A 48,507-nucleotide genomic window follows, 5' to 3' on the forward strand; every position below is an offset into this window, starting at 1 on the left:
CCGCCACGAGACATGGTTGCCGCCGCCGGTGGCCGGCACCGCGACCAGCCCGCGGTCGAGCCGTTCGACTTGCCGCCCCGCCACCACGGGCGCTGCCTGCGCCGGAATCGCCGATGCGATGATGAGTGCCGCCAGCACGAATCTCTCCCCGATCTGTTTTGCGGCAAAGCTGCTCCCGGTGGCAGGCGGAGTCAACAAGTTCCCATTTAATGGCACGGAGATTTACATTTCGGGATTGTGTCCCCACGCAAAACGGGCCGCGATCACTGATCGCAGCCCGCTCATTTGCGTGATGATCGAAAAGATGCGGGCCGCCGCGAACGACGGCCCGCAGGAGGCAAGCCTCAGAACTGGAAGTTCACGCCGAAGTTGAACGTCCGTCCGATGCGGGTCTGGAACAGCGTGTCCTTGCGCTGGCTGTCGATATAGAGGTTGTTGCGCTCGTCCGTGAGGTTCTGCGCCTCGAGGATCACCTTGATGTTGTCGGTGATTGCGTAGGATGCCGAGGCGTCGACGAACAGGTTCGGCGAATTGCCCTGCAGATCGCTGCCGGTCGAGGCGGGAATGCCGCGGATGTAGCGGTCACGATAGCTGCCCGTCGCGCGGATGCTGAACTTGCTGTCCTCGTAGAAGAGCGTGCCGCTGGCGGTGTTCTTCGAAAGGCCGATCAGGTCCGCCGTGGTGGTCACCGTCGGCACGCCGTTCACGCTCGCCAGCACATATTGGATCGTCGAGGTCACGTGCGTGTAGTTCGCCAGCACGCCGAAATTGCCGAGGAAGCCCGGCAGGAAGTCGAGCTGGATCTGGGCATTGACCTCGACTCCGTTGAGCGGGCCGCCCGGCGTATTGACCGGCTGGCCGATCGTGAAGATCTCGGTCGGTGCGGTGTTGGTGCCGGTGAGCAGCTCCACCGGGAGCCCCAGCTGATTGAACGGGATCTGGCTGGTGACGCGCTGGACGAAGCTTTTGATGTCCTTCTTGAAATAGGCGACCGACAGCAGTGAACCGGGCTTGAAATACCACTCGAGCGCGGCATCGAAGGTGTCGGCGCGGATAGGATCGAGGAACGGATTGTTGATGTTGCCCGTGCGCGTGGTGGCGGTGATGCCGCTGGTCGGTGCGAGCTGGCCGAGTTCGGGACGCGCCAGCACCTTGGCGGCCGACAGGCGCAGGATCAAATTGTCCACCGGCTCGATCGCGACGTTGCCCGAGGGCAGCCAATCGTCATAGCCGCGCAGCACCTGGCCATATTGGCCGCGCAGATTGGTCGGCGTGGAGCCTGCCGGCGCCGATACCGAGATATAGCCCGCCGCCAGCATGTCGGTGCGGACATAGCGCACGCCGATGTCGCCACGGATCTTCACCGGGAGCTGGTCCTCGGTGTTGAACGTGGTCATCACATAGGCGCTTTTGACCTCTTCGCGGATCCGCGAAGCACCGGCACCGCAGGAGGTGCGGCAGAAGCGCACCGAATCGAAGTCGTACACGCCGTCCCATTTGTCGGGATCGATCGCCGCCCAGCTCGCGGGCGCGCCGCGGCCGAATAGTTCGTCGAGCCCGCTGATCTGGCGCGTGATGCTGGCAAGCGTCGTGCCTGCGGGCAGCGGCCGGACGACCGTGTCGGCGGTATACGGGTTGGAGTTGTACGCATTATAGTCGCTGCGGCGGAACTGTCCGCCGATCTTGAGCTTGACGCCCTGGGCGACGTCCCAGTCGGTGTTGACTTCGGCGGTGAGATTGTCCGTCTGGTTCTTCGACGGCTTGCCCTGGAAGCTGAACCCGCCGAGCACCGTCCCGTCGGCGAGCGCGGGCGCATAAGTGAAGTTCGCCGGATTGGACACGTCGAAGCCGAAGCCGATGATCGGAGTCGCCCCGCCGTCGCGGAAATCGACCGAGAAATTGTCGGTGTCGATTGCGTCCATGAAGGTCTGGAAGCGCTTCGGGCCCCACCAGACCGACTGGTTGATCCCGAACAACGCCGTCATCTCGAAGCTGTCGTTAAAGCGGTGACGGAAGTTCAAATTGCCCTGCTTGAAGTCCGAAATCCAGTGATCGACGAGCCCTTCCGAGCGGACGTCGACGCCATCGAACAGGCCGTAGACCAGCGATCCCTTGTCATCGAACTGGATGTCGCGCACCGACACCATCGGCTGGCCGTTGTTGGTGACGCTGCGGCCAAACGACAGGCCGAGGATATAATTGTCGCGCCGCTCGACCTCGTAGCGCGAATAGAGCGCGTCGACGCTGATGTCGGTATCGTCATCGGGCGAGAACTGCAGCGTCAGCGTGCCGCCGATGCGCTTGGTGTCCTGCTCCGAGTTCACGTAGCGCGGCAGGCGCGGCAGAAATGCCTTGGTGCCGCCGACGACGGTGATGGCGCCGGTGGTCGGGTTGGTGGTGACGGTCACCCCGCGATTGAACGCCTCGGCAAAGGCGGCGGGGTTGCTGGTGCGCGGATTGCCCGTGCTGCAATTGCTCGCCGTCGCACCTTTCGTGCCGATCGACGGGCTGTTGTAGACAGTGCCGTTGTACGTGAAGCCGCCCACCGGCGTGCAGTAGGGGAAGGAGATCGTCGAGCCCGCCGGCGCGCCGGCCAGGGGCTGGGCGAGCCCGTTGGTGTTGGATGCCAGGATGTCTACCGCCGAATAGCCGACCTCCCGGATGTGGCGCTTCTGATAGGCGACCGAGGCGAGTACGCCGAAAGTGCCGTCGGCGAACTGCTTGGAGATGAGCAGCGAGGCGCGCGGATCGACCTTCTTGCTGATCTCGTTGTAGACGCCGCGCGCAGTCGCCGAGAGCGTGAAGTCCTTCTTGAAGTCGAGCGGCTTGGGCGCCTTGAGGTCGACAGTCGCACCGAGCGAGCCCTCTTCGACGTCCGCGGACGTGGTCTTGCGCACCGACAGCGCCGAGAAGATTTCGGTCGGGAAGACGTTGAAGTCGAAACTTCGGCCCGAATTGCCGGCGCCGTAAATATCGGACGAGCCGGTTTGCGCGGTGCCTTCCATGCCGTTGATGCGAACGCGCGTGAAGCCGGCGCCGAGGCCGCGGACCGAGATGTTGCGGCCTTCGCCGCCGTCGCCGCGCGAGAGCGCGACGCCGGGGACGCGCTGCATCGATTCGGCGAGATTGCTGTCGGGGAACTTGCCGATGTCCTCGGCGACGATCGAATCGACCGCGGCGGTCTCCTCGCGCTTTTGGTTGAGCGCGGTGTTGAGCGAGGCGCGGAAGCCCTGGACGACGATCTCGCCTTCGTCGGTCGTGTCGGGAGCCTGCTGCGCGGCCGGGGCGGGGGCGTCCTGCGCCATTGCCACCGGTGTCCATGCCAGCGCCATGGCCAGCGCGGCGCCGGAAACCCCTGCGCCGCGAACGCGCGAATATGCTGAAAGCTTCATGCTCTTCCCCTCCTCTGGTCCAGCCTGATCGTCGCGCTTTGCGCTGACGAGTCTCATTTGTTGTTCTTGTTTCCCAATATATATGACGTAACCAAAACGTCTCGCCAATCCCCCTTTTGGGATTCGTCCCCGCGCTGTGGGCTTTTGGCCACACTCCAGACACAGGTCGTCGCAACGCGCGGCGAAGCGCCGCCGGGCGCGAGTATGGCAGCTATATTTCCCCGGTGTCTACCGGTGTCAATTCAATGGCAGGCGTAGCTGCCGAGCGGCCGGGGTCGCGTCAGGTCGGGGCGCTCGGGGAGCACTTTCTCCGCCACCGGCACTTTCAGACCCTTCAGCTCCTGTGCGACCAGATTGGCCATTGCGCGGGCGCCGAGCTCGCTGAAATGAGTGTCGTCGGCGATGCCGTTCGGGAACGCGGCGACCTTATCGGCTGGCGTGTAGTGGAGATAATATTTCTTCGATCCCGCCTCGCCGGCCTGACTGACGAAGTCGAGCGAGCGCGCCTCGAGGTCGATCAGCGGCGTGTTGGTGGTGACCACCAGCTCGCGTTCGACCTGCGAATATGCGGCGAAGTCGGCCTTGGCGCGGGCGCCGTCGAACGAGCGGCGGGCAGGAGGCGTGACCAGCACCGGGATGAGGCCGTGCCCACGCGATTCCCAGATCATCCGCAGCAGATTGTCGCGATAGAGCGTCGCGGCCGGTGCGTAGCGTTCGGGGCGCGATACGGACGCGTCGTTATGGCCGAACTGGATCAGCACGACATCACCGGGTTTCGCCTCGGCAAGCAAGGCATCCCATTTGCCTTCCGAGATAAAGGTGCGGGTGCTGCGTCCGCCTACCGCGCGATTCACAACCTCGACATCGGGCCGGAGCCCGCATTTGAGCATCATGCCCCAGCCGGTCTGCGGATATTTGTCCGCCCCGTAATTGGCCGCGGTCGAATCGCTCGCGATCAGGATACGTTGCTGGGCCTGGGCGGGCAGGGCGGTGGCGAGCAGTGCGGCGCCCGCGGCGAGCAGCGCCCTCATTGCAGGTTCACGAATGCGCCGCCGTCGACGAGCAGTGCGGCACCGGTGACATAGGCGGCCATGTCCGAGGCGAGGAACACGATCGGGCCGGCGAGATCCTCGGCCTGGCCGAGCCTGCCGAGCGGGATGCGACCTTCCATATATTTGCGCTTCTCGACGTCGGCGAGATCCTCCTTGTTGATCTCGGTCAGGATCGTGCCGGGGAGGACCGAGTTGCAGCGGATATTGTGCTTGCCGAGCGCGATCGCAGTCGACTGCATCAGCGAGTGGAGGCCCGCCTTGGTGGGGGTGTAATGCGTCTGATACTCGCCCCCGACCAAGGCCGAGATGGAAGAGACCGCGATCAGCGCGCCGCCATGTCCTTGCTTCACCATCTGGTTGGCGGCCGCCTGGCACATGAAATAGCCCCCGAGCAGATTGACCTGCACCGTGCGCTGGACGGTTTCGACCGGCATGTCGAGAAAGCTGTGGAAGGGACAGATGCCGGCGTTGGAAACCATCACGTCGACCTTGCCGAATGCCTCGACTGCCTTGCGGACAAACTCGGTCGCGGTCTCGGGCGCGGCGACGTCGCCCTTCACCGCAAGCCCGCGCTGGCCTGCGGCTTCGATTTCGGCGACGCAGGCCGCGGCATCGTCGTCACGGCTGTGATAGTTGACCACGACATCTGCACCGGCCTTGGCTGCACCCACCGCCGCCGCGCGGCCGATGCCCGTCGATGCGCCCGTGACGAGCACGGTCTTGCCTTCCAACAACTTCACTAGCCTCTCCTGATACTGACTATCTGCGGCCGCGCCTCGGCGGGCGCACGTCGGGGCTCCAGCCCAGATCGGTGCTGATCCGCTGCGCGGTGTCGCGGACTTCGGAGCTCAGCGCCGCCATCCGCTCGTCGTCCATATATTGCGCGGCACTCGATACGCTGATCGCCGCGACGATCTTTCCGGACACGTCGCGCACCGGGGCGGCGACGCAGCGTATCTGGTCCTCATTCTCTTCGAGATCATAGGCATGGCCCGCCTCGGCATAGCCGCGCATCCGCTCGAACCACGTCTCGCGATCGGCGCGGAGGGCGCCGTGCGCCTGATCTGCGTCGAACAGCCGGGTCCATTCGGCTTCGCTGCCGTCCACGAGCAACGCCTTGCCGAGCCCGGTCGAGGTGAGCGGCTGGCGGTCGCCGATCCGGCTCGAGATTTCGACGCGGCGCCTGCCCGGAATCTTGTCGAGATACAGTGCGAGGTCGCCGTCCATCCGCCCGAGATGCACCGTGTCCTCGGACGCGGCGGCGAGCTCTTCCATGCGCGGGCGCGCGATCTGGACGATGTCGGCCTGGCTCTGCGCAAGGAAGCCCAACTGGATCAATTTGGGTCCGAGCTGATAGCCGTCGCGCGGCAGATAGGTGAGGAAGCCGCGATCGATCAGCGCATTGGCGAGCCGGTGCGTGGTCGAGCGGGTGAGTCCCATCCGCGCCGAAAGCTCCGCGAGCTTGATCGGGCCGTCGATCACCTTGTCGAGCATGTCGAGCCCACGGATCAGCGTCTGGCTGCCCTGTACCTTGGAGCCCGCTTTCTTCTCGGTCGTTTCCGATTCAGCGTTTGACGTGTCGCGTCTCATCTCGTAACATCCTATCCCATAAAGTGAGAAAGTAAAGCATCAGGAGGGGTGCGAAGCGGCGGAGCATTTCGGCACCCGCCAGATCCATTCAGTCAGGCATCGCGGGGCTGCGTATCATATGATGGTATGTCATGCTCGCAATTTTTCACATTCTCAGGCGGCGTGCCCAGATGTGGTACGTTTAGCCGCAAAAGGGATCAGTTGACGTGGCTGCAGCCGGCCTTTCGAAGATCAAGCACGTCCGTGCCTTCACCGTTCGCGGCGGCGGCGCCGATTATCACGATCAGGGCGAAGGCCACTGGATCGACAATCACATCGCCACGCCGATGGCGCGCTATCCCGAATATCGCCAGTCGCGGCAGAGCTTCGGGATCAACGTGCTCGGCACGCTGATCGTCGAGATCGAGGCCGAGGACGGCACGATCGGTTTCGCAGTGACCACCGGCGGCGAGCCCGCTGCGTTCATCGTCGAGAAGCATCTCGCGCGCTTCCTCGAAGGCCGCAGCCCGACCGAATATGAGAAGATCTGGGACCAGATGTACTTCTCGACGCAATATTACGGCCGCAAGGGCCTCGTCGTGAATGCCATCTCGGGAGTCGACCTCGCTTTGTGGGACCTGCTCGGCAAGTTGCGCGGCGAGCCGGTGTACCAGATGCTCGGCGGCGCGGTGCGCGACGAACTGCAATTCTACGCCACCGGCGCGCGGCCCGACGTGGCCAAGGAACTGGGTTTCATCGGCGGCAAGCTGCCGCTCCACCACGGCCCGGCCGAGGGCCTCGAGGGGCTCCACAAGAACATCGCCGAGCTCGCCGAAATGCGTGCCCGCGTCGGCGACGATTTCTGGCTGATGCTCGATTGCTGGATGAGTCTCGACTTGGATTATGCCACGCGGCTCGCGCGCAGGGCCTATGACGAGTGCGGGCTCAAGTGGATCGAGGAGGCGCTGAGCCCCGACGATTATTGGGCCTATGCAGCGCTGAGGAAGAACGCGCCCAAGGGCCTTCTCGTCACCACCGGCGAGCATGAGGCGACCCGCTGGGGCTTCCGCATGCTGATGGACATGGAATGCTGCGACATCATCCAGCCCGATGTGGGCTGGTGCGGCGGCGTGACCGAACTGATCAAGATCGCCGCTTATGCCGACAGCAAAGGCGTGCTGATGATCCCGCACGGCTCGTCGGTGTACAGCTATCACTTCGTGATCACCCGGCATAACAGCCCGTTCGCCGAGTTCCTGATGATGCATCCGGGGCCGACCGAAGTGGTTCCGATGTTCCACCCGCAATTGATCGGCGAGCCGGTGCCTGTGAACGGGCGCCTGCACGTGAGCGCGCTCGACAAGCCCGGTTTCGGGGTCGAGCTCAATCGCGAATTGCCGATGCACCGCCCCTACACGCATTGAGACTGAGAGAGCGAACATGAAACTCTGCCGTTTTGGACCCGCCGGTAGCGAACGCCCCGGCCTGATCGACGCCGATGGCCGCATCCGCGATCTTTCCGCGCACATCAGCGATATCGGGCCCGACCAGCTGCAGCCCGAAGGCCTCGCCGCGCTCGCCGCGATCGATCCGGCCTCGCTGCCGCTCGCGCCCGAGGGCGTGCGCTATGGCCCGCCGGTGGCGGTCACGCGACAGTTCATCGCGATCGGCCTGAACTATGCCGATCACGCGGCGGAATCGAACCTGCCCATCCCCGAAGAGCCGGTGATCTTCACCAAGGCGGTCAGCTGCATCCAGGGCCCGCACGACATTGTCGTGATCCCGCGCGGATCGGTGAAGAGCGACTGGGAAGTCGAGCTCGGCGTGATCATCGGCAAGGGCGGGTCGTATATCGACGAAGCTTCGGCGCTCGATCACGTCGCCGGCTATTGCGTCGTCCACGACCTTTCCGAGCGCGATTACCAGATCAACCGCGGCGGCACCTGGGACAAGGGCAAAGGTTGCCCGACCTACGGCCCCGTCGGCCCGTGGCTGGTCACTTCGGACGAAGTCGGCGATCCGCAGAACCTCCGCCTCTGGCTCGACGTCAATGGCGAGCGCAAGCAGGACGGCACCACTGCGACGATGATCTTCCCGGTCTCGAAGCTGGTTTCCTATGTCAGCGAGTTCATCAAGCTCCTTCCCGGCGACATCATCACCACCGGCACGCCCCCCGGCGTCGGTATGGGCCAGAAGCCCGAGCCGGTGTATCTCAAGGCGGGCGACAAAGTCGCGCTCGGCATCGAGAAGCTCGGCGAGCAGGCGCAGCAGGTGGTCGCATGGTCGGAGAACGTCGCTTGACGCTCTATGCCGATCGCTTCGCGGGCCGCACCGCGATCATCACCGGCGGCGCATCCGGGCTCGGCCGTGCCGTCGCCAAGCGCTTCGTCGCGGAGGGCGGCAAGGTCGCCTTGTGGGATGTCAACGCTGACTGGCTCGCCGCGGCTAAGACCGAAGTCGGCGCGGCGCATATTGTTTCGGTCGATGTCTCGGATGCCGCCGCGGTAGCCGCTGCCGCCGGCGAGACTGCCGCGGCGCTCGGCCGGGTCGACGTCCTCGTCTGCTCGGCGGGGATCACCGGCGCCACCGCGCCCGTCCACGAATATCCGCTCGACAGCTGGGAGCGGGTGGTCTCGATCAACCTGAACGGGCTGTTCTATTGCTGCCGCTCGGTCGTCCCGCACATGCTGGCGAACGGCTATGGCCGCATCGTCAACGTCGCCTCGGTCGCGGGCAAGGAGGGCAACCCCAACGCTTCGGCCTATTCGGCATCGAAGGCGGGGGTGATCGGCCTCACCAAGTCGCTCGGCAAGGAACTGGCGGGCAAGGGCATCATCGCCAACGCGCTGACTCCTGCGACGTTCGAGAGCCCGATCCTCGATCAGCTCCCCGCGAGCCAGGTCGATTACATGCGCTCGAAGATCCCGATGGGCCGCCTGGGCGAGGCCGAGGAAAGCGCCGCGATGATCCTGTTCATGGCGAGCGAGGAATGCAGCTTCACGACGGCGTCGACCTTCGACACGTCGGGCGGGCGGACGACGTACTGACCTTGTGCTCCTGCGAAAGCAGGAGCCCAGAGTCGCAAGCGAACCATGTGCGGTCTTGGGCTCCTGCTTTCGCAGGAGCACGGGGAAGGAGAGGAAATGGCGCGCGATCTGCCGTTCATCGATGCCCATGTGCATCTCTGGGACCTCGACCGCATCGCCTATCCCTGGCTGACGCCGCCCTTCGCCGATGACGGCCCGAACGGCAGCGTCGAGCCGATCGCCACGACCTATCTGCTCGACGACTATCTCGGCGATGCCGCGGGCTGGGACGTTCGGGGAATTGTCCATGTCGATGCCGGGGCGGAAGCGAGCGCGGCGCTCGCCGAGACCGAATGGCTGCAGGGCCTCCACGATGCGCGCGGTATGCCCAATGCGATCGTCGCCTTCGCCGCGCTCGATGATCCGGGAGTCGAGGCTTTGCTCGACGCGCACGCCGCGCACCACGCTGTCCGCGGTATCCGCCATATCGTCAACTGGCACCCCGATCCGCGCCGGACCTATTCCTCCCGCGACGTCACGCAGGACGCGGCCTGGGCGCGGGGCTTCGCCTTGCTCGGCAAATATCAGCTGAGCTTCGACCTTCAGGCCTATCCCGGCCAGTTCGCGGGGCTCGCCAAGTTGATCGCCCGCCACCCCGAAACGCAAATCATTATCAATCATACCGGCATGGCGGTGCCCGGCGAATGGGACCAGTGGCGCGCCGGCATGACGGCGCTCGCCGCTTTGCCCAACGTCGCGACCAAATTGTCGGGAATGGGCTTCACGCACCGCCCATGGACCCTCGAACAGGCGCGGCCGTACATTCTCGAGGCGATCGATCTGTTCGGCGCCGATCGCGCAATGTTCGCCAGCGACTTCCCGACCGACAAGCTCTTCGGCAGCTTCGCGCAGCATCTGGATGCGTATGACGCGATTACCGGCGACTTCGCCGAGGACGAACGCCGTGCGCTCTGGGGGCGCAACGCCGATCGCATCTACCGGCTCGGGCTGGGCATCTGAGGGGACGGAAGTGAGCGACACCCGGGACCACAAGTGGCGCAACACGATCCTCGCGGGGCTCGCCAATTACATCGACGCGGGATCGATCGTCGCCGGTTCGGTGGCGCTGGCGCTGTGGAAGGAGATCTATGGCCTTTCCGACAGTTTCATCGGCCTGATCGGGGCATTCAGCGCCAACGCCATATCGGCGGGCGTCGGCGCGCTGATCGGCGGCATCCTGTGCGACAAGTTCGGCCGCAAGAAGATCTACCAGTACGACATGCTGTTCTACGCGTTCGGCATGCTCTTTCTCATCTTTGCCTCGGCGGCGTGGATGATCGTGTTGGGCTTCGTGCTGGTCGGCCTCGCCGTGGGCGCGGACATCCCTGCCTCGTGGTCGCTGATCGCCGAGCAGGCGCCGGACGACAGGCGCGGCGCGCATTCGGGCGTGGCGCAGATGCTCTGGTATCTCGGGCCCGTCGCGGTGCTGGTCGCGGCGTATTTCCTCCAGCCCTGGGGGATCACCGGCATACGCTGGCTGTTCGCCCACCTCGCGGTGCTGGCGATCGCGCTCACTTTCCTGCGATCGCGGATGCGCGAATCGCAGCGCTGGGAAGAAACGCAAGCCGCCACTGCCGGGCAGGCGCTAAGCCGGAACTGGCGCGAATTGTTCAAGCCCGCTTATCTCGGCTCGATGCTGTTCCTCGCCTCGATGTACGGCTTCTGGAACCTGTGGGCGGGATATAACGGCTTCTTCACGCCGTATCTGATCGCGCAGAACAACCTGCCGGCTTGGACCGCGACGATGCTCCCGGCGAGCTATTTTCTGATCGGCATGATCTCGATCCTCACCATCTTCATGACCCTGTCGGACAAGGTGAACCAGCGTCTGTTGTTCGGCATCTCGGCGGCGATGCACGTGGTCGGCATGGCGCTGCTCGCAATCTTCGGGTTCAAGTTCGAGATCGTCATTCTGCATGTCGTGATCATGGGGATCGCCGGGGGCTTCGGCGCGCAGAGCTTCTTCCAACTCTGGTCGGCCGAACTCTTCCCCACCGCGATCCGCTCGACCGCGCAGGGCGCCACCTTCGCGATCGTCCGCATCGGCCTCGGCATCTGGAGTCTCGCGGTGCCGACGCTCGCGGCACATGATTTCACCACGCTCGCGTGGATCCTCACCGGTTTCCTCGTCGCCTCGGGGGTGATCGGGCTGATCTGGGCGCCGCGCAACGAAGGCAGGTCGCTCGAAGAGATCGCGGCGGAGCGGGAGAGCGCGGCGTAATGATCCGGTACCTGCTATGGGCTGTCGCGCTTGCCGTCGCGTCGCCGGCTATTGCACAGCCCGTCCCGGCCGAAGCCCCGTTGCTGCTCCCGCAAATGCAGCTCCACGATCCCTTCATCGTCGCCGACAAGGCATCGAAAACCTATTATCTGTTCACGCGCAACGAAGCGGCAATGACCGGCGACCGCCGGCTCGGGACGATGGTCTATTCCAGCAAGGACCTGAAGCACTGGACTCGGCCGCAGGTCGCCTTCGCGTTGCCCGAGGGGACCTGGGCCAAGGGCGGTGCCTGGGCGCCCGAGGTGCATGCGTGGAAGGGCAAATGGTACCTCTTCACCACCTTCCACGACGAAGACGCGACACTGCCGCCGACGGGTAATCGCAAACCCTATCGCCGCGGCACGATCCTCGCTGTCGCCGACCGGGTCGACGGGCCGTATCGCGTCGTCCGGAACGGCGAGCCGATCGCCCCCAGGGAGTTGATGACGCTCGACGGCACGCTCCATGTCGATGCCGCGGGCAAACCGTGGCTCGTTTATGCGCATGAATGGCTGCAGACCACGATCGGCACCATCGAGGCGATCCCGCTCGACGACGGCCTTGCCGCCGCCGGCCCGCCGGAGGTCCTGTTCCGCGCCAACGAGGCGCCCTGGGCCAAGGGCCAGCCACAGTCCGATGGCGACACCGTGTGGGTTACCGACGGCCCCGAATTCTATCGCACGCGCGCCGGTACTTTGATGATGCTCTGGTCGAGTTATGGCGAGCGCGGCTATGTTCAGGGAATCGCCCGCTCCAGATCGGGCAGGCTCGAAGGCCCATGGGAGCAGCTCGATCCGCTGGTCCGCCGCGATAGTGGCCACGGCATGCTCTTCCGTGCGTTCGACGGGCGTCTGATGATGGTGCTCCACCGGCCGTTCACCTTCGCGCTGGGCAAGCTTTACGAGATGAAGGATGCCGGCGATCGGGTGGAGGTCGTTCGTGAGGCGACCGAGCTCGATCTCGAAGCCTATCCCACCCATCCGTGCATCCAGCCCCATACGCCGACCGAACGTAAGGTGGAGTGCTGAGGGAACGCGAGGAACGGACAGACCCATCTCCGTTCGTGCTCACGGCGAACGGATTCTTGGATGCCTAGTCCGGCAGCACCAGCCGCAACACCTGCGCCTCCGGCACTTCCTCGCGGGGCAAATCGCGGTTCGGCGGCAGGGATGCCCATGCGATGGCAAAGCCCGACGCGTCTTCGACGGTATTGAGCTGCATTCCCGTCGGCACCGCGATCCGTGCCGCCAGCCGATCTGCTAGCATCACGCCTGGCCGCTCGCCAATTCGCGCCAGTGTCTCGCCATCGAGCAAGAGATCGGTCGGCTTCCCGTCGCGCACTACCGGTATCCGCAGCGCCTTCCCCTCCGTCACCGGGGTCCCGACCCGCAGGCGGAAATCGAGCGACCCCATTCCGCCGAACTCCCAGCGAAACCCCTTCCAGTCGCTCGCCTGCACGACGCGCCACGCCTTCGCCTCGCGCCGCGCCACGAACATCTGCGTGTTCCCCGCCGCATCGAACTTGTGGAATGCGATCACCACGCGCCCTGCGGCATCGAACCCGGGAACCGTGTTGTTGTTGATCATCCCTTCGCGCACCGGCACCGGATCCACGACTTCGGCGTCACCCAGCCGGATCGGTAAGGGCAGCGCCGTCCCGTCGGATCGTTCCCAGCGCACCAGATCGCGGCTTCGCGCATAGGACAGGTCGTGATTGGTCGCCGCATCGGGCGTATCGCGCCACACCCAGCTCAAATGAAACCAGCCATCGGGGCCCGGCACCGGTCCGACGAAATAGGCGCTGCTTTTGCCTTCGCCATCGGCGAGCGGCGCGTCGAGCAGCCGCTTCCAGCCGCCGCCGTCCAGCACGTTGTAGATCTCTCGACCCCGGCCGCTGCCGCCGTCGCGATAGCTGAAGATCAATCGCCCGCCCGCGTCCTTCAGGAACATCGGGTAGGTCATGCTCCGCTCGGCCGCGGCATCGGCCATCACCGGCACGCGCGCGAGCGTCCGCACGTCGCCGGCGGTCGTGCGGAAATATACCAGCGGATCATTATGCATGTTCGCCGCGACATGAAGCTGTCCGGCCGCGTCCACCGCCATCGCGATGCGGTTATGGCTGTCCCAGCCGACCCAGCTCGGCAGCTTCGTGTATGTCCACCACGAAGACCCGCGCGGGCGGCTGGCGACGCTCAGCTGCCGCGCGGCATCGTAATAGCCGACATAGATGCGGTCCGCGGTCACCACGAGCGCAAAGGGCACGTCATGCCCAGCCCATACCCGGTCGATCGCCTCGAGCTTCTTGCGCCCGGGCTCGCTTCTGGGCGCCTTCGGGATCGCCGACGCCAGTCCCGCGACGACCCGGCCATTGCGGTGGCTCCAGAACATCGTCCCCCCCTTGCCGTCGCGCCGGCACCGGCGCGTCAGGCACTCCGGGATCACGAAGGCGAGGGTGGTCCGCGGCGGATTGCGGACGATGAAGTTGAACGCGCGCGGGCTGGCTTCGGCTGAGTCCTGGGCTGAAGCAGCGCCTGGCAGCGCACCTCCGGCTACGGCCAACAGAAGCAATACGGTGCGCAGCGACATCGATATTTTCTTCCCTTCCGTCCGGAGGTCATAGCAAAGCCGCACCGGAAAAGAAGAAAGCCGGAGGACTTACGTCCCCCGGCCTTCTTCATGTCATGAGCAGCCTCGTCAGAAGCGGAAGCGCACGCCCAGCGAGTAGCTGCGTTCGAGATACAGGATTTGCCGCGTGAAGCTGTCGCCAGTGTTGTAGTCGCGATAGCGTTGCAGCGGATTGCCGAGCATGTTCACGATGTCGAATGCCAGCGTGATGTTCGGCACCGGCGTGACCGAGGTCGAGAAGTCGAGCTGGCCGCGGCCCTTCTCGACAACCGGGTGCGCGATCGGATCGAGCGGCTGGAAGGTATAGGCCGGATCGAAGGTCACGAACTCCGACCGGTAATTATAGGCCAGACGCGCCGAGAATTGCGGCTTCTCATACAGCGCAACGAGATTGTACGCCCACTTCGACACACCGCGAAAAGGCTGCTGCTCGTTGTTGAACGTCGCCGCCTGATCGGGGAGCAAATCGCCCTTGGCATCGATATAGGTGCCGTTCGCCTGGAGGCCGAAGCCCTTCATCCACTCGGGCAAACCATCGATGTCGAGGAAACTGGTAAAGGTCACTTCGGCGCCCTGCAGCCGCGTATTCCCCAGATTGAACGGGCGATCGATGCGCAATCCGTCCACGCTGCGGTCCGGTGCGCCCTGCACGAACCCCTGCGCATCGTGGCGGAAGATCGCCGCCGTGAATGAGCCCGTGCGCGAGAAATAATATTCGAGGCTGACGTCGTAATTGTCCGAGGTGAGCGGCCGCAAGTTGGGATTGCCCGCCGAGCCGCCGCGGCGCAGCCGGTCTTCGCATTCCGGCGTAGTCGCATTGGCGGGATTCCGGCAGGGATCGCCAACCGGGAAGGTGCTAGGATCTACCGGCCGGCCCAGCGATGTGTTCGGGCGAAGATCGAAGAAATTGGGCCGGGTCCGTGTCTGGGTATAAGCGAGGCGCATCTGCAGCTTGTCGGTGAGGCCGATGCGCGCGCTGACGTTGGGCAGGTAATCGGTATATTCGCTCTCCGCACTTACCGCCGGGTAGGTGATGCCGCTGGGATCATCGACGCGCGAGAAGCCGTCGATTTTCAGCTTGGTCTTGACGGCGCGCAGGCCGACGACGCCGTCGACGACCATGCCGCCCAAATCGAAGCCGTATTTGAGCTGCGCATAGGCGGCATAGGACTTTTCGTCGGCCCGGAAATTGTCTGTGGGGAAGAAGGCGGGCACGCCTGCGGGCGCGCCGAAGAAGGTTCGCAGTGCTGGCAGGTTGTTGCGGATGCTGTCGCGAGTGAGTGCGGCATAAAAGACGTTGGGCTGGACCCGATTATAAGTGAAGCCCGGCAGGCTGGTCTTGACCTCCGCGCCCGGCAGCGACGTCAGCGGAACGCCGATCCCCTGGCCATTGGCGTACCAGTTGCCGTAGTCGCGGCCAGCCTTGCGGTCGGCGTAGCGCACGCCGGCGTCCAGCCGCTTGAGGAAGCCCATGTCGAGATCGTACGACAGGTCGGTGCGCGCCTGCCAGTCCTTGCCGCTTACCACGGTCAGTTCCTGCCAGAGGCCGCGGGTGGTGAAATTGGCAGGATTGGTGATGTCGTAGTTGACGAAGGTCTGTGTCGGCCCGCCGTCATGCGCGGCCTCGAACTGGACGTTGCGGATCGATGAGCCGATGGTCGAATAGTCGACGTTGACGTTGTCCGCGGTGAACTGACTGTCGGTATAGGCCACATCGGCCGAGATCCGAAGCCGATCCTTCGTCCAGATCAGGCCGCCGCCCGCCTGATAGGTGTCGGTCTTTCCGTTGAACGAACCGGTCCAGCCATCGGGGTTCACCGCGCCGGTGACGGTCGCGCTCGCCATTTGGTTGGTGCCCGGGATCGTCGTCACGTTGGAGAAGGTCAGGCCGCCGAAGATCGGGATGAACATCCAGCGGTTGTAATCTTTCGAACGGAATCCCTGGAAAAGGCCGTCGGCGTAGATTTCGAGCTCGGGGCTGGGCTTCCACTGGAACGCGGCGTTAGCCGAGGGGCGCCAGCGCTTGCCGTAGCCCTGGAAATTGCCCTGCGCGTCGGGGAAGCGGAGGCCGGCATTGCCGGGCGCGTTGACCGCGTCGGTGGTGCCGATCACCAGCGACTGCTCGCGGGTCGAATCGAGGAACTCGATGCCGACATAAGAGGCGTTCACCAGCAGGCCCATTTCGCCGATGCCGGTGTTCCAGCGATCGCTGATCAGCAAATTGCCGTTCGGCGCTTCCTTCTGCGCCTGCTCCGAATGCACATAGTTGAGCGAGCCAGAAAGCTCGAAGCCGTTGAAGTCGAATGGCTTGCGTCCGCGCACATTGACCGCGCCGGCGATGCCGCCTTCGATCTGGTTGGCGAGGCCCGATTTGTACACTTCCAGCGCCGCGACGGTGCCGGCGGGGAAGTCCTGGATCTGGACGTAGCGACCCTCGGCGGTGAAGATCTCGCGGCCGTTATAGGTGGTGGTCAGGTCCGGCAGACCACGCACCGTGACGCCCGCCGACTCCCCGCCGCCCCGGGTAACCGCCACGCCGGCAACGCGCTGCAGCGCGGAGGAGGCGAAGGTATCGGGTAGCTTGCCGATATCCTCGGCGACGATCGCATCGACGATGCCTTCGGATTCGCGCTTGATCCGCTGCGAGGTCTCGAGGCTGCGGCGCAGGCCGGTGACCACGATCGTGTCTTCTTCCTGCGTAGCCGCATCGGCGGCGGCAAGGGGCGCGTCCTGCGCGGCATTGGCCGAATCGGTCTGTGCGAGAGCGGGTGTGCTCCCCGCGGCGATCAACAACGATGTTGAAGCAAGGATCACTGATTTCAGGCGCATCGCATACCTCCCTGGCGAATGGCGAGGGCCCTTGGCGAGCCTCTCTCTGTCGATCGGCTATGCAATCGGTTACAGCGAGGGACAAGTGATTTATCATATCAATAAGACGGTGCGCGCAAATAATGGCCGAGCGTGGCGTTCAGGCCACACTATGGGACGCATGCCCTCCTTATTCCCGGATCGTCGGATATGCGCCGATCGGCGCCGATTTGGTGGGAGTCGGTTAGAACACGAACGGCGCGGTGGTCCGCCGGTCCGCCATCATGAAGGCATCGGCGACGATCTGGAGCGGGCGCACATCGACATCGCTTTCGCCCGCCGCGACCAGCTCGGCAAAGCGCGCGTAGAGCCTCGGATATTCGCGATCGGGCGCTTTCTGCTCTTCTTCGCCGGGCAGCTGCAGGATGCTGCCGCCCATGCCGAGCCGCAGCGTGCCGGCATCGGTGTCGATCTCGATGTCCCAGGTTTGCGGTCCGGTCTGGAGGAAGTCGAACACCACATCGACACGCGCATTGCCGCTGCGCATCTCGAGCCGCGCGGCGAGCGGGGAGGCGCGCCCTTCGGGCACTTCCATCCACCCCTTGTCGAGCAGCATCGGCTCGGGAAGGATTTTCGTCGCGATCGATAGTGCGTTGATGCCCGGATCGAACACGCCGAAGCCGCCCGCCGCCAGGATCCACTCCTGTCCCGGGTGCCAGCGGCGAATGTCCTCCTTCCAGGTGATGCGCACCGCAAGGATGCGCTTGCCCAGCAGCCAGGCCTTGGCCGGCTCTACGCCTGCCGCCTCGCGCGAATGCCAGGTCGTGTAGAGCACGACCCCCTTGGCTTTGGCGTGATCGGCGAGCGAGGCGATCTCGGTCAGCGTGGTGGCGGGCGGTTTTTCGAGCATCACATGCAGCCCCGCGTCGATCGCGGCCAGCGCCTGTTCGTAACGTCCGTCCGGCGGGGTGCAGAGCGAAACCGCGTCGAGATCATGTCCGCTCGCGATCATCGTGCTGATGTCGCGATAACCGGGAACGCCTTCGAGCGTCGCATGCCGGCTGGCGGTCGCCGTCAGCTCGAATCGGCCGTCGGCCGCGAGGGCGGGAAGATGCTGGTCGCGGGCGATCTTGCCGATCCCCACCAGTCCCAGTCGAATTGCCCGCGTCCCGATCTCCGCCATCCTCGTTATTTCCTTTTATAAGATATATATGCTTCCTATTGCCACATAGTGCCGGTATCAAGCCCGCACGCCGCCGCCGGGGCGAACAAATAGCGGCGCTTGTGTAAAGACAAACTACCCACCGGAGAGGTGAATGAACGACGCGGAAAACGGTTCGAACGGCGGGCGTCCGCCCCTGAGGTCGCGTGCCTGGTTCGACAACCCCGCCAATCCGGACATGACGGCGCTCTATGTCGAGCGCTACCTCAATTTCGGTATCAGCCTTGAGGAGATCCAGTCGGGCAAGCCGATCATCGGCATCGCCCAGACCGGCAGCGATCTCGCGCCGTGCAACCGCCACCATCTCGAGCTCGCCAAGCGCGTGCGTGAGGGGATTCGCGACGCCGGCGGCATCGCGCTCGAATTCGGCACTCATCCGATCCAGGAGACTGGCAAGCGCCCTACCGCGGGGCTCGATCGCAACCTCCAGTATTTGAGCCTCGTCGAATCGATCTACGGCTATCCGATGGATGGCGTCGTCCTGACGATCGGCTGCGACAAGACCACGCCCGCCTGCCTGATGGCGGCCGCCACTGTGAACATCCCGTCGATCGCGCTGTCGGTCGGGCCGATGCTCAATGGCTGGTTCAAGGGCGAGCGCACCGGATCGGGCACGATCGTCTGGAAGGCACGCGAAATGCTCGCGGCCGGCGAGATCGACTATCAGGGCTTCATCAAGCTCGTCGCCTCCTCGGCACCCTCGACCGGCTGGTGCAACACGATGGGCACTGCGACGACGATGAATTCCTTGTGCGAGGCGCTCGGCATGTCGCTGCCCGGCTCGGCCGCGATCCCCGCACCCTATCGTGACCGGCAGGAAAATGCCTATCGCACCGGGCTGCAGATCGTCGAGATGGTCCATGCCGATCGAAAACCATCGGATGTGCTGACCCGCACCGCCTTCATGAACGCGATCCGGGTCAATTCGGCGATCGGCGGGTCGACCAACGCGCCTATCCATCTCAACGCGATCGCCCGCCACATCGGCGTCGAACTGAGCCTCGCCGACTGGGAAGAGCATGGCGCGGACGTGCCCCTCGTCGTCAATCTCCAGCCGGCCGGCAAATATCTCGGCGAGGATTTCTACCGCGCCGGCGGCGTGCCCGCGGTGATGGGCCAGCTGCTGCGCGCGGGACTGATCGACGGCAGCGCACTCACCGTCAACGGCAAGTCTGTCGCCGACAATGTGAGCACGTCCGAGAGCGAGGACCTCGACGTCATCTTCCCGCTCGATGCGCCGATGAAGCGCGCCGCGGGGCTCACCGTGCTGTCGGGCAATCTGTTCGACAATGCAGTGATGAAATTGAGCGTGATCTCCGACGAATTTCGCAGCCGCTATCTGAGCAATCCCGACGATCCCGAGGCGTTCGAAGGTGTTGCCGTCGTGTTCGATGGCCCCGAGGACTATCACCATCGCATCGACGATCCCGCGGTCGGCATCGACACCAACTCGATCCTGATCATGCGCGGCGCCGGCCCGGTCGGCTATCCGGGTGGCGCGGAGGTCGTGAACATGCGTCCGCCCACCGCTTTGATCCAGGCGGGTGTCCACGCGCTGCCGTGCCTCGGCGACGGCCGTCAGTCGGGCACCAGCGGGTCGCCCTCGATCCTCAATGCGGCACCCGAAGCGGCGGTCGGCGGCGGTCTCGCTTTGGTCCAGACCGGCGATCGCATCCGCATCGACCTCAAGAATCGCACCGCCGACATGCTCGTCGATCCCGCCGAGATCGCGCGCCGCCACGCTGCGCTGGAGGTGGATTACGTTCCCGAGAGCCAGACTCCGTGGCAGGAGATCCACCGAGATCTGGTCGGACAATTCGATACTGGCGCGGTGCTCGAAAACGCGGTCAAATACCAGCGCATCGCCCAAACCAAGGGCGTTCCGCGCGACAGCCACTGATCCGGACCGACAAGAACAAAATGGAGGGAGAGAAAATGAAGACGATCGCTGCTCTGGGACTGATGGCCACCATGGCAATCGCCGCACCCGCCGCCGACGCCGCCACTGCGAAGCGCGGCACCTTCGGCAAGCTGCCCGACGGCCGCACGGTCGATTCGGTGCTGCTCACCAACAATCGCGGCGTCTCGGCGAACATCATCGCTTACGGCGCGTCGATCCAGTCGCTGGTGATGCCCGATCGCGCCGGCAAGAAGGCCGATATCGCGCTGGGCCATGACAATATCGGCGATTATCTGGCACATCCGAACTTCATCGGCGCCACCGTCGGCCGCTTCGCCAACCGGATCAACGCCGGGCGCTTCACGCTGAACGGCCGCCAGTATCAAACCCCGCTCAACGACGGCACCAATTCGCTCCACGGCGGCTCGGCCGGCTTCGACAAGGTGCTGTGGGATGTCGTCTCGGTGAAGAACGGCCCGACTGCGTCGGTCACGCTGCGCTACGTCAGCCCCGACGGCGATCAGGGCTATCCCGGCACGATGACGGTCGACGCCACCTATTCGCTCGACGAGGCCAACAACCTGACGATCGAATACACCGCGACGACCGACAAGGAGACGATCGTCAACATTTCCAACCACGCTTACTGGAATCTCTCGGGCGAAGGCTCCTCGAACGGCGCGATGGGGCACATCGTCACGATCCCGGCGGATTCGATCACGCCGGTCAACGAGACGCTGATCCCCACCGGCGCGTTCCGCCCGGTCGCCGGCACCGTGTTCGACTTCCGCAAGCCCCGGGTGATCAACGATCGGGTCCGCGACGCCAGCGACAAGCAGATGGTCTATGGCCGCGGCTATGATCACAATTGGGTGATCGGCCGCAAGGTGACGACGACCCAGCATCTGATGTCGCGCGTCTCCGATCCGGTCTCGGGACGCAGCTTCGAGCTCTGGTCGAACCAGCCGGGGCTGCAATTCTATTCGGGCAATTTCCTCAACGGCACCTTCTCGGGCAAGGCGAAGAAGATCTATCGCGGTGGCGATGCGATCGTGATGGAGCCGCAGATCTTCCCCGATGCGATCAACCAGACGGGCTTCCCCGAGGCGCGCCTCCAGCCCGGCCAAACCTATCGCAACGTCATGACCTATAAGTTCAGCAGCGGCGCGGCCGCCGCGCGTCGCTGATCTCCGGGAGAGGCCAGATGATCCGACGTACCTTCTTTCTCTCGGTGACTGCGCTTGCCCTCGTCGCAAGCGCGGCGCCGGCCAGCGCGCGCGACCAGTGGACCAAGGCGCAGGCCAATGGCTTCCACGCCAAACAGCCCTGGCTCGTCGGCGCCAACTACACGCCCGCGTCGGCGATCAACCAGCTCGAGATGTGGCAGGCCGAGACCTGGGACCCCGCCACGATCGACAAGGAGCTCGCCTGGGCCGAATCGATCGGCATGAACACGATGCGCGTGTTCCTCCACAATCTGCTCTGGGAGAACGATCCCGAGGGCCTCAAGCGGCGCATGGACGAATTCCTCGTCATCGCCGCGAAGCACAAGATCCGCCCGCTCTTCGTGCTGTTCGACAGCTGCTGGGATCCCGATCCGGTCGCCGGCCCGCAGCGCCCGCCGATCCCCGGCGTGCACAATTCGGGCTGGGTCCAGTCCCCCGGCGCCGCGCGCCTCAAGGATGCGAGCCAGTACGACAAGTTCGAGAGCTACGTGAAGGGCGTCGTCGGCCATTTCGCCGGCGATCAGCGCATCCTCGGCTGGGACCTGTGGAACGAGCCCAACAATGGCGGCGGCGGCAATTACAAGCCGACGCCGGACAAGAAGGAATATGTCGCCAGGCTGCTCCCGCGCATCTTCACCTGGGCGCGTTCGGTCGACCCGACCCAGCCGCTCACCTCGGGCGTGTGGATCGGCGACCATTGGGACGATCAGACCAAGCTCGACGCCGTCGAGAAGACCCAGATCGCCCAGTCGGACATCCTCAGCTTCCACGATTACAACTGGCCCGAGAAGTTCGACGAGCGCGCGAAGCAGATGCTCAGCTATGGCCGCCCGGTCTGGTGCACCGAATATATGGCGCGCGGCAACGGCTCGACCTTCGACGGCTCGCTGCCGATCGCGAAGAAATACAATATCGCGATGTTCAACTGGGGCTTCGTCGACGGCAAGACCCAGACGCGGCTGCCATGGGACAGCTGGAAGAAGCCCTATACCTGGGACGAACCGACGATTTGGTTCCACGAGGTCTTCCGCGCCGACGGCAAGCCCTATCGCCAGGCGGAGGTCGACCTGATCAGGCGCCTCGCTACGTCGCCCCGCGGCGTGGTGCCGCCCGCGGGCAAGTGAGGACGGCCACACTGATCGCGGCGCTGCTGGCGGGGCTCTCGCCGGCAGCGTCCGCGCAGGAAGTGAAGTCGGTTCTCGCCGGCGCCGATCCGGATATCGAGTTCGCGGAAGGGAAGTACTGGATCTACCCGACCGGCGGCGAGGCGCTCGCCGCCTGGTCCTCGCCCGACATGCGCGACTGGACCCGCGGCGAACCGCTCCTCCGGCTCAAGGACATCAGCTGGGTCGAAGACGACCATGCCCCGCGCCACTTCCTCTGGGCGCCCGACATGGTCCACGCCAATGGCGGCTGGTATTTCTATTATTCGGTCGGCCCCCAGAACCCGACTCCCAGCCGCATCGGCGTTGCGATATGCAAAGGACCCGCCGGCCCCTGCACCGACAGCGGCAAGCCGCTCGTCACCGGGGGCAAGGGCTTCGAGGCGATCGACCCCGCGGTCTTCGTCGATCCCAAAACGAAGACGCCCTACCTCTATGCCGGCGGCAGCGCCGGCGCGACGCTTCGCATATGGGTGCTCAAGCCCGACATGGTCAGCATCGACCGTGAAGTGAAAGTCGATACTCCGCCCAATTTCACCGAGGGTGCCTTCATGCACACGCGCAAGGGCATCTATTATCTGTCGTATTCGGCGGGGAAGTGGGACACGTCGTCCTATCAGCTCCATTATGCCGTATCGCTCTCGCCGATCGGCCCGTGGCGTTATGGCGGCCCGCTGCTCGTCGGCGACAAGCGCTATCGCGGACCCGGCCACCACAGCTTCTTCGAAGATCCGAAGGATGGCAAATGGTACATCGCCTATCATCGCTGGGAAGGGCAGTTCGGCGACGGCCCTTATCAGGGCAGCCGCCGCGTCGCGATCCAGCCGATCGAATATCGCGAAGATGGTGCGATCGAAACGATCCGGATGAAGTAGCTCCCAATCCTCCCCCTGGCGCGGGAGGATTGGCATGAAATGGGGCGCCGCAGCAGATGCCGCCACGCCCCGTTTTCTTCCGGGCGAAAGCCTTAGGGCCGATCGACATTCAGAATTTTGGCACGATTCCCAATACCCGCCGTCACCCCGGCCGAAGTGCCGGGGTCCACTCAGCCTCACCGGCAGCGCTCAAGCCTCTTGCGCAGCGTTTGCCTCCCGGTGGACCCCGGCACTTCGGCCGGGGTGACGGTTGCGGGTAGGGCCAACCACATTCCCCAGCGGTGAATGTCGATTGGTCCTAGAACGAAGCCCAATCGTCCGAGTCGCCGTTGCCGTTGGCCATCGCCGCAACCGGGAGCGCCTTGACCGGCGAGACATAGCCGTTCGACTTCGCCGCTCTGGCGGGCGTCGCCGGGACCTGCGTCCGCGCCGTCACCGGTCGCGCGCCGTTGCCGACGTTGAACCGCGACGCCTGCTCGCTGAGCGCGGCGACCTCGCCCGACAGGTTACGCGCGGCTGCGGACGTCTCCTCGACCATCGCGGCGTTCTGCTGGGTCGACTGGTCCATCGTCCCGATCGCGACGCTGATCTGGGTGATGGCGGTCGACTGGGCCTGGTTGTCCGTCGCCATCTCGCCGAGCAATTTGTGGACCTCGCCCACGTCGCCCGAGATGTCGGCGAGCGCGGTATCGACCTTCTGGACCATCTCCACCGCCGCGACGATGTCGGTCTGGGTGGCGGTCAGCTGGTCGCGGGCGCGGCCGGCCTCCTCCTCGGCGCGCATCGCGAGCGCACTGACGAGGTCGGCGACGACCGCGAAGCCGCGGCCTGCTTCACCCGCGCGGCCGGCCTCGACCGCGGCGTTCATCGCGAGAACCCGCGTCTGGAACGCGATCTTGTCGAGACCCTCGATCACGCTGTCGATGCCCTTGGCCGAATCCGCCACGCGGGTCATCGCCTGCACTGCCTCGTCGGCGATCGAACGCCCGCCCGAGACCGTGGCGATGGCGCCGTCGGCGCGTTCGACCGTACGGCCGGCGGACGCGGCGGTCGCCTTGAGACGGCCGTCCATCTGGGTGACCGCCGCCGAAGTCTCTTCGAGGCTCGCGGCATTGGCTTCGGTGCGGCGCGCGAGATCCTCGGACGCCTGGGCGATCTCGCCCGAGCCGGTACGGATCGTCGCGGCGCTTTCCATCACGGTGCCGATCAGGTTGCGCAGCTCGGTGACCGCGGCGTTGAAGTTGACCTTCACTGATTCATACGCCGGCGAGAACGCCTCGTGGATCTCGCTGGTCAGATCGCCCTGCGCCAGCTTGCCGAGGTTCGATTCCAGCGTATCGACCACGCGCCGCTGCTCGGCATCGGCGATCTTCTTGGCCGCATCGGCCTTTTCCTTCTCGATCGCCTGCTCGCGGAACACCAGCACCGCCTTGGCCATCGCGCCGATCTCGTCGCCGCGGTCGGTGCCCGGCACATCAACGGCGTTGTTGCCGTCCGCGAGCGTTTTCATCACTACGGTCATCTGCGCGACCGGCGCCGCGATCCCGCGCGCGAGCAGCCAGCCGAGCAATACCGAAAGCGCCACTGCGCATGCGCCGCCGATCCAGATCGCCCAGGTGGACGAAGCGACCGCCGCTTCCTGGGTGGCGCTCCGCTTCGCGACGCGCTCTTCCTGAACATCGCTGATTTTCTTGATCAGCGGACGAATCTCGCCGAGCATCTTGACGCCCGAGAGTTCGCCCGCCTGGTCGTGCGTCGCTGGGTTGCGCGCAAGTTCGATGATATGATCGAGCTTGCCGCGCAGTGCCTGCACATTGACGACGAGCTGGTCGATACGAGCGTGTTGCTCGCTCGAGGTCGAGTACACCTTGAACTCCTCGACCGTCTTGAGGAACTTTTCGCCGCCCTCCTGATAGGTCTTGAAGAATTCATCCTTGCCGAGAATCGCAAAGCCGCGCGCGGCGTTCTGCTGCTCGAGCACGTCGGTCAGCAACTTCTGGCTCTTCTCGAGCGCGCGCAGCGACTGCTCTTTCTCGTCGGCTGCGACGGCGACCGCAGAGAGATTGGAGAAGACGATCGTGCCGACACCGGCGAAGATCACGATCAACAGGGCAAAGGCGCCTGCGAGCTTTCGTGAAATGGGGATGTTCTGCAAAGACATCATAGGCTCCGTAATATTTCTCCGGCGGAGCCCTCGACAGAGTGCCCGCGAACACGCCCCTCGCTTTCGCGGGTTCGACGCGCCGGTCCTCAATCATCATAGGAGAAGAGGACCGGGGGCTGCGCCCGCAACCCCATATTATTCCGGGGGAAAAAGCCACGCCGGCCATGGTTTACGAATTATTTCGGTATTATTTCCGTCGTTTGGCGCGCGTTCTGATCAACTTTCAGATGTTCAATTAAATCAATCACATTGCGCAGGGTGCGCTATGCCCCGCGGCGCAGGAGCAGCCAAAGCGCCGAGGCTGCAAAATAGAAGGCGCCGAAAGCGGCATAAGGGGCGACGTCGGCAATGCCCGGCACGGCGCTTCCGAGTGATCGGCTGATGAAGAAGCCGCCGGCCAGGGCGGACTGCGCCCCGCTCAGGATCATCGCCCACTGCGCGCCAAAGGATTTCCACCGTCGCACGCCGGTGGCGAGCTGGAGAAGCCCGGCGAGAATGGCCCATGCTCCGAAAACGCCGAGCACGGCGTTCATGCTTCCGATCACCGCCGCGACGGCAATCGCGGTGATGCCGCTCACCGCGACATTGAACGCCTGTGGCCGGTTCTGCGCCACGCCGCCGTTCCGCGACACATCGATCAGATTGGCGATCGCATCCCATGCCGGATAGGCGATCAGAAGCGCCGCTGCGGCCAAAGGCGAAGCCTTGCCGAGGGTGAAGGCTGCGCCCACCCACGCGGCCGCCACGCCGGCGCGGACGAAATAATAGTTCCGCAATCCGGCGGGGCTGGACATCTTGCTCGCTGGGGCCTGCGGATTCTGTTCGACGACATAAGAGCTCATAGCGAATCTACCTACCTACCTATCACTTGGTAGGCTGGCATTAGGCTGTTGCGGAATGCAGCGCAAGCAGATATCTACCTATTGGAAGGTAGAAAGATGATTGGATCGACTGCGGAGCGGATCGTCGGCGAAGGACGGCGCCTGATCATGACGCGGGGCTATAATGGCTTCAGCTATGCCGATATCGCTGCGGCCGTCGGCATCCGGAAGGCGAGCATCCATCACCATTTCGCGAGCAAGAGCCATCTCGCGGTTGCGGTTGTCGAGCAATCGCGCGCGATCATTCGGGCGCAGGTCGAACTATTGGCGGACGTGGAGCCCGATGCCGTCGAACAGCTTCGCGCTTACGCCGGATATTGGGAGCGGTGCATCGCCGACGACAGTGCGCCGTTCTGCATCGCCGCGATGCTGGCTGCAGAACTGCCGAGCTTGCCGGACGATCTTGCCCACGCTGTCCAGGCGCACTTCGCCGAATTGTCCGGATGGCTCGCGCAGCTTCTTGCTTTGGGCGTGCGCCAGGGCGGCGTCGTGCTGACAGGTTCGCCGGAGGACGAGGCCGATGCCTTTATGTCGGCGATCTACGGCGCGATGCTGTCCGCACGGGCCTTTGCGGATCCCGCCCGCTTCGTCTCGATCACCGAGACGTTGCTCGCTCGGGTCGTTCGCCTCCGTTGAACCTCCGTCCTGGCGCCCGTGCGCCCAGGCCCTCAGCTCTCGGCCGGTGTCGCTTCGACCTGCTCGATCAGATCGAGCACGTCGCCGATCAGCGCGCGCATCGCCGTGCGTGCTGCCTCGGCGTCGTGCGCCGCGATGGCGTCTCGCACCGCGGCGTGATCGGCGACGTTGGCGGTGCGGCCCTTGAGCCGGTTGGTGAAGCGGATCGAAGTGCGCAGCGCGGTGCCCACAACGTCGCGGAACTGTGCGTAGAACGGGTTGCCCGACGCACGCAGGATCGCGACGTGAAAGGCGATATCGGCTTCCAGCGTATCCTCGAGGCCCTGCTCGGCGGCCTCCATGCGCTCCAGCCCCTGCGAGATCCGGGCGAGGTCCTCGGCCGTGCCGACGCGCGCGGCGAGCGCCGCCGCCTCGGGCTCGATCGCAACGCGGAGCTGGTTGAATTGGCGGAGCAGGTCGACCGAGAATTGCCGCTCGAGCAGCCAGCGCAGCACGTCGGTGTCGAACAGGTTCCAGTTGGTCGCGGGCTGCACTACCGTGCCCTGGCGCGGGCGGGCGCTCAGCAGCCCCTTGGCGGTCAGCATCTTGACTGCCTCGCGTGTCACCGACCGGCTGACGCCGTGCTGCTTGGCGAGTTCGGCCTCGGTGGGGAAGGCCTCCTTCTCATAGCGGCCGGTGACGATCGCGCGCCCCAGACTGTCGAGCATCCCATAGGTAAGGTTGCGCCCGAGCTGGGGGCCTGAGTCCTCTGCACCGAGCCTTGGATAATTCGGCATTTCCGGTCGCCCCTTGATCGATCCTGACAGCGATGTCAGGATCCTCTCCTTGCCATTGTTTCACCTACGTTAGCGAAGCGGCGGCGCTGGACAAGTCCAATAAATACGATAAATGAACCGGGGCCGCGCTTCTCGCGGCACAGAACGGGACTTAGAGCGCGGCACGAGCCGCCGGACCGTGGGGCAGGGAGGAAGCAATGACGAGTCTCTCGCAGATCGATCTCATCGTCGTGATCGTTTACGCCATAGGCATTTTCGGCCTGGCGCAATGGGTTAGCCGTGAGAGAGCGGGGCATGCCAAGGACACGTCGGATTATTTCCTGGCGTCCAAGTCACTGCCCTGGTGGGCGATCGGCGCTTCGCTGATCGCTGCAAATATTTCTGCAGAACAGATCGTCGGTATGGCCGGTTCGGGCTATGCGCTCGGCCTCGCGATCGCTTCCTATGAATGGATGGCGGCGCTGACCTTGCTGATCGTCGGCAAATTCTTCCTGCCGATCTTCCTGAAGAACGAGATCTACACGATGCCGCAGTTCCTCGAGCAGCGGTTCGGTCGCGTGCTCCCGGTGCTGATGGCGGTGTTCTGGCTCGCGCTCTACATTTTCGTGAACCTTACCTCGATCATCTGGCTCGGCTCGATCGCAGTCAACAAGGTCGCGGGGATCGATCAGACCGCGGCGCTGATCGCATTGGGCGGCTTCGCCTTGCTCTATCAGCTCTATGGCGGCCTCAAGGCCGTGGCGCTCACCGACATCGTCCAGGTGACTCTGCTCGTGCTCGGCGGTCTCGTCGTCTCCTTCCTGACGCTCAACCAGATCGGCGGCGATCAGGGCGTCCTCGCCGGTTTCTCGGTCCTCACCCAGCGTGCGCCGAGCCACTTCGACATGATCCTCAGCCAGGACAATCCCTTCTACAAGGATCTGCCCGGCATCGCGGTTCTGGTCGGCGGCATGTGGATCGCCAACCTCTCTTACTGGGGCTTCAACCAGTATATCATCCAGCGCGCGCTGGCCGCGAAGAACCTCGGCGAGGCGCAGAAGGGTGTGGTGTTCGCCGCCTATCTCAAGCTGCTGATGCCGGTGATCATCGTGCTGCCGGGTATCGCCGCAGTGGTGCTCGCGCCCGATCTCGCCAAGCCCGACGAAGCGTACCCCACGATGATGAAGCTGCTGCCCCCGGGCCTCCTCGGCCTCGTCTTCGCGGCATTGATCGCGGCGATCATCGCGTCGACCGCGTCGAAGATCAATTCGATCGCCACCATCTTCACCCTCGATCTCTACGCCAAGGCGCGCGGCATCAAGACGCGCGGCGAAGACAATGTCGCGGGCGTCGAGGGACAGGAGAAGCACCTCGTCCTCGTCGGCCGCGTCGTCGCCGCGATCGCCGTGGTGATCGCGATCATCGCCGCCCGGCCGCTGATCGGTCAGTCGGACCAGGCCTTCCAGTTCATCCAGGAATTCTCGGGCTTCTTCACCCCGGGCATCACGGTGATCTTCCTGCTCGGCCTGTTCTGGAAGCCGGCGACCGAGGCCGGGGCGATCGTCGCCGCGATGACGTCGGTGGTGCTGTCCTACCTCCTCAAGATCGGCATTCCCTCGCCGTTCCTGCCGGAGGCGCTCAACGCTTATCTCTTCCCGTTCATGAACCGCATGATGTTCGTGTTCGTGGTGAGCCTGTTCCTCGCGATGGTCGTCTCGCTGCTCGTCCGCGGCCGGGGCGACGCAAACCGGGTGACGATGGAAGGCGTGACCTTCCGCACCTCGGGGGCGTTCAACATGGCCGGGATCGGCGTGATCCTCATCCTCATCGCATTGTACGCGACCTGGTGGTGAGTTTCGGCAGCCGCTTCCTCGCCGTCGACTGGGGCACGACCAACCGGCGCGTGTTCCTGATCGACGGCGGCGTTGTCGCGAAGACCGAGCGGGACGACCGGGGCGTGACCTCGGTGCAGGACTTCGCAGCAGAGGCGGCGGCGATCCGCCAGCGCTTCGGCGACTATCCGATGCTGCTCGCGGGGATGGTCGGCTCGAATATCGGCTGGCGGCCCGCGCCCTATGTCGCTGCGCCCGCCGGCATCGCCGAACTCGCGGCGGGGCTGCTCCGGATCGACGACCGCACGGTGATCGTCCCTGGCATCTCGACGCAGGTGAATGGCCGCCCGGACGTGATGCGCGGCGAGGAAGTCCAGTTGCTCGGCGCGGTCGCCGCGGGGCTGGTTCCGGCGGATTCGCTGCTCGCCCAGCCGGGCACCCATTGCAAATGGGTCGAGATGCAGGGCGGCAAGGTCGTGGATTTCGTTACCGCGATGACCGGCGAGTTGTTCGCATTGCTCCGCAAGCACGGCCTGCTCGCCGCGCAACTAGGCGGTGAGGTGACTCTCGGCGCGGCGTTCCTCGAAGGCGTCGAGCACGGCAAGCGTCAGGATCTTGCCGCATCGCTGTTCGGCATCCGCGCCGCCAAGATGCTGGGACAACGCGACGATGCCGATGCGGCTTCCTACGCCAGCGGATTGCTTATCGGCACCGACGTCGCCGCCCGACTCGCCGGCTCGGGGCACGAGGCCGTCCATATCCTCGCCGATCCCGTGCTCGGCGGGCTCTATGCGGCGGCCATTCAAGCGCATGGCCGCAATGCCTATCTGATCGACAGCCACGCCGCATTCGTTGCCGGCGTAAACGAGATTGTGAGCCAATGAACTTCGACGCCGCCTTCGCCCGCTGCCCCCTCATCGCCATTCTCCGCGGCGTGAAGCCCGACGAGGTCGAGGCGATCGGTGACGCGCTGGTCGATGCCGGCTTCACGCTGATCGAAGTCCCGATGAACTCCCCCGATCCGCTCGACAGCATCGCCCGCCTCGCGCGCAGGTTCGAGGGCAGGGCAGTCATCGGCGCCGGCACCGTCCTCACCGAGGGGCAGGTCGAGCAGGTCCGCACCGTCGGCGGCACGATGATCATCTCGCCCAACGCCAACACCCGGGTGATCGCCGCCAGCGCAGAGGCGGGGATGACCTCGCTCCCCGGCGTTGTCACGCCGACCGAGGCCTTTGCCGCGATCGAAGCCGGCGCCACTGCGCTCAAGCTGTTCCCCGCCGAGGGATCGAGCCCAGCGATCCTCAAGGCGATGCGCGCCGTGCTCCCCAGGGACATGCGCCTGCTCCCCGTCGGCGGGATCGCGCCCGACAATATGGGCCCTTGGCGCGCTGCCGGCGCGGCGGGCTTCGGGCTGGGCTCGGCGCTCTACAAGCCGGGCCTCACCGCCGCCGAAGTCGGCGCGCACGCCAGGGCGTTCGTATCCGCACTGGCAAGCTGAGCGGATAATCGCCTACACCCGCTCCCGGAGAGGGGGCGCGGTGAACCAGCCGGCTAAGAAAGTGATCGTCGTCGGCGGCGGCACCGCCGGCTGGATGGCCGCAGCGGCGCTCGGCAAGATGTTGCCGCACGCGTGCAGCGTCGAGTTGATCGAATCCGCCGAGATCGGCATCGTCGGGGTGGGCGAGGCGACGCTGCCGCATCTGCGCGCCTACCTCCAGACGCTCGGTCTCGACGAAGCCGAGTTCATGACTGCCACCCACGCCACCTACAAGCTGGGCATCGAATTCCGCGATTTCGGCAAGCCCGGCGATTCCTATCTCCACCCGTTCGGCGATTTCGGCCGTCCACTGAACGGCGTGCCCTTCCTCCAATATTGGCTGCGGATGCGCGCGCTGGGGCAGGGCGGCGAGATTTTCGAATATTCGATGGCCAATGTCATGGCGGCGGCGAAGCGCTTCGCATTGCCCGCGAGCGATCCGGCCTCGCTGCTTTCGACGATCGGCTATGCCTACCAATTCGATGCCACGCGCTTCGGCCCTTATCTGCGCGAATTCGCGGAAGGGAGGGGCGTCAAGCGCACCGAGGGCCGGATCGTCTCGGTCGAGCGCGACTCTGAAACCGGCGATGTCGCGGCGGTGCTGCTCGAAAGCGGCACGCGAGTAGAGGGCGACCTGTTCGTCGACTGCTCGGGTTTCCGCAGCCTGCTTCTCGGCGACACGCTGGGCGAGGATTGGGAGGACTGGTCGCACTGGCTGCCCTGCGACCGGGCGATGGCATTGCCCTGCGCCTCGCCGCCGGGGGAGATCGAGCCGCTCACCCGCGCCACCGCGATGGCGGCGGGGTGGCGCTGGCGCATCCCGCTCCAGCACCGCGTCGGCAATGGCTATGTCTATTCGAGCGCGCACCTCTCCGACGATGACGCGGCTGCCGCGATCCTCGGCGCGGTCGAGGGCGAACCGCTCGCCGATCCGCGCGTGCTGCGTTTCCGCGCCGGTCGCCGCAAGCGGAGCTGGTCGCACAATGTGATCGCGGTCGGGCTCGCCTCGGGCTTTCTCGAGCCGCTCGAATCGACCAGCATCTATCTCGTCCAGGCGGCGATCACGCAGTTGCTCGAGCTGTTCCCGATCCGCGATATCGAGCCCGCCGATCGTGACGAGTTCAACGCCCAAATCGACTATGAATATGATCGCATCCGCGACTTCCTGATCCTCCATTATCACGCCAGCACCCGCGACGATTCGGAGTTCTGGAACTACGTCCGGCATATGCCGATACCCGACAGCCTCGCCGACAAGATCGCGCTGTTTCGCCGCGCCGGGCGTATCCAGCGCTACGCCCATGGCCTGTTCTTCGAGCCGAGCTGGATCGCAGTGCTGATCGGGCAAGGCGTGATGCCCGAGGGCTGGGACCAGCGCATCGCGGCGGCGCCGCCAGTGGAGCTCGGCCAGGCGCTCGAACGGTTGCGCGGCCGGATCGCCGTGGAGGTGCGCGCGCTGCCCGGGCATCGCCAGACGCTCGAACGGCAGAAATTGCTGTGAGCGATCGCGCGATTCGCAGCGTCGCGATCCTCGGCGGCGGCATCACCGGCCTGTCCGCCGCGGTGGCGTTCGCGCGCGCGCTGCCGCAGGTCGTGATCACCGTGATCGAAACCGCGCCCGATCCCGCGGCGCTTGCCGATCGGCTGCCGGGCAGCATGACTTCGGTCCACCGTTTCCATGCGAGCGTCGGCCTCGACGAGGCGGCGCTGCTCCGCGTGGGTGCGGCGATCCCCCGGCTGGGGCTCCGCTTCGAGAATTGGCCCGCAGGCAGCGAGACCTGGTTTCACGTCCATGGCGATCATGGTGCGCAGACGGGGACGATCGCCTTCCACCAGCTCTGGGCGCGCGCGCGGCGCGCGGGGCAGGCAGAGGCCTATCATCGTTACGCCGCCGCCGCTGTGCTCGCCGAAGCGGGAAGGTTCGTCCATCCGCAGGGCGATCCCGGATCGCCGCTCGCGGCCTTCGATTATGCGCTGCGGCTCGATCCCGATCGCTACCGCGAGGTCCTCGCGTCGCTCGCCGACCAACTGCGCGTGGTGCGAACGCAAGGCAGTTTCGCCGGCGTGGACCGGCATGGCGATGGCAGCGCGGCGGCGCTGCTGCTCGGCGACGGCCGCCGGATCGAGGCTGATCTATATCTCGACGCTTCGGGCCCCGCAGCCGTGCTGGCCCAAGCGATCGGCGGCGAATTCGAGGACTGGAGCAGTGCACTTCCGTGCGACCGCCTGCTGTTGGGCGAAGGACCGCCGAGCGCCGTGAGCCCGAACGACACGATCGTCGGCGGCGCGCATGGCTGGCAGTTCGCTTGCCCGCTGCCCGGACGGACTCTTCTGGGGCATGTCTGGTCCTCGTCCGATCCCGTCCCAGATCGCGAAGGGCGCGCGCTCATTTTTCGTCCGGGTCGACGCGTCGATCCCTGGGTCCGCAACGTCCTCGCGATCGGCGATGCGGCGGTGGCGTTGGACCCGCTCCACTGGCCCAATCTCCACCTTGCCCAGAGCGGCATCGCGCGCGCGCTCGATTTGTTGCCAGGGCGCGATTGTCACCCGGTGGAGGTCGCCGAGTATAATCGCCGTTCGCGTGAGGAAGCGCAGCGGACGCGCGATTTTCAGGCGCTCCATTATCTCCGTGCCGGCGCTTCGATCGAAATCCCGGACAGCCTCGCCCGGACGCTCCAGCAGTTCGAGAGCCGTGGGCGGTTGCCCACCTATGACGAGGATAGCCTGCCCGACGAGATCTGGCTGTCGGCGTTGCTTGGTCTGGGCGTGCTGCCCCGCGAGATCCAGCCGCTCGCCGCGGCGGTGGACTCGGTCGCCGCTGCCACCCGGATGGCCGAGATGCGAGCCGGCCTCGCGCAATTGGCCGGGCGGCTGCCGAGCTTTGCCGAGTATCTGGCCCGCGTCTCGGCCTAGGGCTGGCCGGCCGCCGCTTCCGGCCCTTGCGGGGTCGCACGCAGCAGCGAATCGCCGCCCAGGGTGCGGTACAGCGTCACGAGATTGCTCGCCTGCACCAGCCGGGTGTTCACCAGCGTGCGCTGCGCCGAATAGAGCGATCGCTGCGCGTCGAGGCTGGACAGGAACGTATCGATCCCGCCGCGATAGCGCGCCTCGGCCAGCTGGTAGGTGTCGGCCGCGGCGCTCGTCTGCGCCTGTGTCGCGCGGAGCTGCTCGGTGATCGTGCCGCGTCGTGCCAATGCGTCGGCGACTTCGCGGAATGCCGACTGGATCGCGCGCTCGTAGGTCGCGACTGCGGCCTCGCGCTGCGCCTCGCTCAGCCGCACATTCGCCTTGCCGGCCCCCGCATTGAAGATCGAATAATTCGCATCGGCACCGGCCGACCAGTTAAAACCGTTGCCGCTGAACAGCCCGGTCAGGGCATTGCTGGCGAGCCCCAGCAGCCCGGTGAGCGAAATGCGCGGGAACAAGGCGGCACGCGCGGCGCCGATCTCGGCATTGGCGGCGCGGAGCTGGTATTCGGCCTGCACCACGTCGGGGCGGCGGAGCAGCACGCTGGAGTCGATCCCGGCGGGAAGCTCGGCGATCGTCGGCGCAGCTTCGTCGAGCGACGCGGGCAGCAGCGCCGGATCGATTGGCGCGCCGACCAGCAGCTGGAGCGCGTTGATGTCCTGCGCCAGCGCGGTGCGCTGCTGGGCGAGATCGGCGCGCGCGCCTTCCAGCACTTGCTCGGCCTGGCGCAGATCGGTGCGCGGCGCGATTCCGCCCTGCAGCCGCGCACGCGTCAGCCGCACGCTGTTCTCGGCGTTGCCGGCAGTGTCCTGCGCGATCTTGAGCAGGCTCGCGTCGGCGGCATAGTTCAGCCACGCATCGGCGATGTCGCCGACCAGGGTGAGGTACGTCGCGCGCGCGCCGGCCTCGGTGGCGAAATAGCGATTCTGTTCGGCGCGGGTGAGCGAGGCGACGCGGCCGAACAGGTCGAGTTCGAAGCCGGTGATCCCGGCATCGGCAGTAAAGCGCGTGCGGGCATCCGATCCCGCGGTGGAGGATCCGGTGCTTTGGCCGCCCGAGACTGTCGCCCCTGCGCCGGCGCTGACTTCGGGCAGCCGTTCGGCGCGCTGGATGCGATATTGTTCGCGCGCGGCGCGGATGTTCGCCGCGGCGAGCCGCAAGTCGCGATTCTCGGTCAGGGCGCGCGCGATCAGCGACTGGAGCCGCGCGTCGCGAAAGATGTCGCGATATGTCACCGCCGGCAAAGTCGTCTCGCTGTTCGCCAGATAGGCGTCGCCGACCGGCCACGACGGCGGCACCGGCGCTGCCGGCTGGACGTATTTCGGATCCATCGAGCAGCCGGCGAGGGCAGTCGCGGCGAGGAACAGCGCGGTGCGCCTCATGCCGTGGCCTCCGGGCCGTCGTCGTGGTGGCTCCGCTCGCGGATCGCCTTCAGCCCGTCGCGCACGCCGCGCCGCACCAGCACGAAGAACAACGGGATGTAGAAGATCGCGAGGATCGTCGCGGTCAGCATGCCGCCGATCACTGCGGTGCCGATCGCGATGCGACTGTTCGCGCCGGCGCCGGTCGAGATCGCCAACGGCAGCACGCCGAAGATGAAGGCGAGGCTGGTCATCAGGATCGGGCGGAGACGGATGCGGGCCGCTTCCAATGCCGCGTCGATGACGCGCTTGCCTTCCTTTTCGGCGCGTTCGGCGAATTCGATCATCAGGATCGCGTTCTTGGCGGCGAGGCCCATGGTGGTGAGCAGGCCGATCTGCAGATAGACGTCGTTCTGCAGCCCGCGCAGCGTGACCGCGAACACCGCGCCGACAAGGCCCAGCGGGATCACCAGCAGCACCGCGACGGGGATGCTCCAGCTCTCGTAGAGCGCCGCGAGGCACAGGAACACGACGAGCAGCGATACCGCATAGAGATAGGGCGCCTGGCCCGAGGACAGCCGCTCCTGGAACGACAGGCCGGACCAGGCGACGCTGGTGCCCGGGATCTGCGCCGCGAGCTCTTCCATCCGGCGCATCGCGTCGCCCGAGCTCTGGCCGGGCGCGGCCTGGCCCTGGATCTCGAACGCCGGGATGCCCTGGAAGCGCGACATCGTCGTCGGCGCCGTCGCCCAGCTCGTCCGCGCGAAGGAGGAGAAAGGCGTCATCTGCCCGTCATTGGTGCGGACGAACCATTCGTCGATATTGTCCGGGTTCGCGCGATACTGCGCATCGCCCTGGACATAGACGCGCTTCACCCGGCCGCGGTCGATGAAGTCGTTGACGTAGCGGCCGCCCCAGGCGGTCGACAGCGTCGAATTGACGTCGCCCTGGCTCAGGCCGAGCGCGGCGAGCTTCTGCTGGTCGATGTCCACCTTGAGCGTCGCGACGTCGGGCAGGTCCGACAGGCGCACCTGCGCGAGCGCGGGATCGGCATTGGCGGCGGCGAGCAATTTGTCGCGCGCGGCGAGGAACTGGTCGCGCGGCATGCCGCTGGCGTTCTGGAGCTCCATCGTGAAGCCGCTCGACTGGCCGAGACCGCGGATCGCCGGGGGCACAAGCGCGAAAACCTGCGCGTCACGGAAGTTGCGGAACGCGGCTGCGGCACGCTGGACGATCGCGTCGGCCGCGTTCTCCTTGCCCTTGCGCTCGGACCAGTCAGCGAGGTTGATGAACCCCTGCCCGGTATTCTGGCCGCTCGCGCCGCCACCACCACCGCCGCCGGTAACCGTGAACATCACCGAGGCGTTCTTGCCCTCCTGCTCCATGAAATAGCGTTCGACCGCCTTCTGCACTTCCTGCGTGCGGCTCTGGGTCGCGCCCGCGGGCAGGCGGAACTGCACCGATGCAGCGCCCTGGTCCTCGGTCGGCAGGAAGCCGGTCGGGAGGCGGGTGAACAGCACCACCAGCAACGCGCAGACCAAAGCGTAGATCAGCAGGAACAGCCATTTGCGATTGACCACGCTGGTGACCGCGCCGGTATAGCGCCGGACTCCGCGATCGAAGTTGGTGTTGAACCAGTCGCGGGCATTGCCGAAGAAGCGGCCGACCGCGGGGAAGCGCCGCTCGACCCAGCCATTATGCTCCTCGCTCTTCTTCTTGAGCAGGGTGGCGGTGAGCGCTGGCGTCAGGATCAGCGCGACGAGTACCGAGAGCACCATCGCCGACACGATCGTCACCGAGAATTGCCGATAGATCACGCCCGTCGATCCGCCGAAGAACGCCATCGGCAGGAACACCGCCGAGAGCACCAATGCGATGCCGACCAGCGCCATCTGGATCTGCTCCATCGACTTGATCGTCGCCTCGCGGGGCGTGAGTTCGGGATCCTCCTCCATCAGCCGCTCGACATTCTCGACCACGACGATCGCGTCGTCGACGAGCATGCCGATCGCCAGCACGAGTCCGAACAAGGTGAGCGTGTTGATCGAGAAGCCGAGCGCGTAGAACACCGCGAAGGTGCCCAGCAGCACCACCGGCACCGCGATGAACGGGATCAGGGTCGCGCGCACGCTCTGCAGGAAGATGAACATCACGATCACGACGAGGAGGATCGCCTCGACCAGCGTCTTCACCACTTCCTCGATCGAGAGCTTGATGAACGCCGTCGTGTCGTTGGCGTAAGCGAACTTGAAGCCGGCGGGGAAGCCGCGCGCGATCTGCTCCACTTCCGCCTTGACCAATTCGGCGGTCTCGAGCGCGTCGGCGCCTGGGGAAAGGCTGATCGCGATGCCGGCGCCCGGATGGCCATTGACGCGGGTGACGGCATTGTAGCTCTCGGCGCCGAGCTCGACGCGCGCGACGTCCTTGAGCAGCACCCTGGCACCGCTGGTCTCGGTCTTGAGGATGATCTGCTCGAATTGCGCCGGGGTCTGGAGGCGCGATTGCGCAGTCACCGTCGCGTTGAGCATCTGCGTCGGCGGCTGCGGCTGGCCGCCGATCTCGCCCGCCGCCACTTCGGTATTCTGGTTCTGGATCGCAGTGATCACGTCGCTCGGCATCAGCGCATAGCTTGCGAGCCGATCGGGGTTCAGCCAGATCCGCATCGCATAGGGCGCGCCGAACACATTGGTGTCGCCCACACCCGGCGTGCGCGCCAGTGTGTCCTGCATGTTGGACGCCATCCAGTCCGAAACATCCTGGTTGGTGCGCTTGTCGGTCTCGTCATAGACGCCGACGATCATCAGGAAATCGGGGTTGGACTTGGTGACGCGCAGTCCCTGCTGCTGCACCTGCTGCGGCAGGCGCGACAAGGCCTGCTGGACCTGGTTCTGGACCTGGACCTGCGCGATGTCCGGATCGGTGCCCTTCTCGAACGTCGCCGAGATGTTGACCTGACCGCGCGAGGTGGAGGACGAACTGAAATAGAGCAGCCCGTCGATCCCGCTCAATTGCTGCTCGATGACCTGCGTCACCGAATTCTGCACCGTCTCGGCAGAGGCGCCGGGATAGGTAGCGCGCACATTGACCTGCGGCGGCGCGACGTCGGGGTACTGCGCGATCGGCAGCGCCATGATCGCGCCAACCCCTGCCAGCATGACGATGATCGCGATCACCCATGCGAAGATCGGGCGATCGATGAAGATGCGCGACATGGGCCGTCAGTCGCCCTTCTTCGCCGCGCCGCCCTGCGCGTTCTGGCCGCCCTTGGGCGCTTCGATCTTCTGCGGAACCGTCCACGGCACCGGCCGGATCTCGGCATCGGGCCGCAGATTGGCGGTGCCCTGCACGATCACCTTGTCGCCGGGCGCGAGCCCCTGCGTCACCACCCAGTTCGGCCCCTCGGTACGCGTCGCGACCACCGTGCGGGCGACCGCGCGATTGCCCGGTCCCACGACGTAGACTGTCGCATTGCCGCGCGGATCGCGCGAGAGCCCCGCCTGCGGCACGAGGAACGCCTGGGTATCGATCGCCTGCGCGAAGGATGCGCGGACGAACATGCCGGGAAGCAATATTCCCTGCGGATTGGGGAAGCGCGCCCGCAGCGTCACCGTGCCGGTATTCTCGTTGACCATCACTTCGGAGAATTCGACGCTGCCGGTCTGGCTATATTCGGTGCCGTCCTCCAGTCGCAGCCGCACCACCGCCGTCGTCGGCGTGAGCCCGCCGCGTGCCAGCGCCTTCCGGAGCGACAGCATGTCGGCGCTCGATTGTTGGATATCGACATTGATCGGATCGAGCCGCTGGATCACTGCCAGCGGATCGGCCTGGTTGGTCGTGACCAATGCGCCTTCGGTGAAGAGCGAACGGCCGATCCGCCCGGTGATCGGCGCGGGAACGCGGGTGAAGCGCAAGTTGATCTGCGCGGTGCGGAGCTGGGCGCTGTTCTGTGCCACTGCCGCGGCGGCCTGGCGCGCCTGCGCGGCGGCGTCGGTATAATCCTGCTGGCTGACCGCCTCCATCTTGGCGAGCGGGCGATAGCGGTCGGCGCGGATCCGCGCGGCCTCGGCAGTGGCGCGCGCGCTCTGGAGGTTGGCCTCGGCCTCGGACGCCTGCGCCTGATAGAGGCTCGGGTCGATCTGGTAGAGCGTCTGGCCGGCGCGGACGATCGAGCCTTCGGTGAAGAAGCGGCGCTGGATGACCCCCGCGACCTGCGGCCGCACCTCGGAGGTCTGGAACGCCGTCACGCGGCCCGAAAGCTCGGTGACCAAAGGCACGTTGCTCGGCTGGACCACGACGAAGCCGACCTGCGCCGGGCCGCTCTGGCCCTTTTTCTGGGCGGCGTTGCCACCGCTGCCGCAGGAAGTGAGGAGGAGAGCCGCGGCCGCCAGTGCCACACTCGATCGACCGACGCTGTTCGATGGGATCAGGTTCAATTGGCAGACCCGTTCTTGCGCTGGGCGGCGCGCTTCAGTTCCGGAATCCGCCCATAGGCAGGCGGTCGCGCGCCTACTAGGGAAGAAATGTATCAGAATGTGTCAGACATGCGCCAGACACACGAAAGGCCGCTCCCTAAGGGAACGGCCTTTCCATTGTCAGCCGCTGCGGCGAGCGACTTATAGTCAATGCCTCAGGCGGCAGCTCCGATGGAGCGGACCGAACCCTGAATGCGCGCCGCAGACGGCGTTTGACAATGAGACATTCGATCACCTCCTTCCATGTTGTTGAACTCGCAGCGGAATATGGGGGATCGGAACGCGATTTAAAGGGGAGTGGCGCAAGCGTGCCTAACGCCCTAGAAACCCGCGCGAAATGGCACGTATCGAAACCCCCAAGCGCATCCGGGGCACCCAGGACATCTTCGGCGACGAGCAGCGGCGCTTCGCGCATGTGCTCGACACGTTCGATCGCGTCCGCCGCCTCTATTGCTTCCAGCGGCTCGAGATCCCGATCTTCGAGGCGACCGGCGTCTTCGCCCGTTCGATGGGCGAGACTTCGGACGTCGTCTCGAAGGAGATGTACACGTTCGAGGATCGCGGCGGCGATTCGCTGACGCTGCGCCCGGAGTTCACCGCCGGCATTGCCCGCGCCTACATAACCGAGGGCTGGCAGCAATATGCGCCGCTCAAGCTCGCGACATCGGGGCCTACGTTCCGCTACGAGCGCCCGCAAAAGGGCCGCTTCCGCCAGTTCCACCAGATCGACGCCGAGATCATCGGCGCGGCCGAACCCGCGGCGGATGTCGAATTGCTCGTCCTGGCCGACCAGCTCCTCCACGAGCTGGGCATCGCCGAAGGCGTGACGCTCCAGCTCAATACCTTGGGCGACGCCGAGACGCGCGATGCGTGGCGCACGGCGCTGGTCGCGCATTTCCTCAAGCACAAGGAGATGTTGTCGGAAGACAGCCAGACGCGGCTGATCAAGAACCCGATGCGCATCCTCGATTCGAAGGACCCGCGCGACCGCCCGATCGCCGACAGCGCACCCGACATCGACGCGTATCTGACCGAGGAGGCCGCCGCTTTCTTCAAGGCAGTGACCGACGGCCTCGACGCGGCGGGGGTGAAGTGGACGCGTAATTCGCGGCTGGTCCGCGGCCTCGATTATTACCGCCACACCGCGTTCGAGTTCGTCACCGACCGCCTCGGCGCGCAGGGCACCGTCCTCGCGGGCGGCCGCTATGACGGCCTGATTGGCTCGCTCGGCGGGACCGAGACTCCGGGCGTGGGCTGGGCCGCGGGCGTCGAGCGGCTGGCTATGCTGATTGAAGAGCCGGTGGCTGAGCGCATCGAAGTCTATGTCGTGGTCGAGGATGATCATGCGCAGCACGATGGTGTCCGGGCGACCGCGGCGCTCCGACGCGCCGGCTTTGTCGTCGCGCTGCTCGCGAGCGGATCGCCACGCAAGCGTTTCGACAAAGCAGTGAAGGCGAATCCGAAGAGCCTGTTGTCGCTCGGATTCGCGGACGGCAGCACCACCACGCGCCTCAAGGTCTTCGATGGCGAGGGCTCGCCGATTGAAGCCGTGCTTGCGGATTTGGGCTGGTCATGACCTCCATCCCCGCCGACCGCATCGCCGCGATCGAGGCGCGGCGCGACGAATTGCAAGCGCTGATGGCGACCGGCGACCTGTCGGGTGATCGCTTCGTCCAGGTCTCCAAGGAATATGCCGAGCTCGAGCCGGTCGCGCAGGCTGCCAGCGAAGTGCGGCGGCTGCGTGCCGAGGCGCAGTCGCTTCAGCACATGACGCACGACGCCGATGACGAGATCCGGCAAATGGCGTCCGAAGAGCTCCATGCCAATGGCGAGGCGCTCGCCGCGGCCGACCGCAAGCTCGCGCTGGCTTTGCTCCCGCGCGATGCCGCCGACGAGCGCGCCGCGATGCTCGAGATCCGCGCCGGCACCGGCGGCGACGAGGCCGCGCTCTTCGGCGGCGACCTGTTCCGCATGTACCAGAAATATGCCGAAAAGCAGGGCTGGAGGGTCGAGCTGATCTCCTCCTCCGCCTCCGATGCGGGCGGGTTCAAGGAAGCGATCGCCTCGGTCGAGGGCAAGGGCGTGTTCGCGAAACTGAAGTTCGAGAGCGGCGTTCACCGCGTCCAGCGCGTGCCGGCCACCGAGACGCAGGGCCGCATCCACACCTCCGCCGCCACCGTCGCGGTGCTGCCCGAGGCCGAGGAAGTCGACATCAAGATCGACGACAAGGACCTGCGGATCGACATCTATCGCTCGTCGGGCCCAGGCGGCCAATCGGTCAACACCACCGATTCGGCGGTGCGCATCGTCCACATCCCCACCGGCCTCGTGGTGATCCAGCAGGACGAGAAGTCGCAGCACAAGAACAAGGCCAAGGCGATGAAGGTGCTCCGCACCCGCCTCTACGAGCAGGAACGCGAACGCCTCCACGCCGAGCGCGCCGGCGCGCGGAAGTCGATGGTCGGCTCGGGCGACCGCTCGGAGCGCATCCGCACCTATAATTTCCCGCAGGGCCGGGTGACCGATCATCGCATCAACCTGACGCTCCACCGCTTGCCCGAAATCCTCGAAGGCGAGATGGACGAGCTGATCGGCGCACTGATCGCGCAGGACGAAGCCGACCGGTTGGCGCAGTTGGATGGGTGAAGGGGCGGAGGGCAAACTCCAACCGTTCGTTTCGAGCGAAGTCGAGAAACCATGACTTTCTTGCTTCTCGACTTCGCTCGAAGCGAACGGGAGATAAAGGCTTGAACACGATATGTGCTGCCCTTGCCGGTGCCGCACAGCGCCTTGCCTCGGTCACCGACACCCCCCGCCTCGACGCCGAACTCCTGATGGCGCACGCCCTCGGCATCGCCCGTAGTGACCTGCTCCTCCGCCACCTCGACGATCCCGCACCCGAGACCTTCGAATCGCTCCTCCAACGCCGCCTGACTCACGAGCCCGTCGCCTACATCACCGGCACGCGCGCCTTCTGGACGATCGAGCTGCAGGTCGGACCGGGCGCCCTCATCCCGCGTCCCGACAGCGAGACGCTGATCGAAGCCGCGATCGAGCATTTCGACGAGCGCGCACCCGCGACGATCCTCGATCTCGGCACCGGCCCAGGCACGCTGCTGCTCGCCGCGCTCGATCAATGGCCCGAAGCACGCGGACTGGGGGTGGACGCATCGGAGCAGGCGCTCGATTATGCCCGCGCCAACGCCGGGCGCCTCGGCATGGCGAATCGCGCCGAGTTCCGGATCGGCGACTGGGGGCAGGGGGTGGAGGGCGCGTTCGATCTGATCCTCGCCAATCCGCCTTATATCGGCACGCACGAATCGCTTCCTGTCGAAGTCCGCGATCATGAACCCGCCTCGGCGCTGTTCGCCGGCCTCGACGGTCTCGACGATTATCGCCGGATCGTCCCCGACCTTCCTCGCCTGCTCGCCCCCGGCGGCGCAGCGGTGCTGGAAATCGGCTGGACGCAGGCGAAAGCGGTCTCGGCGCTGGCGCTCCAGCATGGTCTGTTGCCGGCGGTCCACAGCGATCTGGGGGGGCGTCCCCGTGTGATACTACTTACTTGAAACCGTCGCGCCGGTGCCCCATATTTCTGCTTGGAGATTGTTGCTCCACGGGCTAAGACAGCGCCGGGGCGAGGCACTTTCAACCAAGTTGTTGAAACATAGGGCTAAGGCTCACTCCATGTCATGTGGCTGCTGCAGTCCGGCGGCCATGGCGAGCGGAAGCGCCGGTTTCGGTGCTGTCCGCAATTGCAACGTGCATCCGGGACCCCGAATGGATCGACGGACGGCTTAAGTAGACAGGACATACAGACCTTGATGAACAATCGTCAGGCTAATAACGGCCGCCGTCGCGGTCGTGGTGGTCAGCAGCGCCAGGGTGGCAACCCCAACCAGGGCAATGGCAACCGCATCGACAATCGTGCGCGCGGCAATGCGGCGCAGCTTCTCGAGAAGTACAAGAACCTTGCTCGCGATGCGCAGATGCAGGGCGATCGGGTCAACGCCGAATATTATCTCCAGTTCGCGGATCACTATTTCCGGGTGCTGAGCGAGTCTCGCTCGCGCTTCGAGGAGCAGAACCCGAACCAGCGCCAGCCCCGCCCGAGCAACGACATCGACGGCGATGACGAGGATTTCGAGTTCGAGGCCGAGGGCAACCGCGGCGACGATCAGCGCGACGACCGCCAGCAGCAGCAGCGCGAGCCGCGCTACGAGCGTGAACCCCGCCAGGATCGCATGGGTAATGATCGTCAAGATCGCGAGCCCCGTCAGGACCGCGAACCCCGCGAGGGCCGTGACCGCGATCGTGACGGTCGCCGCGATCGTCGTCCGAACGGCAATGCCAACGGTTACGCCAACGGTCACCAGGCCGAGGTGCAGGAAGCGCCGGTTCCCGAGCTGTTCGCCGAACAGCGCGACGCCGGCGAGGAGCGCGCCCCGCGTGCCGCCCGTGGCCGTGGCCGTCCGCGCCGTGAGGAAGCCGAGGTCGAAGTGCCGCAGGGCATCGACGCCGCGATCCTTCCGCCTGCCTTCGGCGACGCGAGCGCCGCCAACGATGCCGACGAAGCGCCCAAGAAGCCGCGCCGCCGCCGCACCGTGAAGAGCGACGAAACCGAGGTTCCGCCGGCCGCCTGATCCCTTCCGTGAAGGGGCTGGCCCTTCGCGATCAACCTGCTAGCATCCTCTCCTGAGACGCCTTGGGGGAGGATGCTTTGCGTTTGACGGCTCTGATTCTGGCGGCGACTCCGCTCACCGCGCATGCCCAGACCCAGCCGGCCTCCGTGCCCGCCCCGGACCAGAGCGCGCAGGGCGACGTGTCGGTCACCATCTACCAGAATGGCCAGTCGCTGGTGCAGGACGTGCGCCAGCTCGATCTGCCCGCCGGCCGGACGCGCCAGGAATTCCCCGACGTCTCGGCGCAGATCCGTTCGGAGACGGTGACTTTGTCCGGTCCCGGGCTCGGCATCGTCGAGCAGAATTTCGATTACGACCTGCTCTCCCCAGACAAGTTGATGGAAAAGGCAGTGGGTTCGGTCGTCACGATCGTCCGCACCAATCCCGCCACCGGCGCCGAGACGCGCGAGCAGGCGCGGGTGCTCGCCGCCAATGGCGGCATCGTCCTCCAGATCGGCAACCGCATCGAAGTGCTCCGCGATGACGGACTGCCGGTGCGGGTGATCTTCGATAAGGTGCCCGAGAATCTCCGCGCCCGCCCGACTCTGTCGGTAACGCTGCAGGCGGCGCAGGCGGGACGCGTGCCCGCGACGCTCACCTATCTCACTCCCGGGCTCGGCTGGACCAGCGACTATGTGATGCTGTTCGATGAAGCTAAGGGCGCGATCGACATGCAGGGTTGGGTGACGCTCACCAACAGCACCGGCACCAATTATCGCGGCGCCGATGTGCTGCTCGTCGCCGGCAACACCAATCGCAGTTTCTCGCGACTGGCCGAATCGACGATCGAGCAGGCCGGCACCGAAACCAGCCCGCGCGAGAAATTGGGCGACTATTATCTCTATCCGCTCGGCGAGCGCACCACGATCGCCAACGCCCAGCAGAAGCAAGTCAGCTTCCTCGACGTGAAGAACACGCCGGCGCGCAAGACCTATGAATGGACCAATGGCTGGCTGGAAACCCAGACCGATCCGCGTAGCGCGGCAACCGTGCTCAAATTCTCGACTTCGAAAAATGGCGGTCTCGGCGATCAGCTGCCCGCAGGGACGATCCGCGTCTATATGCGCGATGCACGCGGCGATCCGCAGTTCATCGGCGAGAGCCGGGTTGCGGCGGCGCCGATGGGGTCGGCGATGTCGATCCGCACCGGCGATGCGTTCGACGTGAAGGGCGCCGCGGTGCTGGTAGAGCGCAAGCGGATGTCCTCGACGCGCTGGCGCACGTCGATGCGCTATGATTTCACCAATGCCCGGGCCGAACCGGTGACGGTCGATCTCGCCCAGAACGGACTATGGGGCGACGTGCGGCTGGTCGAGCAAAGCCTGACCGGCGAGCGCGTCTCCGCCGAGAGGATGGAGTGGAAGGTGCCGGTGCCCGCCAATGGCAAGGCGTCGGTGACCGTGGTGTTCGACACGCGCTATTGATCGATGCGCCGCATCGTCTTCGCCTTTTCCCTGCTGCTCGCAGCCGCGCCCGCGGCGGCGCAGGCGCTCGTCGAATCGGACCGGATCGATTCGGTGTCGGTGACGCTCTATCGCGATCCTGGTCGGGGGAAGGGCGCCATTCCCGCGGCGGGCTGGCCGGGCGGCTATGCGCTGGTCACCGAGACTCGCACGATCAGCGTGCCCGCGGGAAAATCGGTGATCCGTTTCGTCGGCGTATCCGAGGGGATGATGCCCGAGACGGCGATCGTCACCGGTCTGCCGCGGCAGGTGAACGAGAAGAATCGCGACGCCCGGCTGCTCTCGCCTGCGGCGCTGATCGATGCCTATCTCAAGCGCCGCGTCACGATCCGCCGCACCAGCCGCGCGACCGGCAAGGCTACTGAAAGCGAGGCCATCATCCAGTCCGGACCCGGCGGCGGCGTGCTGCTGACGACCGCCGATGGAGTCGAGGCGCTGGGCTGCTCCGGGCTGCCCGAGAAGCTCAGCTATCCCGGCGTTCCCGCGGACCTTTCCGCCAAGCCGACTTTGTCGGTGACGACCGACAGCGCGGCCGCCGGGACGGTGACGGTCCAGATTTCCTATCTGGCGCAGGGGTTCGATTGGTCGGCGAATTATGTCGCGCAGGTCGCCGAAGACGGCGAGACGCTCGACCTTTTCGCGTGGCTGACCGTGGCCAATGGCGGCAGTCAGGGCTTCGCAGGCGCGCGCACCAATGCCGTGGCGGGCGCGCCGAACAAGGAGCAGGCGGCCGTCTTGCCGAAGGGCCCGCCGCCCGATCTGCACCTGCGCTGCTGGCCGATGGATATCACCAGCACTCATCCAAGCTGGGGGATCGAACGGATACTGCCACGGGTGGAAACCGCCGACGGGGTCATGGCGGAGGATGTCGGTGGGTTCGAGAATATCGTCGTCACTGCCAGCAGGCAGAGCGCGCCGGCGCCGCCCCCGCCTCCCGTTCCTGTTATGATCGCACAGCAGGAAGAGCTCGGCGATCTCAAGCTCTACCGGATTCCCGAACCCGTCACCGTCGCCGCGCTGAGCCGCAAGCAGGTGGCGATGATCGATCGCAAGAAGGTCGCTTTCGCGCGCGTCTACACCGGCAGCTTCGAGCAATTCGACTATGCGCGTGACGCCGCCGAACCCGAAAGCCGGGCCGCCGCGCGGATCCTGCGGACCGAGAATCGCGAGGGCAAGGGCCTCGGGCTTCCGCTGCCGGCGGGCCGCGTCGCGGTGTTCGAGCGCGCGCACGACGAGTCGCTGCTCGTCGGCGAAAGCGACCTGACGGATCGTGCGATCGGCGAGGAAGTCGAATTCGCAACTGGAGAGAGCAGCGATCTGCGCTACAAGGTGGTTGCGCGGCCGCCCTCGGCCCGACGCCAGCCCTTCACGGTCGAAGTCACCAATGCCCGCTCGACGCCGGAGACCTTCGAGATGGCGATTCCCTACAAACTCTCCTCGGCGAACGCGACGCTGATCGAGCGCAAGGGCGTCAAGACGTGGCGGGCGACCGTTCCGGCCCACGGCACGGCGCGCCTCGAATTCGCGCTGAAGCTCGAGAGAGCGCGCTGAGCTTCAGTCGATATCGACCTCGCCCTTGAGCGGATCCTCGACGCGCTCGTCATGTCCGGTGCCCGAGCTCAGGAACATCAGCCCCATCAGCGCCGCGGCGACCATCATCGTCACGAAAACGCCGAGAAAAGTGGCGCTGGCGGTGACGAAATTGAGTCCGCCCAGCCAATGATAGAGCACCAGTTCGGCCAGCCCCGCGGTCACCAGCGCGGCCAATGCCATCCAGCGCAGGATCCGCTTGAAGCGTCCCCAGGCGAAGGCGGCATATTCGGGATCGTCGAGATCGTGCCGCGGCGGGTTCATGGCTTTGCAATTGGGCGCGAATCATGGGAGAAACAACCGCCTGAACCCGAAAGCGGAGACATGCGATGACCATCGCGGCAATCCTGGGGGGAAAAGGGCATGACGTGGTGTCGATCGCGGGCGATCGCACCGTGGCGGAAGCGGTCGCTTTGCTCGCCAGCAAACGCATCGGCGCCGTGCCCGTCGTCGACGGCGAGGCCGTGGTCGGCATCTTTTCCGAACGCGACGTGATCTACTGTCTCGAGCGCGAAGGCCCTTCGGCGCTCGACTGCAAGGTACGCGACGTGATGACCGCGCCTGCGCTCACCGTCGCGCCCGACGAATCGGTGCTTGGCGCGCTGGCGCTGATGACCCGGCGGCGCGTGCGCCATTTGCCGGTGATCGAGCGGGGCAAGATGATCGGCTTCATCTCGATCGGCGACCTGGTGAAATATCGGATCGAGCGGATCGAGTCCGAGGCCGAGGCGATGCGCGCCTATATCCAGGCGGTCTAGCCGCGGCGGTTGCGGATCAGCGCGATCACCTCGATCAAGGTGCCGCGCGCGAACAGCGCCAGCCACGCTCCATAGACCAAGGCGCCCGTGCATCCGAGCAGCGCGAGCTGCGCCAGCGACGGCATCGGCGGCAGCACCCGCGCCAGCAGCGACACGGCCAATCCCATCGCCGTCGCCGCGAATATCACTGGCGTCAGCCCGTCGACGAGATCGCGGAGCCGCACGCCGATCACC

39 protein-coding genes (2 of these 39 cut by a window edge) are annotated in these 48,507 nt (G+C 65.6%); 23 read left to right on the top strand and 16 right to left on the bottom strand.

Annotated features, from left to right (window positions below; all coding sequences use genetic code 11):
- The 5 genes from BR78_RS0119065 to BR78_RS0119085 all read right to left on the bottom strand — a co-directional run.
- Positions 1 to 138, bottom strand: the start of a protein-coding gene (locus BR78_RS0119065) for a rhamnogalacturonan lyase (protein WP_025560254.1). 1,731 nt of this gene lie to the left of the window's left edge; 138 of the gene's 1,869 nt are visible here — the first part of the coding sequence; it begins with the start codon at positions 136 to 138; its stop codon lies beyond the left edge, outside the window.
- A 206-nt stretch (positions 139 to 344) separates the two neighbouring features.
- On the bottom strand, positions 345 to 3,392 hold the full coding sequence (locus BR78_RS0119070; RefSeq protein WP_025560255.1) for a TonB-dependent receptor: 3,048 nt from the start codon (positions 3,390 to 3,392) through the stop codon (positions 345 to 347).
- A gap of 242 nt (positions 3,393 to 3,634) precedes the next feature.
- Positions 3,635 to 4,423, bottom strand: a complete 789-nt coding sequence (locus BR78_RS0119075; RefSeq protein WP_025560256.1) for a rhamnogalacturonan acetylesterase — start codon at positions 4,421 to 4,423, stop codon at positions 3,635 to 3,637.
- The gene (locus BR78_RS0119080; RefSeq protein WP_025560257.1) at positions 4,420 to 5,184 is read right to left on the bottom strand and encodes an SDR family NAD(P)-dependent oxidoreductase; all 765 of its coding nucleotides are present in this window, start codon (positions 5,182 to 5,184) and stop codon (positions 4,420 to 4,422) included. The genes BR78_RS0119075 and BR78_RS0119080 overlap by 4 nt, the downstream gene beginning before the upstream one ends.
- Before the next feature lie 19 nt (positions 5,185 to 5,203).
- Positions 5,204 to 6,034 carry an IclR family transcriptional regulator gene (locus BR78_RS0119085; protein WP_025560258.1) on the bottom strand — a complete coding sequence of 277 codons (831 nt, stop codon included), beginning with the start codon at positions 6,032 to 6,034 and terminating at the stop codon, positions 5,204 to 5,206.
- A gap of 206 nt (positions 6,035 to 6,240) precedes the next feature.
- Here BR78_RS0119085 and rhmD point away from each other — a divergent pair, with 206 nt between their 5' ends.
- The 6 genes from rhmD to BR78_RS0119115 all read left to right on the top strand — a co-directional run bounded on the left by rhmD (position 6,241) and on the right by BR78_RS0119115 (position 12,387).
- Positions 6,241 to 7,437 (top strand): L-rhamnonate dehydratase, encoded by a 1,197-nt coding sequence (gene rhmD, locus BR78_RS0119090; RefSeq protein ID WP_025560259.1) that lies wholly within the window; start codon positions 6,241 to 6,243, stop codon positions 7,435 to 7,437.
- Between the two features lie 16 nt (positions 7,438 to 7,453).
- Entirely contained in the window at positions 7,454 to 8,314 is an 861-nt protein-coding gene (locus tag BR78_RS0119095; RefSeq protein ID WP_025560260.1) for a fumarylacetoacetate hydrolase family protein, read from the top strand.
- Complete coding sequence (locus BR78_RS0119100) at positions 8,293 to 9,060, top strand: SDR family NAD(P)-dependent oxidoreductase (protein WP_443027686.1); 768 nt, start codon at positions 8,293 to 8,295, stop codon at positions 9,058 to 9,060. Before BR78_RS0119095 ends, BR78_RS0119100 begins: the two co-directional genes overlap by 22 nt.
- 96 nt (positions 9,061 to 9,156) lie before the next feature.
- Positions 9,157 to 10,059, top strand: coding sequence for an amidohydrolase family protein (locus BR78_RS0119105; protein WP_025560262.1), 903 nt, complete (start codon positions 9,157 to 9,159; stop codon positions 10,057 to 10,059).
- A gap of 10 nt (positions 10,060 to 10,069) precedes the next feature.
- Positions 10,070 to 11,320 carry an MFS transporter gene (locus tag BR78_RS0119110; RefSeq protein WP_025560263.1) on the top strand — a complete coding sequence of 417 codons (1,251 nt, stop codon included), beginning with the start codon at positions 10,070 to 10,072 and terminating at the stop codon, positions 11,318 to 11,320.
- A complete protein-coding gene (locus BR78_RS0119115; RefSeq protein ID WP_231478325.1) occupies positions 11,320 to 12,387 on the top strand; it encodes a glycoside hydrolase family 43 protein in 1,068 nt (355 codons plus the stop codon). The genes BR78_RS0119110 and BR78_RS0119115 overlap by 1 nt, the downstream gene beginning before the upstream one ends.
- Before the next feature lie 64 nt (positions 12,388 to 12,451).
- Here BR78_RS0119115 and BR78_RS0119120 read toward each other — a convergent pair whose 3' ends face one another.
- The 3 genes from BR78_RS0119120 to BR78_RS0119130 form a co-directional block, all read right to left on the bottom strand.
- Positions 12,452 to 13,945, bottom strand: coding sequence for a BNR repeat-containing protein (locus tag BR78_RS0119120; protein WP_025560265.1), 1,494 nt, complete (start codon positions 13,943 to 13,945; stop codon positions 12,452 to 12,454).
- 108 nt (positions 13,946 to 14,053) lie between these two features.
- Entirely contained in the window at positions 14,054 to 16,813 is a 2,760-nt protein-coding gene (locus BR78_RS0119125) for a TonB-dependent receptor (protein WP_025560266.1), read from the bottom strand.
- Positions 16,814 to 17,036: 223 nt separating this feature from the next.
- The gene (locus tag BR78_RS0119130) at positions 17,037 to 17,975 is read right to left on the bottom strand and encodes a Gfo/Idh/MocA family protein (protein WP_025560267.1); all 939 of its coding nucleotides are present in this window, start codon (positions 17,973 to 17,975) and stop codon (positions 17,037 to 17,039) included.
- Between the two features lie 133 nt (positions 17,976 to 18,108).
- Here BR78_RS0119130 and BR78_RS0119135 point away from each other — a divergent pair, with 133 nt between their 5' ends.
- Genes BR78_RS0119135 through BR78_RS0119150 form a run of 4 tightly spaced genes read left to right on the top strand, consistent with a single transcriptional unit; the run spans position 18,109 to position 23,178 of the window.
- Entirely contained in the window at positions 18,109 to 19,914 is a 1,806-nt protein-coding gene (locus BR78_RS0119135; protein WP_025560268.1) for an IlvD/Edd family dehydratase, read from the top strand.
- 35 nt (positions 19,915 to 19,949) lie between these two features.
- A complete protein-coding gene (locus BR78_RS0119140) occupies positions 19,950 to 21,101 on the top strand; it encodes an aldose epimerase family protein (protein WP_029937408.1) in 1,152 nt (383 codons plus the stop codon).
- Positions 21,102 to 21,118: 17 nt separating this feature from the next.
- Positions 21,119 to 22,264, top strand: coding sequence for a cellulase family glycosylhydrolase (locus BR78_RS0119145; RefSeq protein WP_025560270.1), 1,146 nt, complete (start codon positions 21,119 to 21,121; stop codon positions 22,262 to 22,264).
- The gene (locus BR78_RS0119150; RefSeq protein WP_025560271.1) at positions 22,261 to 23,178 is read left to right on the top strand and encodes a family 43 glycosylhydrolase; all 918 of its coding nucleotides are present in this window, start codon (positions 22,261 to 22,263) and stop codon (positions 23,176 to 23,178) included. Before BR78_RS0119145 ends, BR78_RS0119150 begins: the two co-directional genes overlap by 4 nt.
- A gap of 298 nt (positions 23,179 to 23,476) precedes the next feature.
- On the opposite strand, the gene BR78_RS0119155 is transcribed toward BR78_RS0119150, so the two are convergent.
- Together BR78_RS0119155 and BR78_RS0119160 are read right to left on the bottom strand one after the other, a co-directional pair.
- Entirely contained in the window at positions 23,477 to 25,339 is a 1,863-nt protein-coding gene (locus BR78_RS0119155) for a methyl-accepting chemotaxis protein (RefSeq protein ID WP_443027687.1), read from the bottom strand.
- Between the two features lie 266 nt (positions 25,340 to 25,605).
- A complete protein-coding gene (locus BR78_RS0119160) occupies positions 25,606 to 26,184 on the bottom strand; it encodes a hypothetical protein (RefSeq protein ID WP_025560273.1) in 579 nt (192 codons plus the stop codon).
- 96 nt (positions 26,185 to 26,280) lie between these two features.
- On the opposite strand from BR78_RS0119160, the gene BR78_RS0119165 reads away from it, so the two are divergent.
- Positions 26,281 to 26,859 carry a TetR/AcrR family transcriptional regulator gene (locus BR78_RS0119165; protein ID WP_029724776.1) on the top strand — a complete coding sequence of 193 codons (579 nt, stop codon included), beginning with the start codon at positions 26,281 to 26,283 and terminating at the stop codon, positions 26,857 to 26,859.
- A 32-nt stretch (positions 26,860 to 26,891) separates the two neighbouring features.
- Here BR78_RS0119165 and BR78_RS0119170 read toward each other — a convergent pair whose 3' ends face one another.
- A complete protein-coding gene (locus BR78_RS0119170; protein ID WP_025560276.1) occupies positions 26,892 to 27,635 on the bottom strand; it encodes a FadR/GntR family transcriptional regulator in 744 nt (247 codons plus the stop codon).
- Positions 27,636 to 27,832: 197 nt separating this feature from the next.
- On the opposite strand from BR78_RS0119170, the gene BR78_RS0119175 reads away from it, so the two are divergent.
- The 5 genes from BR78_RS0119175 to BR78_RS0119195 are packed head-to-tail and all read left to right on the top strand — an operon-like array spanning position 27,833 to position 33,896.
- A complete protein-coding gene (locus tag BR78_RS0119175; RefSeq protein WP_025560277.1) occupies positions 27,833 to 29,467 on the top strand; it encodes a sodium:solute symporter family transporter in 1,635 nt (544 codons plus the stop codon).
- Positions 29,458 to 30,330, top strand: coding sequence for a 2-dehydro-3-deoxygalactonokinase (locus BR78_RS0119180; protein WP_029937414.1), 873 nt, complete (start codon positions 29,458 to 29,460; stop codon positions 30,328 to 30,330). Before BR78_RS0119175 ends, BR78_RS0119180 begins: the two co-directional genes overlap by 10 nt.
- Positions 30,327 to 30,944 (top strand): 2-dehydro-3-deoxy-6-phosphogalactonate aldolase, encoded by a 618-nt coding sequence (locus BR78_RS0119185; protein ID WP_029937410.1) that lies wholly within the window; start codon positions 30,327 to 30,329, stop codon positions 30,942 to 30,944. The genes BR78_RS0119180 and BR78_RS0119185 overlap by 4 nt, the downstream gene beginning before the upstream one ends.
- A gap of 40 nt (positions 30,945 to 30,984) precedes the next feature.
- A complete protein-coding gene (locus BR78_RS0119190; RefSeq protein WP_025560279.1) occupies positions 30,985 to 32,484 on the top strand; it encodes a tryptophan halogenase family protein in 1,500 nt (499 codons plus the stop codon).
- A complete protein-coding gene (locus BR78_RS0119195) occupies positions 32,481 to 33,896 on the top strand; it encodes a tryptophan 7-halogenase (RefSeq protein ID WP_051683417.1) in 1,416 nt (471 codons plus the stop codon). Before BR78_RS0119190 ends, BR78_RS0119195 begins: the two co-directional genes overlap by 4 nt.
- Here the strand turns inward: BR78_RS0119195 and BR78_RS0119200 are convergent.
- The 3 genes from BR78_RS0119200 to BR78_RS0119210 are packed head-to-tail and all read right to left on the bottom strand — an operon-like array spanning position 33,893 to position 39,738.
- On the bottom strand, positions 33,893 to 35,332 hold the full coding sequence (locus BR78_RS0119200) for an efflux transporter outer membrane subunit (protein ID WP_029937412.1): 1,440 nt from the start codon (positions 35,330 to 35,332) through the stop codon (positions 33,893 to 33,895). The genes BR78_RS0119195 and BR78_RS0119200 overlap by 4 nt on opposite strands.
- Positions 35,329 to 38,523 carry an efflux RND transporter permease subunit gene (locus tag BR78_RS0119205; protein WP_029937413.1) on the bottom strand — a complete coding sequence of 1,065 codons (3,195 nt, stop codon included), beginning with the start codon at positions 38,521 to 38,523 and terminating at the stop codon, positions 35,329 to 35,331. Before BR78_RS0119205 ends, BR78_RS0119200 begins: the two co-directional genes overlap by 4 nt.
- Before the next feature lie 6 nt (positions 38,524 to 38,529).
- Positions 38,530 to 39,738, bottom strand: a complete 1,209-nt coding sequence (locus BR78_RS0119210; RefSeq protein ID WP_443027689.1) for an efflux RND transporter periplasmic adaptor subunit — start codon at positions 39,736 to 39,738, stop codon at positions 38,530 to 38,532.
- Positions 39,739 to 40,120: 382 nt separating this feature from the next.
- On the opposite strand from BR78_RS0119210, the gene hisS reads away from it, so the two are divergent.
- From hisS to BR78_RS0119240, 6 genes are all read left to right on the top strand, one after another.
- A complete protein-coding gene (gene hisS / locus BR78_RS0119215; protein WP_025561199.1) occupies positions 40,121 to 41,359 on the top strand; it encodes a histidine--tRNA ligase in 1,239 nt (412 codons plus the stop codon).
- A complete protein-coding gene (gene prfA / locus BR78_RS0119220; RefSeq protein ID WP_025561198.1) occupies positions 41,356 to 42,429 on the top strand; it encodes a peptide chain release factor 1 in 1,074 nt (357 codons plus the stop codon). Before hisS ends, prfA begins: the two co-directional genes overlap by 4 nt.
- Before the next feature lie 101 nt (positions 42,430 to 42,530).
- Positions 42,531 to 43,349 carry a peptide chain release factor N(5)-glutamine methyltransferase gene (prmC, locus tag BR78_RS0119225; RefSeq protein ID WP_029725628.1) on the top strand — a complete coding sequence of 273 codons (819 nt, stop codon included), beginning with the start codon at positions 42,531 to 42,533 and terminating at the stop codon, positions 43,347 to 43,349.
- Between the two features lie 255 nt (positions 43,350 to 43,604).
- On the top strand, positions 43,605 to 44,423 hold the full coding sequence (locus BR78_RS0119230; protein ID WP_049811609.1) for a DUF4167 domain-containing protein: 819 nt from the start codon (positions 43,605 to 43,607) through the stop codon (positions 44,421 to 44,423).
- An 83-nt stretch (positions 44,424 to 44,506) separates the two neighbouring features.
- On the top strand, positions 44,507 to 45,886 hold the full coding sequence (locus tag BR78_RS0119235; protein WP_049810782.1) for a DUF4139 domain-containing protein: 1,380 nt from the start codon (positions 44,507 to 44,509) through the stop codon (positions 45,884 to 45,886).
- A 3-nt stretch (positions 45,887 to 45,889) separates the two neighbouring features.
- On the top strand, positions 45,890 to 47,476 hold the full coding sequence (locus BR78_RS0119240; RefSeq protein ID WP_025587729.1) for a DUF4139 domain-containing protein: 1,587 nt from the start codon (positions 45,890 to 45,892) through the stop codon (positions 47,474 to 47,476).
- A 3-nt stretch (positions 47,477 to 47,479) separates the two neighbouring features.
- Here the strand turns inward: BR78_RS0119240 and BR78_RS0119245 are convergent, their stop codons facing one another.
- The gene (locus tag BR78_RS0119245; protein ID WP_025587730.1) at positions 47,480 to 47,779 is read right to left on the bottom strand and encodes a hypothetical protein; all 300 of its coding nucleotides are present in this window, start codon (positions 47,777 to 47,779) and stop codon (positions 47,480 to 47,482) included.
- Positions 47,780 to 47,844: 65 nt separating this feature from the next.
- On the opposite strand from BR78_RS0119245, the gene BR78_RS0119250 reads away from it, so the two are divergent.
- A complete protein-coding gene (locus BR78_RS0119250) occupies positions 47,845 to 48,273 on the top strand; it encodes a CBS domain-containing protein (protein ID WP_025587731.1) in 429 nt (142 codons plus the stop codon).
- On the opposite strand, the gene BR78_RS0119255 is transcribed toward BR78_RS0119250, so the two are convergent.
- Positions 48,270 to 48,507: the end of a lipopolysaccharide biosynthesis protein gene (locus tag BR78_RS0119255; RefSeq protein ID WP_025561230.1), read on the bottom strand. It continues 1,241 nt past the right edge of the window; 238 of the gene's 1,479 nt are visible here — the last part of the coding sequence; its start codon lies beyond the right edge, outside the window; the stop codon is at positions 48,270 to 48,272. The genes BR78_RS0119250 and BR78_RS0119255 overlap by 4 nt on opposite strands.

This window comes from Sphingomonas sp. UNC305MFCol5.2, from assembly GCF_000712135.1.
Taxonomy (GTDB): domain Bacteria; phylum Pseudomonadota; class Alphaproteobacteria; order Sphingomonadales; family Sphingomonadaceae; genus Sphingomonas.

Excerpts from the sequence above, each read along its gene's own strand:
- BR78_RS0119185 (WP_029937410.1), top strand. The coding sequence starts at position 30,327 with ATGAACTTCGACGCCGCCTTCGCCCGCTGCCCCCTCATCGCCATTCTC.
- BR78_RS0119170 (WP_025560276.1), bottom strand. The coding sequence starts at position 27,635 with ATGCCGAATTATCCAAGGCTCGGTGCAGAGGACTCAGGCCCCCAGCTC.
- BR78_RS0119165 (WP_029724776.1), top strand. The coding sequence starts at position 26,281 with ATGATTGGATCGACTGCGGAGCGGATCGTCGGCGAAGGACGGCGCCTG.
- BR78_RS0119095 (WP_025560260.1), top strand. The coding sequence starts at position 7,454 with ATGAAACTCTGCCGTTTTGGACCCGCCGGTAGCGAACGCCCCGGCCTG.
- BR78_RS0119105 (WP_025560262.1), top strand. The coding sequence starts at position 9,157 with ATGGCGCGCGATCTGCCGTTCATCGATGCCCATGTGCATCTCTGGGAC.
- BR78_RS0119240 (WP_025587729.1), top strand. The coding sequence starts at position 45,890 with ATGCGCCGCATCGTCTTCGCCTTTTCCCTGCTGCTCGCAGCCGCGCCC.
- BR78_RS0119085 (WP_025560258.1), bottom strand. The coding sequence starts at position 6,034 with ATGAGACGCGACACGTCAAACGCTGAATCGGAAACGACCGAGAAGAAA.
- BR78_RS0119070 (WP_025560255.1), bottom strand. The coding sequence starts at position 3,392 with ATGAAGCTTTCAGCATATTCGCGCGTTCGCGGCGCAGGGGTTTCCGGC.
- BR78_RS0119140 (WP_029937408.1), top strand. The coding sequence starts at position 19,950 with ATGAAGACGATCGCTGCTCTGGGACTGATGGCCACCATGGCAATCGCC.
- BR78_RS0119145 (WP_025560270.1), top strand. The coding sequence starts at position 21,119 with ATGATCCGACGTACCTTCTTTCTCTCGGTGACTGCGCTTGCCCTCGTC.
- BR78_RS0119120 (WP_025560265.1), bottom strand. The coding sequence starts at position 13,945 with ATGTCGCTGCGCACCGTATTGCTTCTGTTGGCCGTAGCCGGAGGTGCG.
- BR78_RS0119115 (WP_231478325.1), top strand. The coding sequence starts at position 11,320 with ATGATCCGGTACCTGCTATGGGCTGTCGCGCTTGCCGTCGCGTCGCCG.
- BR78_RS0119200 (WP_029937412.1), bottom strand. The coding sequence starts at position 35,332 with ATGAGGCGCACCGCGCTGTTCCTCGCCGCGACTGCCCTCGCCGGCTGC.
- BR78_RS0119135 (WP_025560268.1), top strand. The coding sequence starts at position 18,109 with ATGAACGACGCGGAAAACGGTTCGAACGGCGGGCGTCCGCCCCTGAGG.
- BR78_RS0119230 (WP_049811609.1), top strand. The coding sequence starts at position 43,605 with ATGAACAATCGTCAGGCTAATAACGGCCGCCGTCGCGGTCGTGGTGGT.
- BR78_RS0119175 (WP_025560277.1), top strand. The coding sequence starts at position 27,833 with ATGACGAGTCTCTCGCAGATCGATCTCATCGTCGTGATCGTTTACGCC.
- BR78_RS0119075 (WP_025560256.1), bottom strand. The coding sequence starts at position 4,423 with ATGAGGGCGCTGCTCGCCGCGGGCGCCGCACTGCTCGCCACCGCCCTG.
- BR78_RS0119125 (WP_025560266.1), bottom strand. The coding sequence starts at position 16,813 with ATGCGCCTGAAATCAGTGATCCTTGCTTCAACATCGTTGTTGATCGCC.
- BR78_RS0119160 (WP_025560273.1), bottom strand. The coding sequence starts at position 26,184 with ATGAGCTCTTATGTCGTCGAACAGAATCCGCAGGCCCCAGCGAGCAAG.
- BR78_RS0119205 (WP_029937413.1), bottom strand. The coding sequence starts at position 38,523 with ATGTCGCGCATCTTCATCGATCGCCCGATCTTCGCATGGGTGATCGCG.
- BR78_RS0119250 (WP_025587731.1), top strand. The coding sequence starts at position 47,845 with ATGACCATCGCGGCAATCCTGGGGGGAAAAGGGCATGACGTGGTGTCG.
- hisS (WP_025561199.1), top strand. The coding sequence starts at position 40,121 with ATGGCACGTATCGAAACCCCCAAGCGCATCCGGGGCACCCAGGACATC.
- BR78_RS0119100 (WP_443027686.1), top strand. The coding sequence starts at position 8,293 with ATGGTCGGAGAACGTCGCTTGACGCTCTATGCCGATCGCTTCGCGGGC.
- BR78_RS0119130 (WP_025560267.1), bottom strand. The coding sequence starts at position 17,975 with ATGGCGGAGATCGGGACGCGGGCAATTCGACTGGGACTGGTGGGGATC.
- BR78_RS0119155 (WP_443027687.1), bottom strand. The coding sequence starts at position 25,339 with ATGTCTTTGCAGAACATCCCCATTTCACGAAAGCTCGCAGGCGCCTTT.
- prfA (WP_025561198.1), top strand. The coding sequence starts at position 41,356 with ATGACCTCCATCCCCGCCGACCGCATCGCCGCGATCGAGGCGCGGCGC.
- BR78_RS0119245 (WP_025587730.1), bottom strand. The coding sequence starts at position 47,779 with ATGAACCCGCCGCGGCACGATCTCGACGATCCCGAATATGCCGCCTTC.